Origin of the sequence: Halomonas alkaliantarctica (genome assembly GCF_029854215.1) — a bacterium.
In the GTDB taxonomy this organism is placed as follows: domain Bacteria; phylum Pseudomonadota; class Gammaproteobacteria; order Pseudomonadales; family Halomonadaceae; genus Vreelandella; species Vreelandella alkaliantarctica_A.
Genome location: NZ_CP122961.1, coordinates 115,343 through 173,013, shown reverse-complemented (window position 1 = coordinate 173,013; position 57,671 = coordinate 115,343). Strand labels below are relative to the sequence as shown.

The following is a 57,671-nucleotide window of genomic DNA, read 5'->3' as shown; positions in this document are numbered from 1 at the left end:
CGCACGACGGCCTGCTTCGATCTGACGCGCAGTAATGCGGCCGCGACCAGTAGCTTTAAGGCCGTATTCCCCGAAGCTGATCTTGCTTCCGCGATGCGCCAGGCCACGGTTGCGGCCTTTCATCATCTTGCGGAATTTCATACGCTTGGGCTGTAACATCGACTCGCTCTCCCCTTACCTGGAACCTTTCTTCTTGGGCGCGTTGCCGGCAGGCTGTTGTTTCGCCTTGGCACGTACTTCCTCGATACCGCCGAGGATTTCACCCTTGAAGATCCACACTTTGACGCCGATAACGCCATAGGTGGTGTGAGCTTCGTAAGTGGCGTAGTCGATATCCGCACGCAACGTGTGCAGCGGAACGCGACCTTCGCGGTACCATTCGGTACGTGCGATTTCAGCGCCACCAAGACGACCTGACAGCTGAATCTTGATGCCACCAGCGCCAAGACGCATTGCGTTCTGTACCGCGCGCTTCATAGCACGACGGAACATCACGCGACGCTCAAGCTGACCCGCTACGTTAGCAGCGACTAGCTTGGCATCCAGCTCCGGCTTGCGAACTTCTTCGATGTTCACATGCACGGGAACACCCATCATCTGGGTAAGATCGCGACGCAAACGGTCGACATCTTCACCTTTCTTACCAATCACGATACCCGGACGGGCAGTGTGAATGGTGATGCGGGCATTGTTCGCCGGACGCTCGATGTGGATGCGGCTAACAGAGGCGCTTTTAAGACGCTCTTCCAGGAAGCTACGCACTTCGAGATCGTTATTGAGCTTATCGGCGTAAGCGCCGCGCTCAGCATACCAGACAGAAGCATGGTCTTTGACGATGCCCAGTCGAATGCCTGTTGGATTGACTTTCTGACCCATCGGTCGACTCCTACTTCTCGGCTACCTTGACGGTGATGTGGCACGTGCGCTTCAAGATACGATCCGCACGCCCCTTGGCACGCGGCTTGATACGCTTGAGCGTCATGCCCTCATCGACGCAGATGGTCGAGACACGCAGCTCGTCAATATCCATGCCGTTATTTTCTTCCGCGTTTGCAATCGCGGATTGCAGCACCTTCTTAACCAGCTTGGCAGCCTTCTTCGGTGAGAAGGTCAGCAGGTCGAGTGCCTCGGCGACAGGTTTACCGCGCACCTGGTCAGCCACCAAACGGGCCTTCTGGGCGGATAAACGAGCGCCAAGCAGCTTAGCTGTGACTTCCATCTCTCAATCCTCTCTGGCTTACCGTTTGGCTTTTTTATCCGCTGCATGCCCGCGATAAGTGCGAGTAGCAGCGAATTCGCCCAATTTGTGGCCAACCATTTCCTCGGATACGTGCACCGGGACGTGTTGGCGACCATTATGGACCGCGATAGTGAGGCCTACCATATTGGGCAGGATCATAGAACGACGCGACCAAGTCTTGATCGGTTTGCGATCGTTCTTCTCCACTGCAGCCTCTACCTTCTTCAAAAGATGAAGGTCAATGAAGGGACCTTTCTTTAGTGAACGTGGCACAGCCGTTACCTCTTAATGTCTTGGCAATTTAGATCAACGCGTCTTATTACGACGACGAATGATCAGCTTGTCGGTGCGCTTGTTCTTACGCGTCTTGTGACCCTTAGTCGGCACACCCCATGGGGATACCGGGTGACGACCACCACTGGTGCGGCCTTCGCCACCACCGTGCGGGTGATCGACTGGGTTCATCGCGACACCGCGAACAGTCGGACGCACACCTCTCCAGCGCTTCGCACCGGCCTTGCCAAGTTGACGCAGGCTGTGCTCGGAGTTGCTCACTTCACCCAAGGTCGCGCGGCACTCGGCCAACACTTTACGCATTTCGCCAGAGCGAAGACGCAGGGTGGCATAGTTACCTTCACGAGCAACCAACTGGGCGCTTGTACCGGCACTGCGAGCAATCTGCGCGCCTTTACCCGGCTTGAGTTCGATGCAGTGCACCGTAGAACCCAGCGGGATGTTGCGCAGCGGCAAGGCATTGCCTTTCTTGATTGACGCGTTAACACCAGATTCCAGCACGGTACCCGCGCTGACACCTTTCGGTGCAATGATGTAACGACGCTCACCATCGGCATACTTCAGCAGCGCAATGTGCGCACTGCGATTGGGATCGTGCTCAAGGCGCTCAACGGTGGCAGGAATGCCATCCTTGGTGCGTTTGAAATCGATCAACCGATAGTGTTGACGATGACCACCGCCCACGTGGCGGGTGGTGATACGACCGTAGTTGTTACGGCCGCCGGACTTGGACTGTTTTTCTAAAAGCGGTGCATAGGCACGGCCTTTGAACAGTTCCTCGCCAACGATCTTGACGACGTGGCGACGACCGGCGGAAGTGGGTTTGGTCTTGACGATTGCCATTATCCGTACTCCTGCCCTTATTCGGCGCCAGAGAAGTCTTCGAGCGTTTCACCCGCAGCCAGGGTCACATACGCTTTGCGGTAACCCTTACGCAGGCCAACGCCGTTCGCAGTACGTTTTGTCTTACCCTTCATGTTCAGTACCTGAACACTGCCGACCTTTTTGCCGAAGAGTGCTTCAACGGCCTTTTTGATCTCGGGCTTGGTAGCATCAGATGCCACCTTGAAAACGTACTGGTTGCGCTCGGCTGCCATTGCGGCCTTTTCGGTCACGTGCGGCCCAAGCAGAACCTTAAATACGCGTTCCTGGTTCATGCCAGCTTCTCCTCGAATTTACGCAGGGCGGAGACGGTAATCAGGACCTTATCAAAGGCTACCAGGCTTACCGGGTCAGCTGCCGCGACATCCACCACGTCAACGTGGGGAAGGTTGCGTGCGGCCAAATAGAGCTTCTCGTCGATTTCTTCAGTGACGATCAACACTTTTTCAAGGTTGAGCTCTTTCAGCTTGGCAGCTACCTGCTTGGTCTTAGGCGCATCGACGACGAACTCTTCAATCGCGACTAAACGCTCTTGACGTACCAGCTCTGACAAGATGGAGCGCATCGCTGCACGGTACATCTTGCGGTTAACCTTCTGGGTGTAGTCTTGCGGACGCGCCGCGAAGGTTACGCCACCACTACGCCATAGCGGAGAGCGGATGGTACCGGCACGTGCACGACCGGTGCCTTTCTGACGCCACGGTTTTTTACCACCACCACGAACGTCGGAACGACTCTTTTGTGCGCGGGTTCCCTGACGACCAGCCGCCAAATAGGCAGTGACAACCTGGTGAACGAGCGCTTCGTTGAATTCTTTGCCAAAAGTGGCGTCGGCTACTTCAACGGTACCCGTGCCTGCAGCAAGATTCAGATTCATTGGTAATTATCCCCTTCAGCCTGCTTTCACGGCGCTGCGAACGATAACGTCACTACCGGGAGCACCCGGTACGGCGCCTTTAATCAGCAGCAGGTTACGCTCGGCGTCGACACGGACGATCTCAAGGCTCTGCACGGTGCAACGGGCGTTACCCATTTGACCGGCCATCTTTTTGCCTTTGAAAACGCGACCCGGAGTCTGACACATGCCGATAGAACCCGGCGCGCGATGCGACAGAGAGTTACCGTGAGTCATATCTTGGGTACGGAAGTTCCAGCGCTTAACAGCACCCTGGAAGCCTTTACCCTTAGAGGTGCCAGTCACGTCAACCATTTGACCAGCTTCGAAGAGGGATACGGTGATTTCGCCGCCCACTTCAGGAATCTCTTCGCCTTCTGCAAGACGAAATTCCATCAGTGCACGACCAGCCTCGACACCTGCCTTGGCAAACTGACCCGCTTGCGCTTTGGTGAGGTGCTTAGCTTTACGAGAGCCAGATGTGACCTGAATCGCTGCGTATCCGTCAGATTCGACAGATTTAACGCGTGTAACACGATTAGGATCAACTTCAATAACGGTTACGGGCACAGACGCGCCGTCTTCGGTAAAGACACGGGTCATCCCGGCCTTTTTACCGACTAAACCGATAGTCATACTCAGTCTCCTATAGTGTACGGGGCTATCACCCGCTATGGCTGCCCTTTCCAGAGCATTCCACTAGCACATTGTGTGGCGCCTCACGGCGCGGCGGCTGCTGCTCATACCAACCCTTTACAAAGAGCGATGAGCGCTGGGCCGCAAAGTGACTAGTGTAATTAGTTGAGTTTGATTTGCACGTCTACGCCTGCGGCGAGATCAAGTTTCATCAAAGCATCAACAGTTTTTTCGGTCGGCTCAACAATGTCGAGCACACGCTTGTGCGTACGAATCTCATACTGGTCACGCGCATCTTTATTGACGTGCGGCGAGATCAGAATGGTGTAACGCTCGCGGTTGGTCGGCAGCGGAATCGGACCACGAACCTGAGCACCAGTACGTTTAGCGGTTTCAACAATCTCCGCTGTAGACTGATCGATCAGGCGATGGTCGAAAGCTTTCAACCGAATGCGAATCTTTTGGTTCTGCATTTGCCTTAAACTCCAATGGATGTCGACGGCGCGAGCCGTCTACCCACGCATTCAAAGGATGCGCATTATAGGCACGCCAAAAGCCCATGTCAAACATTTGCTGTTGGTGCGCAGAAAAGGGGGCTCATCAGAGCCCCCTTCATCATTCAAGCATGCTGCTTACTTGACGATTTTGGCCACAACGCCAGCACCGACAGTACGGCCGCCTTCACGAATAGCGAAGCGCAAGCCTTCGTCCATTGCGATCGGAGCGATCAAGGTAACAACCATCTGAACGTTGTCACCCGGCATGACCATTTCAACGCCTTCCGGCAGTTCACAAGTACCGGTTACGTCGGTGGTACGGAAGTAGAACTGCGGACGGTAGCCCTTGAAGAACGGCGTGTGACGACCACCCTCTTCTTTGGACAGTACGTAAACTTCTGCTTCGAAGACAGTGTGCGGAGTGATGGTGCCCGGCTTAGCCAGTACCTGACCACGCTCTACGTCATCACGCTTGGTACCACGCAGCAGGGCGCCAACGTTCTCACCAGCACGACCTTCGTCGAGCAGTTTACGGAACATTTCAACACCGGTAACGATCGTTTTGGTGGTGTCGTGGATACCCACGATTTCCACTTCTTCGCCCGCTTTAACGATGCCGCGCTCTACACGACCGGTAACAACAGTACCGCGACCAGAGATAGAGAACACGTCTTCGATCGGCATCAGGAACGGCTGATCAATAGCACGCTCCGGCTCGGGGATGTACTCATCCAGAGCTTTGATCAGATTAGCAACGGCGGTAGTACCCATACCCTTGTCATCTTCACCGTTCAGTGCCATTAGCGCAGAACCAGTGATGATCGGCGTGTCGTCACCCGGGAAGTCGTACTGGTCTAGAAGTTCGCGAACTTCCATTTCTACCAGTTCGAGCAGCTCTTCGTCATCGACCATGTCCGCTTTGTTCAGGAACACAACGATGTACGGTACGCCAACCTGACGAGACAGCAGGATGTGCTCGCGAGTTTGCGGCATCGGGCCATCTGCGGCAGAACATACCAGGATAGCGCCGTCCATCTGCGCAGCACCGGTGATCATGTTCTTGACGTAGTCAGCGTGTCCTGGGCAGTCAACGTGAGCGTAGTGACGCTCTTCAGACTGATATTCCACGTGAGAAGTGGCGATTGTGATACCGCGCTCGCGCTCTTCAGGAGCGTTATCGATGGTATCAAACTCACGCCAGTCGCCGCCGAAAACCTCAGCAGACACGCGGGTCAGGGCCGCCGTCAGAGTCGTTTTACCGTGGTCGACGTGACCAATGGTGCCGACGTTGACGTGCGGTTTGGAACGTTCAAATTTTTCCTTAGCCACTGCTATAACCTCTTTACGTTAGCTAACGGTTAACCGTTTTGATTGATGACGGCTTCAACGACGCTGGAGGGCGCCTCGTCGTACTTCGAGAACTCCATAGAGTAGCTCGCACGGCCCTGGGTTTGTGAGCGCAGATCGGTTGCATAACCGAACATCTCACCCAATGGCACCGTCGCACGAATGACTTTACCAGAAGAGGAGTCATCCATACCCTGCACCAGGCCGCGACGACGGCTCAGGTCACCCATGACGTCACCCATAAATTCTTCGGGGGTCACGATTTCGACCTTCATCACCGGCTCCAGCAGCACGGCCTTGGCCTTCCTGGCACCTTCTTTTACTGCCATAGAAGAAGCAATCTTAAACGCAGTCTCGTTGGAGTCTACGTCGTGGAAGGAGCCGTCGAACAGCGACACTTTAACGTCGATCATCGGGTAACCCGCGATAACGCCGTTTTTAAGCTGCTCGTAAGCACCCTTCTCAACCGCAGGAACGTATTCCTTAGGAACCGCGCCACCTACGATCTCAGAGTTGAATTTGAAGAAGATCTCTTCGTCGCCTTCACCCTTTTCTTCTTTAGTCAGCGGCTCGATACGTAGCCAAACGTGACCGTACTGACCACGACCACCGGACTGACGTACGAACTTGCCTTCTTGCTCAATGCTGCCGCGGATCGTTTCGCGGTAGGCAACCTGAGGCTTACCGATATTGGCTTCAACCTTAAACTCGCGACGCATACGGTCAACGAGGATATCCAGGTGCAGCTCGCCCATACCAGAAATAATCGTCTGGCCGGTCTCTTCGTCGGTTTTAACCTGGAAGGAAGGATCTTCTTGAGCAAGCTTGCCCAATGCAACACCCATCTTCTCTTGGTCTGCCTTAGACTTAGGCTCTACGGCAACCGAGATAACCGGATCCGGGAACTCCATGCGCTCGAGAACAATTTTGTTATCGATATCGCACAGGGTATCACCCGTGGTGACGTCTTTCAGGCCGATACAAGCAGCGATGTCGCCTGCCAGAACCTCTTTGATCTCTTCACGGGAGTTGGCGTGCATCTGAACGATACGGCCAACGCGCTCTTTCTTCTGCTTAACGGAGTTATATACACCGTCACCAGATTTCAGAACCCCGGAGTAGACGCGGATAAAGGTCAGTGTACCAACGAAGGGGTCGGTGGCGATTTTAAACGCCAAGGCCGCAAACGGTGCACTGTCATCAGCTTCACGCGTATCAACGGTGCCGTCTTTATCGTCGAGCTCACCCTCGATCGCCTTAACTTCAGTCGGCGAAGGCATGAATTCGATAACGCCATCCAGCACTGCCTGAACACCTTTGTTCTTAAACGCAGAACCACAGGTAACCAGAACGATATCGTTAGCCAGGGTGCGGGCGCGCAGACCGGCTTTGATCTCTTCAATCGTTAGCTCGCCGCCTTCAAGGTACTTCTCCATCAGCTCGTCAGAGCCTTCGGCAGCTGCTTCGACCATTTCTTCGCGGTACTTTTCTGCTGTTTCTTGTAGCTCAGCAGGAATATCCACGAGGTCATAGGTCATACCCAGACTTTCTTCATCCCACAGGATGGCTTTCATCTGAATAAGGTCGATAACGCCTTTAAAGTCCTCTTCTGTGCCCCAGTTAATCTGGATCGGCACAGCTTTGGCACCTAGGCGCTCTTTCAACTGCTCAACAACCATGAAGAAATCAGCGCCAGTACGGTCCATCTTGTTGACGAATACCATACGCGGCACTTCGTACTTGTTAGCTTGGCGCCATACGGTTTCGGTCTGCGGCTGAACGCCGGAAGAGCCGCACAGTACAACAACCGCACCATCGAGTACGCGTAGCGAACGCTCAACTTCGATTGTGAAGTCAACGTGCCCTGGGGTGTCGATAATATTAATGCGGTGCTCAGGGAACTGTTTGTTCATGCCCTGCCAGAAACAGGTCGTAGCAGCGGAGGTGATCGTAATACCACGCTCCTGCTCCTGCTCCATCCAGTCCATGGTCGCAGCACCGTCGTGCACTTCGCCCACTTTATGGGAAAGGCCGGTGTAGAACAGTACACGCTCAGTCGTCGTGGTTTTACCCGCGTCAACGTGAGCGACGATACCGATATTACGATAGCGATTTAGTGGAGTCTTGCGTGCCACGGTGAAACTCCCGTTTGTTGGCGATGCTCGTTAATTTAGCGGCGTATGCAAGCGAGGCTTATGCGACCGCCGCCACCCCTACAGGGTAGCGGTTGGGTATTGCAACAGAGCGACTCAGCAAACACTTCGCCATGCTGAACAACGTGCATATAAAAACCATAAAGCCGTACTTAAAAACGCCGTGCTTAGAAACGCAGATTCTAGAAACGCCGATTTTAGAAACGGTAGTGCGAGAAGGCCTTGTTGGCTTCTGCCATACGATGCACGTCTTCGCGCTTCTTAACGGCAGAACCCTTGCCTTCAGCTGCATCCAGCATTTCACCTGCCAGACGCTGCACCATGGTTTTCTCACCGCGACGACGCGCCGCGTCTACCAGCCAGCGCATTGCCAGCGCTTGACGGCGAGACGGACGTACTTCTACCGGCACCTGATAGGTCGCACCACCAACGCGGCGCGACTTCACTTCGACCATAGGCTGGATGGCTTCCAGCGCCTTGTCGAAGATCTCCAGCGGATCTTCTTTACTACGCTCGGCAACCTTGTCCAACGCACCGTAGACGATACGCTCAGCTATGGACTTCTTGCCGCTGACCATCAGGTGGTTCATGAACTTCGCCAGACGCTCACTTCCGAACTTAGGATCCGGCAGGATTTCGCGTTTAGCTACTACTCTTCTTCTAGGCATGATAAGCCCTCAATTAAGGATCTTTCAGGTAAACCCGGAACTTGTGCAGCCTGTGTACGAACTTCAAATACGACAAGCGCCGCCCGACCTTACTCTTATCAGACCGTCAAATTCGTGATAATCGTTACTCGGCATACCCTGTTGACAGGGAAATGCCGTATAGCTTACCGATTCCCAACAACCTATCCCTTAGGATTTGTTTATTAGGACTTCGGACGCTTAGTACCGTATTTAGAACGACCCTGACGACGATTTTGAACGCCAGAGGTGTCAAGGGCGCCACGAACGGTGTGATAACGCACACCTGGCAAATCCTTTACACGACCGCCGCGAATCAAAACGACAGAGTGTTCTTGAAGGTTGTGACCTTCACCACCAATGTAAGAAGACACTTCAAAGCCGTTGGTAAGGCGCACACGGCAAACCTTACGCAGAGCCGAGTTAGGCTTCTTCGGGGTAGTGGTATAAACGCGCGTGCAAACGCCGCGTTTTTGCGGGCAGGCCTGCAGCGCTGGCACGTCACTTTTGGTGACGGGGCGCTTGCGCGGCTTGCGCACTAGCTGATTAATCGTTGCCATGGTGTTTAGCTGACTCCAATGGTTGCCTTGGCCTTTTAACAAATACGGGCGGCGGATGCGGGCGCACCCACCCCACTGTTAAAGGCTGCGCATTCTAAAGGCTGACCCTAGGTCGCGTCAAGCCTTGCCGGCGGTTTTACCGGCAAGGTGACGCTTTTTCAGGTCAGCCACTCGTTTTACTTACTCATGTTACCTACTGCTTTTGGCACCCGACCTACAACTCGTCATCAGAATCGAGAGCGGTCAACTGAGCACCCAGCTCCTGTTCGACTTCGGTAGCCGAAGGATTGAACAGTTGCTCGACGTCTTCGCGCTTGCGACGACGCTCTGCGTGGTGAGTCAAGCCCGTACCTGCTGGTATCAGGCGACCAACCACCACGTTTTCTTTCAGGCCGCGCAGGTAATCGCGCTTGCCAGTCACCGCTGCTTCGGTCAGTACGCGGGTTGTCTCCTGGAAGGAGGCCGCGGAAATGAACGACTCGGTGGCCAAGCTGGCCTTGGTGATACCCAGCAGCATACGCGAATACTTGGCCGGGAATTTCTTCTCTTTTTCAAGGCGTTCGTTCTGTTCCAGCACGCGAACCAGCTCTGCCTGGTCGCCGGTGATGAAGTCAGAGTCGCCCGAATCAGTAATCTCTACCTTGCGCAGCATCTGACGCACGATCACTTCGATGTGCTTGTCGTTAATGCCTACGCCCTGCAGACGATAAACGTCCTGTACTTCGGCAGTGATGTACTTGGCGAGTTCCTCAACACCTAGCAAGCGCAGGATATCGTGAGGGTTGCTCGGGCCGTCGGAAATCACCTCGCCCTTCTCGACAGTTTCGCCTTCGAAGACGGCGATTTGACGCCATTTCGGAATCAGCGCCTCAAACGGATCGCCAGATTCCGGGGTAATCGTCAGACGACGTTTACCTTTGGTCTCTTTGCCGAAGCTGATCACACCGCTGATCTCGGCCAGGATAGAGGACTCTTTCGGCTTACGTGCTTCGAACAAGTCAGCAACCCGTGGCAGACCACCGGTGATGTCTTTGTTCGCCGAGGCTTCTACCGGGATACGGGCAACCACTTCACCCACCCCGATCGTCACGCCATCGTCGACCGAAATAATCGAGTTGCCTGGCAGCAAGTACTGCACCGGAGTATTAGAGCCGGATACAGAGACGTACTCGCCCGCGTTGTCTTGCAGCATAACCATCGGGCGCTTATCGCGACCGGCCATGGGACGTGCTGCGGACTCGATCACCTCAATAGAGGAGAGGCCGGTCATCTCATCGACGCTACGGTGCATGGTGACACCCTCGTCGAGATCGATGAACTGCGCCTTACCTTCTACTTCGGCAACGATCGGGTGAGTGTGCGGGTCCCATTTGGCGACCGTTGCACCGGCATCGACCACGTCGCCGTCACGTACGGAAAGCTCAGCACCGTAAGGGAGCTTATAGTACTCACGCTCACGGCCATGGTCGTCAGCAACGGCCAGGGCGCTAGAACGCGACACCACGACCAGCTTTCCGTCAGCACGCTCAACGTGCTTGATGTTGTGCAGACGAACCTTACCGCCGTGCTTAACCTGTACGCTGTCGACAGCAGACGAACGCGATGCCGCACCACCGATGTGGAAGGTACGCATGGTCAGCTGGGTACCCGGCTCACCGATGGACTGTGCAGCGATAACGCCGACGGCTTCACCGATGTTGACCTGATGGCCACGCGCCAAGTCACGACCGTAACAGGAGGCACACACACCGTGCGCGGTCTCACAGGTAATCGTAGAGCGCACGATGATCTCGTCGACACCCATGGTGTCGAGCTCGGCACACCACTTCTCGTCGAGCAGGGTGCCTTTAGCGAGCTGCACTTCACCGCTGCCCGGATGAATGACATCCTGAGCCACCACGCGGCCTAGTACGCGCTGGGAAAGCGGTACAATGATGTCACCGCCTTCGATGATTGGGTGTAGCGTCAGGCCATTTTCAGTACCACAGTCAACTTCAGTGATGACCAAGTCTTGCGCCACGTCTACCAAGCGACGCGTCAGGTAACCGGAGTTGGCGGTTTTCAGGGCCGTATCCGCAAGACCTTTACGTGCACCGTGGGTCGAGATGAAGTACTGAAGTACGTTCAGACCTTCACGGAAGTTAGCGACGATCGGCGTTTCGATGATCGAGCCATCCGGCTTGGCCATCAGGCCACGCATACCGGCAAGCTGACGAATCTGGGCAGCAGAACCACGCGCACCGGAGTCGGCCATGATGAAGACGCTGTTGAACGAATCCTGCTCAACCTCGTTGCCATCACGATCGATGACGGTCTCTTTAGAGATACCCACCATCATCGCCTTGGCGACTTTATCGTTGGCCTTGGACCAGATATCGATAACCTTGTTGTACTTCTCGCCCGCTGTTACCAGGCCAGAAGAGAACTGGTCTTCGATCTCTTTAACTTCGGCTTCCGCCGCGTCAACGATTTCGGTTTTCGCTTCAGGGATAACGAAGTCGTTAACACCGATAGATGCACCCGACCAGGTCGCCAGACGGAAGCCGGTATACATCAGCTGGTCAGCAAAGATGACGGTCGGCTTAAGGCCGGCACGACGATAGACTTCGTTGATCAGGCTGGAGATCGCCTTCTTCTTCATCGGCTGATCGATCAGCGCGAAGGGCACGCCTTCGGGCAGAATACGGAACAGCAGTGCACGACCTACCGTCGTATCGTAAATACGGCGGTGGAAGCTACGCTCGCCGCTCTCTTCTTCGATATCGATTTCGTCCAGACGCACTTTGACCCGTGCGTGCAGCGATACTGACTGAGTACCAAACGCGCGCTCAACTTCATTAAGGTCAGAGAACACCATGCCTTCGCCTTTGGCGTTGATCTTTTCGCGGGTCATGTAATAGAGACCCAGAACAACGTCTTGCGACGGTACGATGATCGGCTCGCCGTTGGCAGGCGACAGCACGTTATTGGTCGCCATCATCAGCGCACGGGCTTCAAGCTGGGCTTCCAGCGTCAGCGGTACGTGTACCGCCATCTGGTCACCGTCAAAGTCGGCGTTGTAGGCGGCACACACCAGCGGGTGCAGCTGGATCGCTTTACCTTCGATCAACAGCGGCTCAAACGCCTGGATACCCAGACGGTGAAGCGTAGGCGCACGGTTAAGCAGTACCGGGTGCTCGCGGATAACATCGGCGAGGATGTCCCACACTTCCGGCAGCTCGCGCTCGACCATCTTCTTGGCGGCTTTGATCGTTGAGGCGTAGCCCAGCGACTGCAGCTTGGAGTAGATAAACGGCTTGAACAGCTCAAGCGCCATTTTCTTGGGCAGACCACACTGGTGCAGGCGCAGGGTCGGACCTACGGTAATAACCGAACGGCCCGAGTAGTCGACGCGCTTACCCAGCAGGTTCTGACGGAAACGACCCTGCTTACCTTTGATCATGTCGGCGAGCGATTTCAGCGGACGCTTGTTAGAGCCCGTGATCGCACGGCCACGACGACCGTTATCCAGCAGTGCATCGACCGCTTCCTGAAGCATACGCTTCTCGTTACGCACAATAATATCCGGCGCATTGAGGTCAAGCAGACGTTTCAGGCGGTTGTTACGGTTGATCACACGACGGTAAAGGTCGTTGAGATCTGAGGTCGCGAAACGGCCACCGTCGAGCGGTACCAGCGGACGCAGGTCCGGCGGCAGCACGGGCAACACTTCCATGACCATCCACGCCGGCGCATTGCCGGAGTGGTAGAAGGCTTCAAGCAGCTTGAGGCGCTTGGAGAGCTTCTTGATCTTGGTTTCAGAGTTAGTCTGCGGAATTTCTTCACGCAGGTGGTTAATCTCTTCTTCCAGATCGATGTCTTTGAGCAGCTCCTGAACGGCTTCGGCACCCATGCGGGCATCGAAGTCATCACCGAACTCTTCCAGCGCTTCAAAGTACTGCTCGTCGTTCATCAGCTGACCACGCTCCAGCGTGGTCATACCTGGATCGATAACGACAAAGCTTTCGAAGTACAGCACGCGCTCGATATCACGCAGGGTCATATCGAGGAACATGCCGATCCGCGATGGCAGTGACTTCAAAAACCAAATGTGGGCTACCGGCGAGGCGAGTTCGATGTGCCCCATGCGCTCACGGCGCACGGCGGCTTTGGTCACTTCTACGCCACACTTTTCGCAGATAATACCGCGGTGCTTCATGCGCTTATACTTGCCGCACAGGCACTCGTAGTCCTTTACCGGGCCAAAAATCTTGGCGCAGAACAGACCGTCCCGCTCCGGTTTAAAGGTACGGTAGTTGATGGTCTCAGGCTTCTTCACCTCGCCAAACGACCAGGAGCGAATCATGTCCGGCGACGCCAGGGTAATCTTGATCGCGTCAAACTCTTCGGACTGAGACTGCGATTTGAGTACTTTCACCAAATCTTTCATGTGACGGCTCCTAGCTCTCTAACTCGATATCGATGCCCAGCGAGCGGATTTCCTTCACGAGTACGTTGAAGGATTCCGGCATGCCTGCCTGCATGGTGTGGTCGCCATCCACGATGTTTTTATACATCTTGGTGCGGCCTTCGACGTCGTCCGACTTGACGGTGAGCATCTCTTGAAGCGTATAAGCGGCGCCGTAAGCTTCCAACGCCCACACTTCCATCTCACCGAAGCGCTGACCACCGAATTGTGCCTTACCACCCAAGGGCTGCTGGGTAACCAGCGAGTAAGAACCGGTAGAACGCGCGTGCATCTTGTCGTCTACCAAGTGGTTAAGCTTCAACATGTACATGTAGCCGACGGTAACCGGACGATCAAAGGCGTCACCGGTACGGCCATCGAATAGGGCCATCTGGCCCGACTCGGGAATGTCCGCCAGCTTCAGCAGGTGCTTGATTTCGTGCTCTTTGGCACCGTCAAACACCGGCGTGGCCATCGGCACACCACCTTTGAGATTCTTCGCCAGAGCGATGATCTCATCGTCGGTCAGGGAGTCGAGATCTTCGACTCGCGTACCTTGCGTATTGTAGATCTGCCCCAGGAAGTCACGAATCTCGGCCACTTGCTGCCCACGTGCATCGCGCAGCATGGCTTCGATCTTGACGCCCAAGCCACGTGCCGCCATACCCAGGTGGGTTTCCAAAATCTGACCGACGTTCATACGCGACGGCACACCCAGCGGGTTAAGCACTACGTCAACTGGCTCGCCCTTCTCGTCAAACGGCATATCTTCAATGGGCATAATCGCCGAGATAACACCTTTGTTACCGTGACGACCGGCCATCTTGTCACCCGGCTGGATGCGACGCTTAACGGCCATGTAGACCTTGACGATTTTCAGCACGCCCGGTGCGAGATCATCGCCCTGGGTCAGCTTGCGCTTCTTATCTTCAAAGCGTTCGTCCATCTCTTTACGACGGGTTTCCAGCTGTTCGTCGGCCTGGGCCAGCAGTTCGTTGTAGGACTCATCCTGCATACGCAGTTTGAACCACTGCTGACGCGGCAATTCTTCCAGGTACGCTTCGTCGAGAACATCGCCTTTCTTGAGGTTCGGGCCACCGTTAACGGCTTGGCCGTCAAGCGTACGCTGTAGACGCTCAAAGGTAGCGTCTTCGGCGATACGGTAAGTCTCTTGGAGATCCTTACGAACTTCGTCAAGCTGAGTGCGCTCGATAGACAGGGCGCGGGAGTCTTTCTCAACGCCGTCGCGAGTAAACACCTGAACGTCGATGACCGTACCAATCATGCCGGTGGGGGCACGCAGCGAGGTATCTTTAACGTCTGACGCTTTCTCGCCGAAGATGGCACGTAGCAGCTTCTCTTCAGGCGTCAGCTGGGTTTCACCCTTCGGCGTCACCTTACCGACCAAAATATCGCCCGGGCCGACTTCGGCACCGATGTAGACCACGCCCGCCTCATCCAGCTTGGAGAGAGCAGACTCGCCCACATTAGGGATATCGGAGGTAATCTCTTCCGAGCCCAACTTGGTGTCGCGAGACACACAGGTCAGTTCCTGAATGTGAATAGTGGTGAAACGGTCTTCTTGAACGACCCGCTCGGAAAGCAGAATCGAGTCCTCGAAGTTGTAACCGTTCCAGGGCATAAACGCGATGCGCATGTTCTGACCAAGCGCAAGATCACCCATATCCACCGACGGGCCATCAGCGAGAATATCGCCACGCGCCACGTTGTCGCCAGGCCGCACGATGGGGCGCTGGTTCATACAGGTGTTCTGGTTCGAGCGGGTGTACTTGGTCAGGTTGTAGATATCAACACCGGCTTCACCGCCGATAATTTCATCTTCATTAACCCGTACCACGACACGACGCGCATCAACGGAATCAATAACGCCGCCACGATTGGCCACCGCACAGACGCCGGAGTCACGAGCAACAAAGCGCTCCATGCCGGTACCTACCAACGGCTTATCGGCACGCAGGGTCGGTACCGCCTGACGCTGCATGTTAGAACCCATCAAGGCGCGGTTGGCGTCATCGTGCTCCAGGAACGGAATCAATGCCGCTGCGACGGATACGACCTGACGTGGCGATACGTCCATTAGCGTCACTTGCTCAGGACGCATAAAGGTCGTTTCACCGCGGTGACGAACCTGAACCAGGTCATCACTTAGCTTGTTGGACTCATCTACCGCTGCTGACGCCTGGGCGATAACAAAGTCGCCCTCTTCGATCGCCGAGAGATGGACGATGTCGTCGGTCAACTGACGATCAACCACTTTACGGTACGGCGTTTCAAGGAAACCGTAGCTGTTAGTGTGGCTATAAGTGGCCAGCGAGTTAATCAGACCGATGTTCGGGCCTTCCGGCGTTTCGATCGGGCATAGACGCCCGTAGTGCGTGGCGTGGACGTCACGTACTTCGAAGCCAGCACGCTCACGGGTCAAACCACCGGGGCCGAGTGCAGACACACGACGCTTGTGGGTAACCTCTGAGAGCGGGTTGTTTTGATCCATAAACTGCGAGAGCTGGCTGGAACCGAAGAACTCTTTCACCGCCGCCGCAACGGGCTTGGCGTTGATCAAGTCTTGCGGCATCAGGCCTTCGCTTTCCGCCATGGAAAGACGTTCTTTGACGGCACGCTCTACACGCACCAAGCCAACGCGGAACTGGTTCTCGGCCATTTCACCGACGCAGCGAATACGGCGGTTACCCAGGTGATCGATATCATCGACGTCACCGAAGCCGTTACGAATACTGATCAGCTCGCGCAGCACATCAAGGATGTCTTTACGATCCAGCACGCCAGAGCCGGTATCGGTATCACGGCGCAGACGACGGTTGAACTTCATGCGGCCAACGCCCGACAGGTCGTAGCGGTCCTCAGAGAAGAACAAATTGTTGAACAGCGTCTCTGCAGACTCTTTGGTCGGCGGCTCGCCTGGGCGCATCATGCGGTAAATTTCGACCAACGCTTCCAGAGCTGAATTGGTGGCATCCAGCTTCAGCGTGTCGGAGATGAAAGAACCGCAATCCAGATCGTTGGTGTACAGGGTTTCGATCAGCGCAATGCCACCCTGAGCCATACGCTCGAGCACTTCCGGCGTGATCTCGGTATTACACGGGCAGATCAGCTCGCCAGTCTTGGAGTCGATCTGGTCTTTGGCCAGGGTTTTGCCGAACAGGTACTCCATCGGCACGTCCAGACGCTCAAGGCCGGCTTTTTCAAGCTGGCGAATGTGCTTCTGGGTAATCCGACGACCCTCTTCAACGATCACATTACCTTCGCCATCCTTGATGTCGAAAGTAGCCGTTTCTCCGCGCAGGCGCGACGGCACCAGCTCCACAGAGAAACCGGATTTCTCAATGTGGAAGACGCTGGTTTCAAAGAACTCGGCCAGGATCTCTTCGGTGTTCATGCCCAGCGCACGCATCAGTACCGAGGCCGGCAGTTTACGGCGACGGTCAATACGTACAAAGACGTTGTCTTTGGGGTCAAACTCGAAGTCCAACCAGGAACCACGATAAGGAATCACACGGGCTGAGTAGAGCAGCTTGCCGGAAGAGTGACTCTTGCCTTTGTCGTGATCGAAGAACACACCGGGCGAGCGGTGGAGCTGGGAAACGATAACCCGCTCAGTACCGTTAATCACAAAGGTACCGTTCTCAGTCATCAGGGGGATTTCCCCCATGTAGACTTCTTGCTCTTTGATATCTTTAATTGCTTTGTTCGAGGAGTCGCGATCATAGATGATCAAGCGAACCTTGACGCGCAGCGGGGCGGAGTAAGTCACGCCGCGCAGCTGGCACTCCTTAACATCGAACGCCGGCGTACCGAAGCGGTAGCTGACATACTCAAGCGCTGCATTGCCGGAGAAGCTCTCAATCGGAAACACGGACTTGAATGCCGCGTGCAGACCGACCTCGTGACGCTCGTCGGGCGAACGATCTTGCTGGAGGAAGTCGTAATAGGAATCAAGCTGGATCGCCAGCAAGTAAGGCACATCCATCACTTGGGGCAGTTTGCCGAAATCCTTGCGGATGCGTTTTTTCTCAGTATATGAGTAAGCCATCTGTATTCCCCAGCTTGTTCACCATGGGTGACCGATGCGTGGTCATCGCTGCCCGGCGGGCTTCGTCAGACGCAGACAGCAAGCTCCTAAATCGGTAGCTCGCCGTCGAAAATCTAGTTCGATAACACTGTAGTCGATAACACTATTTCAATAACGCTATATTCAATAACGCTTTTGCTTTTCTGTCGCTTCTGTCATCTGCCAGCAGCATGACTGTTTGCAAACATCAGTTACAACAGAAAAAGGCCGGCAGCGGGATATCCCGCCGCCAGCCGTGGAAGCTTACGCAGCGCGTAAAGCCGTCCGCACAAGAATTACTTGAGCTCGACGGTTGCGCCCGCTTCTTCCAGCTTAGCTTTAGCTGCTTCAGCGTCGTCTTTAGACAGACCTTCTTTGATGGTCGCCGGAGCGCCGTCAACAGCACCTTTAGCTTCTTTCAAGCCAAGGCCAGTGATCTCACGAACCGCTTTGATCACGTTAACTTTCTTGTCGCCAGCAGCGGTCAGAACGACGTCAAATTCAGTCTGTTCTTCAGCCACTTCGCCGCCAGCAGCCGGGCCAGCCATTACGGCAGCCGCTGCAGAAACGCCGAACTTCTCTTCCATTGCTTCGATCAGCTCGACAACTTCCATTACGGTCATGTCGGCTACAGCATTGATGATATCGTCTTTAGACAGTGCCATTGTTTCATTCCTAACTTTGCGGGAGCCTCGGTCAGCCGAGGACTCAGGATTCATTGCTCGGTTCAGGCAGCGTATCGATGAGATCGTTCACGCCGCCTGCAAGAAACGCTGCTTAAGCAGCTTCAGCTTCTTGCTTCTGGTCGCGCAGAGCGGCCAGAGTACGAACCAGCTTGCCAGCGGAGGCTTCTTTCATTACCGACATCAACTTGGCAATTGCTTCGTCGTGTGTCGGCAGGGTTGCCAGACGGTCGATGTCAGCAGCCGGAATCAGCTCACCTTCGTAGGCCAACGCTTTTACTTCGAAGTCCTTGTTCGTTTTGGAAAACTCTTTGAACAAACGAGCGGCAGCGCCCGGATGATCAGTAGAGAAAGCCAATAACGTAGGACCAACAAAGCTATCGTTCAAGCACTCCCACTGAGTGCCCTCGAGAGCGCGGCGAGCCAGCGTGTTACGAACAACACGTAGCTCTACACCATTCTCACGCGCCTGCTTGCGCAGATCGGTCATTTTACCAACCGTAACGCCGCGAGAATCAGCAACTACGACGGAGAGTGCGCCCTTGGCCGCTTCACTGACCTCGGCAACAATCGCTTTCTTGCCTTCAAGTGCTAGTGGCACAGTGATCACTCCTTCGTGCCGGAACCCAGGAAGGTTCCGGTGGTTACCATCTCTTCCCGCTTCGCCCTAAAAAAAGCTGCAAAGCAGGAAGCCTTGGGGATGGTGCTCACCAGAAAGCCGTCTTAAGCTTAACCAACTGGCGGCCACACCATCTGCGCAGGCGCTTATGGGGCAATTAAGCCGCCCTCGCAAGCACATAAAGCGTACTCACTAAGCGCGGCACCTGCGGTCTTTGACGATGCCCCGGCCAGTGTTAATAACCAAACGGGGGACCGCAAAGTTCTTGCTCGGTTCCTACAAAAAAACCAACGATTACCTGCTTACGCGAAAGCAGAGTGATCGATTGTCAAACCCGGGCCCATGGTAGTGGACAGAGTCATTTTTTTGAAGTAAATACCTTTCGACGCGCTCGGCTTGAGGCGCTTAAGGTCTGCAACCAGGGCTTCCAGGTTGCCGTTAATCGCTGCCACGTCAAAATCCACTTTACCCAGGGTAGTGTGGATGATGCCGTTTTTGTCGGTACGGAAACGCACCTGACCGGCTTTAGCATTTTTGACCGCTGTCGCCACATCAGGCGTTACGGTGCCAACTTTCGGGTTAGGCATCAGGCCACGCGGACCTAGAATCTGACCCAGCTGACCTACCACGCGCATGGCGTCTGGCGAAGCGATAACGACGTCAAAATCCATCACGCCTTTTTTCACTTGCTCAGCCAAGTCGTCCATACCTACGATGTCGGCGCCAGCTTCTTTAGCGGCATCGGCATTGGCACCCTGGGTGAAGACCGCAACACGTACGTCTTTACCGGTACCGTTAGGCATAACGGTAGCGCCACGCACAACCTGATCGGATTTACGCGGGTCGACGCCAAGGTTGATGGCGACATCAACCGACTCTTTGAATTTAACCGTAGACAGCTCAGAGAGCAGCGCTACCGCTTCTTCAATAGAGTAGGCTTTGGTGGTGTCTACTTTTTCGCGAATGATTTTCGCACGCTTAGACAGTTTAGCCATGATCAAAGACCCTCCACGTTTAGGCCCATGCTGCGAGCGCTGCCAGCAATGGTGCGTACAGCGGCATCGAGATTCGCAGCCGTCAAGTCAGGCTCTTTGGTTTTGGCGATCTCTTCAAGCTGTTCACGCGTCACGGTGCCGACCTTCTTCTTGTTCGGCTCACCAGAACCGGACTTGATGCCAGCCGCTTTTTTCAGCAGCACGGCAGCAGGCGGCGTCTTGGTGACGAACGTGAAGCTACGGTCAGAGTAGACAGTGATCACGACTGGCGTCGGCAGGCCCGGCTCAATTTCTTGAGTCGCGGCGTTGAACGCCTTACAGAATTCCATGATGTTCACGCCGTGCTGACCCAGCGCTGGGCCTACCGGCGGACTTGGATTGGCTTTACCTGCAGCAACCTGCAGTTTGATATAAGCCTGTACTTTCTTGGCCATCGTTTATGCTCCAATTGGGTAATAGCGCCCTAAGGCTCCCCGGTACCAGTAAGACGACTATAGAGTCGCCTCACGCGAATCAAAACTTACGCTTTCTCAACCTGAGACTTACTCTTTCTCAACCTGAGAGAACTCTAACTCAACAGGTGTAGAGCGCCCGAAGATCAGCACGCTGACATGCAGGCGACTCTTTTCATAATTAACTTCTTCGACAACACCGTTGAAATCGGCAAACGGCCCATCAACAACACGCACTGACTGCCCCGGCTCAAACATCGTTTTGGGCCGCGGCTTGTCAGTACCATCTTTAACGCGCAGCAAAATTGCATCCGCTTCGCGTGAAGTGATTGGCGCCGGCTTCTCTTTTGTGCCACCGATAAAGCCCATGACACGCGGCGTCTCGTTGACGAGGTGCCACGTCTCATCGGCCATTTCCATCTCGACCAATACATAGCCGGGATAAAATTTGCGTTCGCTCTTGCGCCGCTTACCGTCACGCATTTCGACGACTTCTTCGGTCGGCACCAGAATCTCGCCAAAACGATCTTCCATACCATACATTTTCACACGCTCAATCAGTGAACGCATGACATGCTTTTCAAAGCCGGAATAAGCGTGAACGACGTACCAACGTTTGGACATGAAAGCTCCTAACCAATGACGCCGGACATCGCCCAGCCAAGAAGAGTGTCGATCAACCACAGCATTAGCCCCACCACCAAAACGGCCACTAGCACAATGGCCGTGGTCTGAATGGTTTCGGCACGGGTCGGCCATACAACGCGCTGAATCTCTTTCTTGGCGCTTCTGGCAAGCTCTACTAAATCACGACCCTTGGTAGTGGTTAGCGCGATCAAACCCGCAATCACACACAACACCACTACGCCAAGCACGCGGTAGAGCAGGCCAATATCGGCGAAATAGGTATTACCAACAACAGCAATGACAAGCAGCGCTACGACCGCCGCCCACTTGAGCCCGTCATGGCGCGTCTGTTGCACCTCGGCGCCATGTTTTACAGAACCAGGCTTCATAAAAACGAGACTCCTCAGGGTGCGGCGAACGATAAAAGAATTTTGGAAAAAGACATACCAACCTGGGGAAGGCTGGCAGGCCAGGAGGGAATCGAACCCCCAACCTGCGGTTTTGGAGACCGCTGCTCTGCCAATTGAGCTACTGGCCTGTATCGTCGTACTGATTTTTTACAACAACTATTTACATCTGTCGATAAACGTCTTTTCAATCGCCTATACAACAGCGGGCGCCATGGTAGCGGAGAAAACCACCCCTGACAACCCCTCCTTTACGCTTAGGCATATTACAACCCCACCTAACCGCAGAGACAAAAAAAGCGAGCTTCGCTCGCTTTATCTGCAACTCTCTTCTTGCAAAATATGGAGCTCATGGACGGAATTGAACCGTCGACCTCACCCTTACCAAGGGTGTGCTCTACCCCTGAGCTACATGAGCTAAACACATCAACTGGAGCGGGCGGCGGGAATCGAACCCGCACCATCAGCTTGGAAGGCTGAGGTTCTACCGTTGAACTACGCCCGCTGAACCTGTCTGGAATGACGATCCGCTACGCGCCGCCTTATAGCCCTAGCTCACACAAGCTATAAATCGTAGACATTGCCCGCTACCGGCTTTTCATTCAACAGCACCGATCAAATCGATGCCGCTTAATCTTGGTGGAGAGGGAAGGATTCGAACCTTCGAAGCTTTCGCGGCAGATTTACAGTCTGCTCCCTTTGGCCACTCGGGAACCTCTCCAACTGTGGCGGCACATTATGCCAGCCTCCAAGTACGTGTCAAGCTCGATAACTATTTTTAAGCAACTAATTTTAAGTGACTATTGCTTTAATTATCAAAGCTTGCGGCATCAAAAGACATCTGCGCCTTGCCTTGGAACGCGCTGTATTCTGTCAAAGCAGCATGGAGAATGCAAGACCCGCGCGAATCTTTTCTAGCGCCACAGGCTCAGGCACCCGCGGCGCGCCCGACATTTTGCCAGCACGCTCGGCGAGGGTCATCGGAAAGCATGCCTCTAAACCGCCGTAGACCATATCCGGCCACACCGCGTGGGGCACCTGCACGCCTCTTGAGACAACCCGCGCATCCCCCCCAGTCAATAGCATCGGCAGCGCCACACCCTCTTGATCACATACTTCGCTATAGATACGGTTAATAGCGCTAACGGCCGCCATGTAGATACCGTGATTGACCGCATCAACGGTGCGCCGGCCAGGCTCTAACAGCTCATCGGCCTCACTTTCAGGGTCGATGGCCACATTGCGGGTGCCAAGCTTCAGACTCTCTTTCATCAGGCGAAGACCGGGGATAATAAAGCCACCAAGGTGCTGGCCGCCTGGCAGCACAAAATCGATAGTGATCGCACTGCCGCAATCCACCGCACAGCAACCGCCCGCCAAATGATAACCCGCCAGCGCCCCCATCCAACGATCAACGCCTAAACGTCCCGGCTCTTCGTAGCCGTTAACCACCCCTAACGCCTCTTGGGTAGAGTGGGCTACGTGCACATGCCGCACTCTTCGACGCAACAAAGCGACCGTCTCCTCAAGCACCGCTGCCCTGGCGACGCTTGATATACGCACCGCCTCGACCACATCAAGATCGGGAATATCGGCCCCTGGGCGCCACTCTTCCCGAGTCCAAACCGCTCCACGGGAACGTATCTCGCTGCTCTCGGCATCCTTGAGACGCCATTTAGACAGCGTGTTGCCGATATCAAGATCCAGAATCATAAACGCCTGCGTACGCTAATCTCACCGCCGGCTAGGCGTCGCGAGTGACCATTTTCGGTAACCCATAGGTTACCACTCTCATCCACTTCCCCCGCGACGGCATCGCTGGTCTGCTGCCCTTGTATCACCCGAATAGGCAACCCTGCGTAGGCGTGGCGCTGATTCCAGGCATCCCGCCAAGTGCCAAACCCGTCCTGCTCAAAGTTAGCCAGCATAGCCAGCAGGCCTGCCACCACCTCGGAGGCCAGTTGATTGCGCGAGATATTCGGCAGCCGCTCGAAAAGCGCCGCCACGGGCTGGTCGATTGCTGCCCGCTGGGCGGCGGGCAGCCACAGATTCATGCCCATACCAATGACGACTTCGCAGGGGCCTGCCGCATCCCCTGTCACTTCAATAAGAATACCCGCCAGCTTGCCTAACTCGTCGCCTGGGCCATCACCCTGTTCGGAGAGCAGGATATCGTTAGGCCACTTAAGCTTTGGCGTTACGCCATGTTGCTCGAGCACCTGGGCAACGACGACGCCTACCGCCAAGCTCAAGCCCTCCAGCACCGCGATGCCCGACTCGAAGCGCCAGCCCAGCGAGAGCATTAAACTCTGCCCCCAGGGAGTCGACCAGACACGCCCCCGACGTCCACGCCCCGACGTCTGCAGTTCAACCAGACACACTTCGCCATGCCCGGCACCCTGCTCAAAGCGTTGGCGCAGATACTCGTTGCTGGAGGGTAACTGATCCTCAACAAATAGGCGCGCAAGATGGTGGCGCGCCGGAGCGGGCAACTGCTCAACGATTTTGGCGCCTTCCAAAGGCTCCAGGCGCTGCGACAGTTGATAGCCACGGCCTTTCACCGCGACCACCTCCACGCCAAGCGCTTCCAGTTTTTTTAACTGCTTCCACACCGCCGCACGGGAAATACCCAGCGCTTCACCCAGCTGCTCGCCAGAGTGAACCTCGCCATCGCTTAACAAACGCATCAGGTTGCCGATGGTCATGCTCCTGCCCCAGTGGGAAAAGCGCTAGTCTAGCGGATGGAAGTTCATGGCGAAAACATTCCTAGACCAAGGTTGATATGAGAGGCAGTAATATCAGCGAAGCCTTTGGCATGGTAGAATGGCTATTGGACGCAAGCCCAGAGCCAATATGGTCGGCAAATTGCCAGCCCTTGCGACCCGCATTTTCCGACCCGTGGACGAACGGGTGTTCACAAGAGTTCTCTCTCAGCATGCAAAACCAGCAAAACTCCAGCGCGGTTAATAACCTGCGCAACGTCGCGATCATAGCCCACGTTGACCATGGTAAAACCACACTGGTCGACAAACTCCTGAGCCAGTCCGGCACCCTTGACCGTAAAGCAGAAGGTCAAGAGCGCATCATGGACTCAAACGATCAGGAAAAAGAGCGTGGCATTACCATTTTGGCCAAAAACACGGCCATTCAATGGCAAGACAGCCAAGGTAACGGCTACCACATCAACATCGTGGATACGCCTGGGCACGCCGATTTCGGTGGCGAAGTTGAGCGCGTCATGTCAATGGTCGATTCGGTGCTACTGCTAGTAGACGCCGTTGATGGCCCGATGCCGCAAACCCGCTTTGTGACTCAGAAAGCATTCGCCCAAGGCCTGCGGCCGATCGTGGTGGTCAACAAAATTGACCGTCCCGGCGCACGTCCTGACTGGGTTATCGACCAGATTTTTGATCTGTTCGACAATCTTGGCGCGTCTGACGAACAGCTCGATTTCCCGATCATCTACTGCTCTGCCCTAAACGGCATTGCCGGTATGGATCCTGAAGAGCTGGCTGACAACATGGACCCCATGTTCCAGGCCATCGTCGATATCGTTGAGCCGCCGAAAGTTGAACTTGACGGCCCTTTCCAGATGCAGATATCAGCACTGGATTACAACAGCTACGTAGGCGTTATCGGCCTGGGTCGCATCAAGCGTGGCGCGGTGAAACCGAACCAGCAGGTGTCGATCATCGGCGTTGACGGCAATGTGCGTAAGGGCAAAATCGGTCAGGTAATGACCCATATGGGCCTTGAGCGCGTGCAGACCAACGAAGCCACCGCGGGCGACATCGTCTGTGTGACCGGCATCGACGATCTATGCATTTCGGATACATTATGCGATCCGGCCAAGGTCGAAGCGCTGCCGCCGCTGTCCGTCGACGAACCGACCGTCTCAATGACCTTCCAGGTCAACGATTCACCGTTCGCCGGCAAAGATGGCAAGTTTGTGACCAGCCGCAACATCAAGGATCGCCTTGATCAAGAGCTGATTCATAACGTGGCACTGCGCGTTGAGCAGGGCGAAACCCCTGAGAAGTTCAAGGTTTCCGGGCGTGGCGAACTGCACCTCTCGGTGCTGATCGAAACCATGCGTCGTGAAGGCTTTGAGCTGGCCGTAGGCCGCCCTGAAGTTATCATCAAAGAGATCGACGGTGAGAAGCAGGAGCCCTACGAAGAGGTCATCATCGACTGTGAAGAGCAGCACCAAGGCTCGATCATGGAAGAGCTGGGCTACCGTAAAGGCGAGATGACCAACATGCTGCCGGACGGTAAAGGACGGGTTCGCCTGGACTTCATCATTCCTGCCCGCGGCTTAATCGGTTTCCGTGGCCAGTTTCTGACCCTGACTTCAGGCACCGGCATCCTGACCAGCCGCTTTGATCACTACGGCCCGCTGAAGCCTGAAGCCTCTATTGAGCGTCGTAATGGCGTATTGGTCTCAATGGTCGACGGTAAAGCCCTTGCCTATGCGCTATATGCGCTGCAAGAGCGCGGCAAGCTGATTATCGATCACGCCACGGAAGTTTACGAAGGCATGTTGATCGGTATCAACAACCGCGCTAACGACATGGTGGTTAACCCCACCAAAGGCAAGAAGCTCGACAACATGCGCTCCACCGGTAACGATGAGAACATCGTATTGACCCCACCGGTTAAGTTCTCTCTGGAGCAGGCCATCGAGTTCCTCGACTCCGACGAGCTCGTAGAAGTCACGCCGGTGCATATCCGTCTGCGTAAAAAGCTGCTGAAAGAGACCGAGCGTAAGCGTTACAGCAAGAAGTAACCCGCTCCAAGCAGTGAGTACCCAAAAACCCGCGAAAGCGGGTTTTTTTATGCCCTCTCTCTTTTGCGCTAACATCAGCCCCCAGGGTAAACCCCTTGCCAAGCTAGCGCCCTAAACGCAGCCTAAACGCTAATGCGCTGGAAAGGCGGCGCGTTCTATCGCACAGTAACGCTAAATTCAGCGCGCCCAAGGGACGCTAACATCGTCACATTCATACAGGTGTTTGGATAACACCCCATCCTGACACCCAAATACGGGCACTCTATACCCATGAGCGGTCAAAACGTCTGGACGCATAAAGGTACCTTTCTTCTCGCCGCCGTTGGCTCCGCCGTCGGCCTAGGCAATCTGTGGCGCTTCCCCTACCTCACCGGGGAAAATGGCGGCGGTGCCTTTATATTGGTCTACGCGCTGACGATCTTCGCCGTCGGCATCCCGATTCTGATTGCCGAGATCATGCTGGGTCGCACCAGCCGCCAGAGCCCGATTATGGGCATGCGGCACCTGACCAAAACCCACGGTACCTCACGGGCCTGGGAAACCATCGGCTGGCTGGGCGCCGCCTCGGCGTTTTTGATTTTAAGCTTCTATTCGGTGATTGCCGGCTGGGCGATTCACTACACTTGGCTGATGCTGACAGGCTCACTGGTCGGGGCCGATGCGCAGACCATTAGCGATGGCTTTGATGCTCTGCTGGCCGCCCCCGGCTTAATGACGCTCTATCACACCCTTTTCATTGCCGCGTCCGCGCTAATTGTCGGTATGGGCATTCATAAAGGCATCGAATCAGGCCTGCGCATTATGATGCCCGCGCTGTTTGTGATTCTGCTGGTGGTGCTGGCCTACGGCGTGGTGAATGGCGATATAGGCGCCGCCGCCAGCTTCTTGTTCACGTTTAATATCGCCGACCTCAGCCTTGAGGGCTGGCTGCAGGCCATGGGGCAGTCATTCTTCACTCTTAGCCTGGGGATGGGGGCTATCATGGCTTACGGCGCCTATATGCCCAGCAATGTGTCGCTAACCCGCACCGCCTTTGCCGTCGCCATCGTCGATACCGCCGTAGCGATGGTCGCTGGCCTGGCCATTTTTGCTTTGGTATTTGGCGCAGGGTTAGAAACCGGGCAAGGGCCTGGGCTAATGTTTGTCACCCTACCGCTAGCGTTTGCCGAGATGCCGTTTGGTGCTTTGGTCGGCGGTGTGTTCTTTATCCTGGTGCTCGGCGCGGCTATCAGTTCCTCTATTTCGCTGATTGAGCCCGTCGCCGCCTTCCTGGTGGAGCGCTTTGACATGACGCGGCCACAGGCGGTCATGATCATGGTCATCGCCGCCTGGGCAATGGGTTTGCTGACCGTGGTTAGCTTTAATATCTGGGCCGAGGGGACACTATTCCACACCTTGTTTGGGCGCAGCGCTTTCGAGCTTATCGAGCTCCTCACCAATATCTTTATGCCGGTGGGTGGTCTGCTGATAGCCCTGTTTGCCGGCTGGGCGCTAACCCAGAGTGAAGTGATGAAAGAACTGGGCAGCAGCGTCACTTGGTTTAAACTATGGCGTTTTCTGGTGCGCTTTGTTGCCCCTGCTGCAGTGGCCTTTGTTTTTTTACGAACTATTCCTCAGGTGGATGGCTATTTTATCCCCGCCCTCGGTGCGCTGCTAATGATTGGAGCCTTTGCAGCAAGCCAGCTTTGGCTAAACAAACCACGACAAACAACCTGATAACAGTGCGCAGGCGGCTTTTTAGCCGCCTGTATCGCGTGGAGACACCATGAACCCTCTTATCGATGTACAGCGAGCCAACAAAGCGTTCGGCGGCCTGCAGGTAATTAACGACTGCTCCATTCAGGTGGAGAAGGGCTCCATTACCGGCATGATTGGCCCCAACGGGGCGGGTAAATCTACCCTGTTTAACCTCATTGCCGGTGCATTGACCCCCGACAGTGGCCACGTCCTGCTTGATGGTGAAGATATTACCTCGCTTAGCGCCGACCAGCGCTTTCATCGCGGATTACTACGTACCTTTCAAATTGCCCACGAGTTCAGCCATATGAGCGCGCTGGAAAACCTGATGATGGTGCCGCCCAAACAAGCCGGCGAAAACCTTTTCAGTGCCTGGCTAAAGCCTGGCAAGGTGCAGCGGGAAGAGGCGGAAGTGCGCCGCCGTGCCCTGGAAGTCATCGATTTTGTTGGCCTGCACCATGTGCGCAATGAGCTGGCGGGTAATTTATCGGGTGGGCAAAAGAAGCTGCTGGAGCTTGGCCGCACCATGATGACCAATGCCAAGGTAGTGCTCCTTGATGAGATCGCCGCCGGGGTGAACCGCACCCTGCTGGGCGATTTAATCGGCAATATTGAGCGGCTCAACCGAGAAATGGGTTACACCTTCCTGGTCATTGAGCACGATATGGAGATGATTGCCCGCCTTTGCGACCCGGTTATCGTGCTGGCTCAGGGCAGTGTGATGGTGGAGGGTCATATCAACGACATCCAGAATAATCCTGAGGTCATCGAGGCCTACTTCGGTACCGATGCCGCTTAAGCGTGACGTTTTCTCCCATTAGCCAATTAATATAATGATGTCGCTGCCAAGCGACCTTGCTGGAATACTTTCATATGCCATTAATCGACGCACGCGATGTGCACGGCGGCTATGGCGGCATGAATATCCTTAACGGGGTAAACATGACGCTGGAAGCCGATGAGGTCGGGGTTATCGTCGGCCCTAACGGGGCGGGCAAATCCACCATGCTGAAAGCCGTCTTTGGCCTGCTGCATGTTAATCAGGGCGAGATACTGCTTAACGGCCAACCAATCCAAAACCTGCCGCCTAACCAACTGGTGCAGCGCGGCATGGGCTTCGTCCCCCAGGAGAAAAACGTTTTCCCCAGCCTTTCAGTGCAGGAAAACCTGGAGATGGGCGCCTTTTTAAAGCCGCAAAACGTCAAGCGCATGCTCGCTCAGATCTATGAGTTTTTCCCACCGCTGTACGAAAAGCGCCGCCAGCCAGCCGGTGAGCTTTCCGGTGGGCAGCGCCAAATGGTCGCCATGGGGCGCGCTTTGATGGCCGAGCCGAGCCTGCTATTGCTGGACGAACCCACCGCGGGGCTGTCGCCGCTGTATATGAATGAAATCTTTGATCGCGTCAAACAGATCAACGCCGCTGGCGTGGGCATTTTGATGGTGGAACAGAACGCCAAACAGGCACTCGCGATTGCCGATAAAGGCTTTGTGCTGGCCGCTGGCCAAAATCGCTTTACTGACACTGGGGCAGCACTGCTCGCCGACCCCGATGTCGCCAAAAGCTTTTTGGGCGGCTAGCCCCAGGGAGATACACGTGAACGAACTGGTTTTTTTCATCAATAATGTGGTGATTTCGGGCAGCGTCAGCGGCTCCATTTATGCCATCGGGGCCATTGGGGTAACGCTGATTTTCAGCATTATGCGCTTTGCCCACTTCGCCCACGCCGACATGATGACCTTCGGCGCCTTCATGGTGCTACTGCTAACCACGGCGTTCCCAGCGGCAGGCGCCAGCCTAGGCGTACCCACCGCGGTGCTAATGCTGCCGCTGGCGATGCTGCTCACCGCCGCCTTGGCCGTAGGTATCGATAAAATCTTTTATAAACCGCTGCGTGCCCATGGGGTAAAGCCGATTGTGTTGGTGATTGGCTCGCTGGGGGTAACGTTGATTCTGCAGGGCTTGATCCGCCTCTTTTCGGGCACCGGCGGACAGAGTTTATATGTCGATGACCGTAAGGAGATCTTCCGCCTTGCGCTGCCCTTCGAGGGGGCACGGGCACCGATTGTGGTGACCGAGCCGCAAATTTATCTATTTGTGATTACCATCGTCGCCGTTGTGGCACTGCACTTTTTCCTTAATCGCTCGCGGTTAGGCAAGGCGATGCGCGCTATGTCGGATAACCCTGAACTCGCCCAGGCATCGGGCATTAATACCAATACCATTGTGGCGGTGACCTGGATGATCGCCGGGGCGCTGGCCGCTATTGCCGGAACGCTGCTCTCACTGGATGTCACCTTTAAACCCGATTTAAGCTTCTTCCTGCTGCTTCCCATTTTCGCCGCCGCCATTGTGGGTGGTGTTGGCCACCCTTACGGCGCCATTGCTGGGGGTTTTGTGGTCGGCTTTGCCGAAACTCTGGCGGTGTTTAACTGGAACGTGCTGCTGCGCCCCTTCCGCGACAGCCTGCCCACTTGGCTGGAGCTACCATCGAACCTGGCCTTCGTGGGCACCGAGTACAAAATTGTGGTGCCTTTTTTCATTCTGGTAGCCATTCTGGTGTGGCGTCCCACCGGACTCTTTAAGGGCAAGGTGATCTAATGAGCAACTCAGAAAAAACGCGCAACCCTGCCTACACGCCCCAAGAGGCCGCGCCTAGTCGTCGCTTTCCGCTGCGCGAGCTACTTCTGTTTGGTGTGCTGCTGGTGGCTATTCTGGCGGTTTACGCCATCATGGGCGCCGCCTACAGCACGCGCATGCTGGTCGAAGCCGCCTGCTACGCCATTCTGGCGCTGGGGTTAACGATTCAATGGGGTTACGCGGGGCAATTCAACGCCGGGGTCATGGGCTTTGTCGCCCTGGGCGGTTTCTGTGCAATGTTCTTCAGCGTACCGGTCAACGATGCTTTCTGGGACACAGCGCTACCCGGCGAATTTGGCCGCGTATTGCTGTATGGCGCTGCCGCCATCCTGCTGATCGTTGGCGCCAGCAAGCTGGATCGATTGGGCGTACCCAAGCCCCTGCGTACGTTTATCGCGGTGATGTTGGCTGTCGTGCTTTACCTAGTGGTGATTAACCAACTACGTGAAGTCACTGATGCGATTGAAAACCAAGCAGGCTTTGTCGGTGGGCTTGGCTTACCGCCTTGGATCGGCTGGATTGTCGGTGGCGCCTTGGCGGGTGGCGTTGGCTATTTTATTGGCCATATCTGTCTGGGTTTACGCAGCGACTATCTGGCGATAGCCACCCTGGGCATAGCCGAAATCATCAAAGCATTTTTGAAAAACTCTGACTGGCTTACCCGCGGTACTGCCACGGTTTCCCCACTACCCTGGCCCACACCGGGCCCTGCCGAACTGGGATTTACGCTTTCAAGAGCCATCTACCTGTCGTTTACCGCGGTGATCATTGCGGTGATCTTTTTTCTACTCAATCGCGCCTACAACGCCCCATGGGGACGTATGATCCGGGCGATTCGCGATAACGAAGTTTCCGCTGCCGCCATGGGCAAGGATATCAATAAACGGCGCCTGGAAATCTTCGTGCTGGGCTGCATTCTAATGGGCTTAGGCGGCGGCATACTGGGCACCTTCAACAGCCTCTTCGACCCACAAGGCTACCTGCCGCTCAACCATACCTTCCTGGTCCTGGTAATGGTGATACTTGGCGGGCCGGGCAATAACCTGGGGACCATTTTTGGCGCGGTGGCGGTGTATATCATCTGGATTATGTCGGAGCCCCTGGCGCTGTTCTTAATGCAACTAGCGGTGTCCTTTGGCGAAGGCGCTTTCGGCTGGGATGCCCCCGGCAATATGGATAGCCGCGCACTGCAGGCACGAGTGCTGGTGATTGGCCTGTTGATCACCATGGTGCTGCGCTTTGCGCCTAAAGGCCTGCTACCCGAGAAGATCAAAAGCCACAGTTGATGGGGCACTTGGTATGACTGGCGAGCTAAGCCCCGCAGATAGCAGCGTTTGCGGGGCACTGCACGCAGTGGTGGTTGCCCAATCTGGCGCGATACTGGTGCTAACGATCACGCTACTTCGCTGATTGCGCTTCCAGCTCTTCGAACAATCGCGCCACTGCTTCAGCTCCAGGATCAATATACCCCCGGAGCTGTTCGGCGTTGATATAGGCAGCGCGCCCCGCGTTTGCCTTTACGATGGTAGCGGTATGAATTGCCCCTTTTCGCGCCGCTCTGGCGGCCGAGGCGAAGCTTTCGTCGAAGGCATCCAAGGCAGGTTTTAGGGCATCCACCATGGTTCTGTCGCCTAACTTCGCCCCCCCAATTTGCTGCATCCGATTGAGCCCCTGCTTCAGCGCAGCGACCCTGGGTAGTCCGCTAGATGCAGCATCTCCTGCCGCGGAGAAGAAAATAGCCAGCAGCACACCTGAGGAGCCACCCATGGTCTGGCTAAGCGCCTGCCCTATGGCGCGGTAAAGCTGGGAATGATCGGCCAGGGGCATTCTATCCAGCGCGTTTAACAAGGCTCTTGCGGCTCCAGCGAGGGTTGATCCGGTATCACCGTCACCGGACTTGGCATCCAGTGCATTCAGATCCGCTTCGGAGTCGATCAGCACCTGACAACACCTCGTCAGCAAGTTGGCGGTCTGATCATGCCAGGATGGAGTAGGTTGAATAGGCAGTAATCCGTCGGGGAGCTCGCGTATATTGATTGGCCTGATACTCTTGCAGCCAGGCCAGGCGCTGGGGCCACAAGCAGCAGCGAGCAAGGCTTCATCATCCTGGGTGAGGGGATAAACCGATACGGAAAACCCCTGCATGTCCAGTGACGTCATCATGGGCGCTGGCCCGACGATGAGTTTCAGGCTGCTGGCAATAGAGGACTTCAGAAGTTCGTTGGCGAGTACCGCCATTTCCAGTGCCGACGCGCCGCCGAGGTTGTTCAGCAGAACAGCATGGGGCTGTTTATCCATTACGGTGGCCAGCTTCTCGACGACGGCGGAAATGGCGTTTTTCGCGCTGTCGCAAGCAATTTGCTCAACCCCCGCCTCGCCATGGATGCCAAGCCCGAGTTCCGCCATCCCGGGGGGAATGCGTTGCTCTTTGGGCGAGCCAGGCACGCGACAGGTATCCAATGACATGCCGATGCTGTGGGTGTTGGTGATCACCCGTTCAGCGGCTTTGATCAGGGTTTCAAGATCGGCATTCTGTTCGGCCAATGCCCCGGCTATCTTATGAACAAAGAGTGTGCCCGCCACACCTCGTGCCTGGGGGAGGTCGGGCAAGGCAATGTCATCGTCGACCACCACCATGCCCACCTTGTGCCCTAAGGCACGGGCACGCTCGGCTGCCAGCCCGAAATTCAGGCGGTCGCCGGTGTAATTCTTGACGATCAGCAAGCATCCCGCCGATCCGGTTACCGCCAGTATTGCGGCTAGAACCGCATCGACCGATGGTGAGGCGAAGACGTCACCGCAGACAGCCGCGGTTAGCATGCCCTTGCCGACGAAGCCGGCATGGGCCGGTTCGTGACCAGAGCCACCGCCAGAAACCAACGCCACTCGCGACTTATCCCAGTCGGCACGCACCACCACTCGAATATGAGGATAGCCATCCAGGCGTGCCAACTGGCCATCGGATGCCCTGATAAGTCCGTCGATCGCGTCGGTGACAGCGTCTTCTTTGCTGTTGATAAAGTGCGTCATGATCTCGCCACCTCTCCTTGTTCGTACCGCCTCCCCCCTTGCCCCTACCCGATATAGTCGGATACCGCACGGTTGGCGCTCTGGGGCCTTGAAATTCTGTCGTTTGCCACCAGTTATTTTTTGTCAAGGGGCAACCCGAGACATTGAGTATTTCGATTTACGTCATAGGTAGCAAGATCAGATAGGAGGTGACGTATGAATTTGCAAAAACTCTCTCCTTGGAACTGGTTCAAGAGCGAAAATGCCGATACACCGACTCCGCCATCCAGCGTGGAGCCGCGCCGCAATGAGCTCTCTCCCTTCATGGGTATGCATCAGGAGCTGGATCGCTGGATGGACAGTGTCATGCGGCAGTTCGGCATGCCCTCCCTGGAGAGTCGAGTTGGCGACCTGCCGGGCCTTCTGCAGCCGCGGCTCGATATTGCCGAACACGACAGCGAGTATGTGATCAGCGTCGAGGTGCCGGGGGTCGAGGAGAAAGACCTATCTATCTCCCTGGACGATCATCGTCTGGTCATTGAAGGTGAAAAGCGCCAGGAGAGCCATAGTGAAGATAATAAGCTCCATCGTATCGAGCGCTCCTATGGTCGGTTCCAACGCGTACTGGATCTGCCTGGAGATGCCAAAGCCGAGGATATCAAAGCCTCTTTCAAAAATGGCATTCTGACGATACGGGTGCCACGTAGCGAGCAGGCCAAGGCGGCTCGCCGTGAAATCCCCATTCAGTAAAAGTAGTTGCTGGCGTCATAGGGCTCGCCGACTGGCGAGCTTTTTTTGCGCCAGGCATGGCGCTGGCTGGATTACCTGTAGTGTCGGCTCTTTAAGCGATAAACGACCACAAGGTAGGCCATGCCAAATGAAAAATGCCCGACTTTAATAAGTCGGGCATTTTTAACACTAATGCTGAGAATTAAAGATCAACCTGACCTTTGCTGGTAAAGGTGCCGTCTTCTACAGCCATTTCTACCACCACACCAGGCACGTCGCCGTTTTCATTAAACTCATGCGAACCAGACGCGCCTTCGTAGTTAATCTCGGTACCTGCGGCAATCAGCTCAACCGCTTTTTCCCACTCGCCGGGCAGAATCACCTCGCCAGGGGCGCTGGAAACACTGCGCAGCGCTTCGGAAAGCCCTTCGCGCTCAGCGTTGCCGTTCTGCTCAATCGCCAACGCGATCAGGAAGGCTGCGTCGTAGGCTTGGGCGGCAAATACCGCACTCGGGTCTAAATCAGCGGCTTCGGCGGCTTCAATAAAGATATCGGTGCCGGGCAGATCAGGACTGCCGGGGCGCGTGGCGATCATACCGTCCAAGATATCAGCGCCAATGGCCTCAATCAGGCTATCGCCGACCATGCCGTCAGCACCTACATACTGGGTAAACATTCCGCTTTCATAGGCTTGACGCAGTACCGTTTGACCAGAGGTGTCGGCATAGGCCAATACAACGAGGGTATCAACGCCACTGACTGATAGTGAGCCCAGCTCAGAGCGATAATCAGCTCGGTTATCTTCATGGGCGAGGTTTTCGGTAATCTCACCACCGCCCGCTTCAAAAGCGGTGCTAAAGGCGTCTGAAAGCCCTTGACCATAATCGTTGTTGACGTAGGTGACCGCTACCGCATCGATGCCTTTTTCAAGCAGCAGCTTAGCCAGCATTTCCCCCTGGAAGGCGTCGGACGGCACCGTACGGAAAACAAGATCATTGTCATCCAACTCGGATACCGCAGGCGCGGTAGAGGCGGGGGATACCATCAGCACACCACCGGGAATGGCGGCGTTGTTAGCCGCAGCAATCGTCGCACCGGTACACAGCGCACCGACAATCGCGGTGACATTTTCAGAGTTCACCATACGGTCGGCGGCGTTAGAGGCAGCCGATGCATCGGAACAGGTGGTATCACCCGTCGGCATTACCAGCGTTTGGCCATCAAGAATGCCGCCCTGCTCATTGATCTGCTCTACGGCTAGCTGCGCCCCGGCAAAAATCGGTGGTGTTAAACTTTCAATTCCCCGGTAAAGCCGCCCAAGAAGCCAACTTTGACCTCTGCCTGTGCGAATCCGGTCATTGCCAGGGTTGAGGCCGCCACAGCGGTGGCTAATGCGCGCTTATTGATCATGTTATTTGTCGCTCCCAGTATCTCAAGAGATTGTTTAATTTTTTAGGGTGCCTTAGCGGTCAATCGTTAAGGCTGCTATTAATCTGGAACTGGAACGGCAAAAACACAAGCATCGGTTTCTAACGCTAGTTTGCAAAAATGCACTATAACCAGCGCTCAAGCTTAAGTGTATGGCTTAACCAGGCGTTGAAATGGCGCCAAAAACTTCCGGGCTCAGTGGTTAAAACTTCCATTTCTCCATCGCGCTCTAGATGCCAGTTCAGCTCACTCTCTGAGGTAAGTTCGATGCGGTAACTCAGCGCAGGCTCTTGCCCTACGGCCACCAGATCGTGAAACGCCTGCATCAACGACTCGCTGCGCGCCAGCACGCCAATTTCGGTATTCCAGTAGATCGACCGTGGGTCAGCGTTAAACGAACCCACGAACAGTTGATCGTCAAAGCTTAACGCCTTGATATGTAGCGCTGAAGCCGAAGCGCCGGGCACACGCATGTCTTCATCCGGGCCCGCTTCCTGCTCCGGTCGCAGTTCATAAAGGGTGATACCGTGGGCTAGCAGCGTTTCACGCCAAGGCGCGTAGGCGCCGTGCACTAAGGCAGCATCTGTCGACTCCAGTGAGTTGGTAATAATCTCGACAGCGACACCCTGGTCGGCAAGATCCGTTAGGTTTTGCACGCCTTGCTCGGTGGGCACAAAGTAAGCAGAAATAATCACTAGGCGCTGGTTAAGCTCGGTGGCATCGGTTAAATCACCTAGCAGGGTATCTCGCCATTCAGGCGTACCAGACGAAAGCTTGCCGGGGGCATCCCACATCGCCAGTCCTTCGCCCCAATGCAGGGTTTCCCAGGGCGGCGCGCTGCGCGGCTGACGGCGTAGCTCGGTAAAGTATTCCGAGTCGGCATTATCATCCAGCCAATCTTCCAGCTTCGTTTCGAGCGTTTGCCAAGCGTTATCGGCGACTTGATGATAGCGCTCAATTGGCTGCGCCAAGCCGTGGTTCCAATACAGATCAAAACTGCGCGAAAGCGCCGGCACTACCTCACCAATGGTCGCGAAGTCCAAATCCGCAAAATTGCGGGCGTCGTTGGCATCGAAATATTCATCGCCCAGGTTACGCCCGCCCACAATAGCGACACTATTATCCGCTACCCACAGTTTGTTATGCATGCGGCGGTGCTGCTGAGAGGGATTGACCACAGAGGCCAAGACCCGCGTGAACATATGCCCACGCCCCACCGGGAGCGGATTATAAACCCGCACGTGGATATTCGGGTGGCTCGCCAGTGCGGCTAAGCGATCACCTTGACCAATAGCGCCGATATCATCGACCAGCAGGCGCACCCGGACGCCCGCCTTGGCGGCATCCAGCAACTGCGAAAGGATTAGTCGTGTGGTTTGGCCTTCGCCCAGTAAGTAGGTTTGGATATTCAACTCACGCTGGGCTTGGCGAATCAATCCCACCCGAGCAGCAAATGCTTCCTGCCCATTGGGTAGCAACGCAAAACCATCGGGATATGACTGTTCCGCTAACGCCTGATAAGCCTGCTCACCCAGCCAGGTAGTGCGTGCGTCATCTAAGGCTAGCGTCGTGTGGTGTTCACGCGTCACCGCGTGGGTGCATCCCGCCAGTAGGCTGCACAGTACCACTAAGCTCAGCCATTGAGCCCAACGGCAAGGGTTAGCCATTGTCATTGTCATCGAGACGTTCAGCCCAGCGCTTGCGGGCTAGATTGCGTCGGTAGAGACGCACCAGCGCAATCGTTAACGCGGTGACCAGCATGGCGGCCAACACCACGCCCTGCCAGGGGCGTGCTGCGTTTCCCATGACGGTCTCCAGGGTAATAATCAGCATTAAGCCAATCGCTTGTGAGCCGATCGCTAGCGCGCGCAGCTTATCGAAAGCGGGTGGGGGCATAACGTCTCCGTAATTGTCAGCTCGCATGATATGGTCTCCCAGTGTACCTGTTTCATGACATGCTTAACGGGAAACCTAAGTTAAAAAATCTAAGTTGAAAACCTGAACGGGATACCCATGAACGCCATTGCTCTCGGCCCACTACTGATCTCGCTACCACGCCTTTACGCCGTAGGCTGTGCACTGCTACTCCTGCTCTGCGCACGTTTCTTATTAGGATTGCCTCGCCCGATTCAGCAGCGCTGGTTTACCGGGCTTATTATTGTTTGGTTAGTCGGCGCTCGAGTGGGCCATATCCTGCTCAACCTGGATAGCTATAGCGATGCCCCGCTTGAGGCACTCAAAGTATGGCAACCCGGCTACCACGGCCTGTGGGGGATGGCCGCAGGTTTGGTATGGTCGGCCTGGACGTTGCGGGCGCGGTTATTGGCGATGGGCGGTGCGATGGCGATGCTGATCGCCGCCTCCAGCCTGTGGCTGGTGCTGGTAACCCTAGCGCCTCTGGGCAATGACTTTGCGGTTAACGTTCTGCCAGAGATTACCCTTGAAGATGTGGAAGGCAATGAAGTATATCTACCCTCGCTAACCGACAATGCTGATCTGATTATCGTCAACCTGTGGGCGACATGGTGCCCGCCCTGCCTGCGTGAAATGCCGCTGCTTGAGGAGGCCGCCCAGCGCAACGGCGTCAGCGTGGTGGTCGCCAACCAGGGTGAAGACCTGCTACCCATGGTGCGCTACTTGGATGAGCAGCAGCTTGAGTTTCGCTACGCGCTGCGTGACCCCAGCCAGCAGCTGATGGCGCTTTTTCAAGCCCCGGGGCTGCCCACCACTGTGCTGTTTGACGGCCAGGGCAACACCCTGGATGTCCACGTTGGCGAGCTTACTCGCGCCCATCTGGATCGCTGGTTAAAAGATTGATGCCGATACACCTTAATCCCCCCGCTGCTTTGCGTTAGAATCCCCCGCCCTATTGCCGCCGGTGCTCCCCTCCGGCGGCAGTCGACCCGTTTTGCAGACTCCTCCGAGGCATCATGAGCGATTTTTCTCCCGGCCAACGCTGGATTAGCGACGGTGAAGCTGAGCTTGGGCTCGGCACCGTGCTTAACTGCGACGCCCGTAGCGTTACCATTTTGTTCAGTGCCAGTCAGGAAACCCGTACCTACAATACCCGCCAGGCCCCGCTGACCCGCGTTATGTTCGGCAGCGGTGACCGCGTACTCTCCGCTGACGGCTGGCAGATCGTTGTCGATGACAGCAAAGAGTCAGGTGGCCTGATCACCTACATCGGTGAAGATAAGGAAGGCAATCTTCGCGAGCTGCCCGAGGCCAAACTCGCCGACACCATGCAGTTCGACCAGGCTCGCGACCGCCTGCTGACCGGTCAGGTCGATCGCAACGACTGGTTTGATTTGCGCTTTCGTACCCTGCACCACTATCAACGTATCGAGCAGCACAGCGCGCTGGGCTTTTCCGGGCCGCGCATCGACCTGATTCCCCATCAGCTCTACATCTCCAATGAAGTTGCCAACCGCCATGCGCCCCGCGTACTGCTGGCGGACGAAGTGGGCCTGGGTAAAACCATTGAAGCTGGCCTGATTCTGCACCGCCTGCTGCTCAACGGTCGTGTTGAACGCGCGCTAATTCTGGTGCCCGACAGCCTCACGCATCAGTGGTTGGTCGAGTTACTGCGACGCTTCTCGCTCAACGTCACGCTGTTAGATGAAACCCAAAGCCAGGCTCACGGCAGCTACAACCCTTTTGAGAGCGCCCAACTGGTGTTAGCGAGCCAGGGTTGGCTATTTGCCAACCCTCAGCGTCAGGAGCAGGCGCTGGCCAGTCAGTTCGACCTGCTGATCGTCGACGAAGCGCACCACCTCGACTGGAGTGAAGAAGGCAGCGGCCCCGGTTACCAATGTGTCGAACAGCTTTCGGCGGTGATTCCCGGCCTGCTGCTGCTCACCGCAACCCCCGAACAGATGGGCATCAAGAGCCACTTCGCCCGTCTGCGGTTGCTGGACAGCGAGCGCTACCACGATCTTGAGCGCTTCAAGGCCGAAGAGAGCCACTATACCGAGGTGGCCCGCGCCATTGACGCTCTCGAAGCGCTACCTGACGATCCCAGCGCACGTGCCCACGTCTCTGCGGTAGCCGATGACCGCGACAGCCAAGCGCTGCTGGGCATCCTGTGCAACCCGGAGGCGAGCCAAGCGCAGCAGGACGCCGCTCGCGCCCAACTGAGCGAAGCGCTGCTGGATCGCCACGGTACTGGTCGGGTGATGTTCCGCAATAGCCGCCGTCATGTGGGAGGCTTCCCAGAACGGCGCCTCAATTTAGCGCCGCTAGCGCTGCCTTCGGCTTATCGTCGCGTTGTACGCCGTCTTGAGCGCGACGATGATTATCTCGATGAGTTGCTGATCGAGACCGGCATGGATCACCCCGACGTGCTGATCTACCCCGACGCGGCCTACCGCGAGCTCAGTAATGACCCGCTCAACGGCGAAGACTGGTGGCACATCGACCCCCGGGTTAACTGGCTGCTGGAAAAGCTCAGCGACGACAGCGAGAGCGGCTTCGCCAACGAAAAAGTCCTGGTCATTGCCCACCACCGGGAGACCGCCGAAGGGCTTGCTGAAGGGCTGCGGGTGCTGGGCGGCTACCACGCACCGGTATTCCACGAAGATCTCTCCCTGATAGAGCGTGACCGCGCAGCGGCGGCGTTTGCCGATGAGGATGAAGGCGTTCAGGTGTTGGTCTGCTCAGAAATTGGCTCGGAGGGGCGCAATTTCCAGTTCTGCCGCCACCTCGTCATGTTCGATATGCCCCAGCACCCGGATCAGCTCGAACAGCGCATCGGCCGCCTGGATCGTATCGGCCAGCGCCACGCCATTGAGCTGCACATTCCCACCTTCGAAGGCAGCCCCGGCGAGCGCCTGCTGCGCTGGTACCACGAAGGTATGGATGCGTTCAGTGCCCCACATGGGGTCGGCAACGAGCTGTTTGATACCTTTGGCGACGCCCTGGCTGACGCCCTGCTGGATGATGAGGCACTTAACGAGATCATCGCCGAAACCCGTGCGATGTTTAGCGCCAAGCTGGCGGAACACGATGCGGGCCGCAACCGACTGCTTGAGCTCAATGCTTGCCGCCCCGCCCGTGCTCAGCAGGTCATCGACGCGGTGCGCGAGCTTGATGACGACGCCGCCCTGCCGCGCTACCTGGAACGGGCGCTGGATATTTTCGGCGTGGAAAGCCAGGAGATCGGCAAAGGCTTAATGCACCTGCAGCCCAGCCAACATATGCTGGATGGCTTGCCGGGTCTGGTTAAAGGCGAAGAGGGCTTTACCGCCACCTACAGCCGATCCCAGGCGCTGGCCCGTGACGATGTACAGCGGCTCTCCTGGGAGCACCCACTACTGCGGGAAATGATGGGCCGCGTGCTGGATGGCACCATGGGCAACTCGGCGCTCGCTCTGCTGCGCCACGATGCCATTCCCAGCGGCCGCTTGATGGCCGAACTCGTGTTCCGCACCCACTGCCCGGCGCCCAAGAAGCTGCACCTTAACCGCTTCTTGCCGCCCACCGCGGTGCGCTTACTGCTGGATGAATCAGGCGCCAATCTGACCAGCAAAATCTCTTTCACCGGCTTGGGCAAAAACCTGCAGAAGGTTAACAAGTCGCTGGCACGGGATTTGATCAAGAGCCGTCACGACCAGTTGCGTGAACTGCTTACCCAGGGTGAAGGCGAAGCCGAGCGCCAGCTGCCCAGCATCGTCGAGAACGCTGAAGCGCGCATGCGCGCCCAGCTGGACGCCGAGATTGCGCGCTTAACGGCACTTGCCGAGCACAATCCGGCGGTGCGCAGTGCTGAAATCGACGCGTTAAAAGATGAGCGCAAGGCACTCAGCGAAGCGATTGAGAACACCCGCCTGCGGCTGGATTCCGTGCGGGTGATTATCACCGTTGATGCTGACCGCTAAGCTATTGTTGCTTAAAGAATCGCCTCAAGCGCCTTGTCTAGAGTAGGGTATTGGAAGCTAAACCCTGCCTCTTCCAGGCGCGCGGGGCGCATATCTGCCCCGGTCAGCAGTAGCCGCGACATTTCTCCAAAGCCCGCCTTCAAGACAAAGGCGGGTACTGGGAAAATGGCCGGGCGGTTGAGGTGACTGGCCAGGGTTTTCGTAAAGGTGGCATTGGTCACCGGGTGCGGAGCGCTGCCATTGAAGGCGCCGCTCAAGCCCTCTTGATCGATGAGAAACAGGATCGCCGCGACTAAATCGTCGCGGTGAATCCACGGCATAAACTGCTCACCGCTACCAAAACGGCCACCTAACCCCATCTTAAACGGCGGCAGCATCTTCTCCAGGCTGCCTCCACCCGCCTCTAGCACCAAGCCAATGCGCACAATCGCCAACCGCACACCCATGGCCTCAATGGGTTTAGCAGCGGCCTCCCACTGCTTGCACAGCCGATGGGCGAACTCGTCGTTGGGCATTGTTTCCTCGGTTACCACGCGCTTGCCCTGATCGCCGTAGTAGCCCATCGCTGAACCCGACACCATCACCTTAGGCAGCGGCTGGCCGTTGGCCTTCAACTGTTCGCACAGCGCCACCAGTTGCTGGGTTGCCGCCACACGGGAGTTAATCAGCTTGGCTTTCTGCGCCTCGCTCCAGCGCTTGGCGGCAATCGGCTCACCGGCCAGGTTAACCAAGGCGTCCGGCGGTGACTCAATAAACGCCTGGGCACTGTCACGAATATCGCAATTGCTCGGCAATCGATCTCGCACTTGGTGGGGCGAGCGGGAAACCACCTGCACCTCGTGGCCTTGTTCGGCTAACTGTCGGCATAGACGCTGGCCGACAAAGCCACTGCCTCCGGTCACTAGTACGCGCATGGAATTACTCCTATTGAGTGGCATTGTTAGGTGTCAGTTTAGCGAGATACATTAATCGATAACTAAATTGTACGATATTTATACACAACTGCTACCATGCACTTCCACAACGATTAATTCGACCTCTTTCTGCAAGTTGCGAGTGCTCATGGCCAAACCGCTACCGCCGCTTACTACCCATCACTCAGTCGCTGTTATTGGCGCTGGCATCGCAGGACTCGCCTGTGGGCAGGTACTGACCAGCAGCGGCGCCAGCGTCACCTTATTTGATAAAGCACGCGGCCCCGGTGGGCGCATGTCGAGTAAACGCAGACCCAGCGCGACGCTCGATTTAGGCGCCCAGGCCTTTAGCGTGCGCGACGCAGATTTTCAACGCGCCGTCGATGAGTGGCTCGCCGCTGGCTGCATAGCCGCTTGGCCAGCCCGTACCTATCAGGCTAGTTCAAGCGGCTGGCAGGCGCACAATGATGGCCAAAAGCGCTACACCGGTGCGCCCAGAATGAGCGCCTTGACGCGCTATATGGCAGATTCGCTAACGGCCCAGCCCAATGCCGTGCTGCATACTGGTACACCCATCGCCAAGCTCACCCCCGCGCCCAACGGCTGGCTGCTGGTAGACGCTGCCGGGGCTCGCCACGGGCCTTATGACCAGGTCGTGATTAGCGCGCCGCCTCCCCAGGCCCATACGCTGATAGAACCATGGGACGACACGCTGGCAGCGGCGTGTTTATCACGAGAGCAGCGGGCCTGTTGGGCGGGATGGGCAATTTTTGACGGGCCACTTCCTGCCGTGCCTGGTGTTGACCCGGACTGGCAGATGGCGCGCCTCGCGCATCCAGCCCTTAATATAGTATCCCGTAATCAAACCAAACCAGGTCGCGACACACAGCCGGAAAGCGTTAGCCTTTTGGCACAGCTTGAGTGGAGCGAAACCCATTTAGAGCAGCCTGCCGAGTGGGTGGCAGAACAACTACTCACCGCCCTGAAACGTGTTTTCCCCCCTTCCACCACGCTCCCCCGGCTGATTGAAACGGGCGCTCATCGCTGGCGCTATGCGCAGCCCTCAACCCCTTGCGAACATGATTACTTATACAGTGCCAACGGATTGGCCCTATGCGGTGACGGCTTCCGTGACGGTCGCATTGAGGATGCCTGGCTATCCGGACACCGTTTAGGAGAAGCACTAGTAGGCCGGTCGGTTCAATAAGCACGGGGCTTAAATGATTAAGAAGGATTCCTATAAAGGTTGTACCGGGTAGCGACAAGTTGTACAAATGGGCATACAGTATTGTGCTAATGTTTAGTTTTTAAATCAGGCCATCTTTAAATGGAATATGAATCACCTTCGCCGCGGCGAACAATGATAAGCCCATGCAGCGCCGCGCTGCAGTTACCGACGAGGTACTGGCGCCCATGAGTCTGAAGGCGACCCACCCACCCGATACGCCACTCTATCCAATACGCGAGGTCTCTCGCTTAACAGGGGTGAATTCGGTCACGCTACGCGCCTGGGAACGACGCTACGGGCTAATTCGCCCCCAGCGCACGCCGAAAGGCCATCGTCTTTACGCTCAGGATGACATCACCCGCATCGAACGCATTCTGCAGTGGCTCAATCGTGGTGTGCCGGTCAGTCAAGTCGCCGACTTGCTTGACCAGCCAGAAACAATTGAAGCCCCGACACCTGATGCCGGTGACTGGGCGAGTCAACGCCTGAAGTTGCAAGCGATCATCGAAGCGCTGGATCTTCCCAAGCTGGAAGCGTTTTATCACCAGAGCTTGGCGCTATACCCGCTGAGCGTTGCCATTAATGAACTATGGCAACCGGTTATCTTGACCTTAGAGGCCAAGTGGGCCGTCCAAGCGGATCAGTTAGTTCGCCGCACCTTGGAAGCGTTTTTGCGCAGCCAAGTGGGTATCCGCTTGCACTATGCCAACCAGGCCACGCGTGGTCCGCTGATTCTGCTCAACGCCATGCCCGACGACCCTGGCCCGCTGTGGGTGCTGATGGCGGCGCTAATGGCCAGCGAACAGGGCTACCGGGTGCAGATGCTTGACCATTCACTGCCGCTGGAGGATCTCCCCCAGGCAGTGGCGCGGCTGCACTCATCCATGGTGTTGCTCTCTAGCGGCCAGCGGGAGAGCGATAGCTATATTAACCAAGCGCTGCCTAAAGCAGCCGAAGCGCTTAACGTGCCCATCGGCGTATGCGGTGAAGTGGCTCGTCTGCGCGAAAACGATTTGCGCGATGGACCGGTACACATGCTGGGCGATGACCTGCCCCAGGCGATTGCCCGCTTGCGCCCACTATTGCGCGAGTCTGGCGTACTCTAACCAGCGCGCTTTTTTCCTGGCCGTTCGCCCTCCGGTGACCGGCCATTTTTTTGTGCCGCAGGAGCCCCTAGGAGAGGAAGCCTATGAAACGTCAGTTGGTTTGGCTGCGCAGCGATCTGCGCATTGACGACAACAGCGCCCTCGCCGCCGCTGCGGCTAAGGGCCCTGTGATAGCGGTATTTTTGCGCAGCATTCCCCAGTGGCAAGCGCATGGCCACGGCGCCAATAAGCTGGATTTTTGGGCGCGGGGTGTGGCTGGCGTTAAAACAGCGCTCAACGGTTTGAATATCCCACTACTGCATCGCGATATTGAACGCTATGACCAGGCACCCGAGGCGCTGCTCGATATCGCTCGTGAGTACGATATTGAGCAGTTGCACTTCAATTATGAGTACGCGCTCAATGAGCGCCACCGCGATCAGGCTGTGCAAGACGCCTTTAAACAGGCTGGTATTGCCGCTCATGGCTACCACGACGCTGTAGCATTTGCCCCCGGCAGCCTGCTAACCGGCAAAGGCGACTATTACGGGGTATTTACGCCGTTCTCCAAGGCGTGGCACAAGCAGGTCAGCGCCGAACAGTTGGCGCTGCGCCCGACGCCAAAGGTGCAAGCGGCGCTGGATATTCAAAGCGACTCGCTGCCTGAACTGCCTACGCTTGATAGCTCCCCTATTGATGGACGGCTATGGCCTGCCGGTGAAAATGCCGCAGCGGATAACTTGGCGCGCTTTCTGCGCTTCCGTGGCCGACACTATAACGCTCAGCGTGACCTACCTAAGGTACGCGGAACCAGCGAACTATCGCCCTATCTGGCGCTCGGCATGATCTCCCATCGCCAGTGTTTACAAGCCGTGATGGCTGAGAACGGCGGGGACTTAGCCGATGGCGATATCGGCCTTACAACCTGGGTCAACGAGCTGGTCTGGCGGGAATTTTATCAACACGTAGCGGTGGGTTTTCCTCAAGTGTGTCGCTACCAACCCTTTCAAGAACACACTAAGCAGTTAGCGTGGCGCGATGATGACGAAGGCTTTCAAGCTTGGTGCGAGGGGCGAACGGGCTACCCCATTGTTGATGCTGCCATGCGACAGTTAGTGGCAACTGGCTGGATGCATAACCGGCTGCGCATGATCACGGCAATGTTTTTAAGTAAGCACCTGCTGATTGATTGGCGCCGTGGCGAAGCCTTTTTTATGCGTCACCTAGTTGACGGCGAATTCTGCGCCAACAACGGCGGCTGGCAGTGGGCAGCCTCAACGGGTACTGATGCCGCCCCTTACTTTCGCATTTTTAATCCAACCACCCAATCCACTCGCTTTGATGCTGAAGGTGAGTTTATTGCTCTCTGGCTGCCTGAGCTGGCCAAATTGCCCGCTAAAGCGCGCCATGCGCCGCAGCAAGATCTACTCACCGATGTCGACTACCCAGCGCCTATTGTCGACCACAAAGCGGCACGCCAGCGCGCCTTAGAGGCGTTTAAATCGCTATCTAAATAAACCTGTTGCTAGCAACTGCTAAAGGAAACCGTCATGGCTGAGCCTGCGGCGTTAGAGGCGTTCTGCGCCTTTTTCAATAAACTAGACAATACCTGTACAGAAAAACTATACGAGGTATATACTGATGATATTGTTTTTAGCGATCCGCTGCATAAGATCGAAGGGCACGAAGCGTTAGAGCGCTATTTTTCAACCATGTATCAAAATGTTGAGCAGTGCCGGTTCCATTATCACGCTCGGCAGTTACAGGGGCAGCAAGCGTTCGTTACCTGGACCATGTCTTTCGTGCATCCAAAACTAGCTTCCGGACGTAGGATAGAAGTAGAGGGATGCAGTGCACTTATATTTGCCGATGATGGTCGCGTCTCGCAGCACCGTGACTACTTCGATGCGGGCGCCATGCTCTACGAACACTTACCGTTGATGGGAAGCGTCATTCGCTGGTTAAAAAAACGCCTTGCCTAAACCTTATTGAATCGGCGGGGCGCACTAGGAGGATTGATGAGTACATGGAAAACGCCCCAACGCATTTGGTTAACCGGTGCTACTTCCGGCATTGGCGAGGCACTGGCGCGTAAACTCATCGCCCAAGGCCACCAAGTGGTGCTTAGCGCACGCAACGCTGAAGCTCTCGAAGAGCTGTGTCATGGCCATCCCAATGCCCACCCTCTGCCGCTGGATATCAGCGATCGGCAAGCAGTGCTCAAGGCGGCTAACGACATACACGACCAGCTCGGGGCATTAAACTTGGCGCTCTTCAACGCTGGCACCTGCGAGTACCTTAACGCTCAGCAGTTTGATATGGATTTAGTCGAGCGGGTTTTCAAACCTAACCTATTCGGAACTTTGTACGGCGTCGAAGCGGCACTGCCGCTGCTGCGCGCAGCGCGCAATGAGGGCCTCCCGGCTCGGTTAGCCGCCACCTCCAGCGCTTCGGCCTATTTACCGCTACCCCGTGCGGAAGCCTATGGGGCGTCTAAAGCCGCAGTGAGTTACTTTTTGGAGTCGCTGCGCTTAGACCTTGATCGGGAGGGCATTGAGGTCAGCCTGATCCATCCCGGCTTTGTGAAAACGCCGCTCACCGAACGTAACGACTTCCCTATGCCGATGCAGGTAACGGCAGAGCAAGCCGCCGATGCCATTATCGCGGGGCTGGCAAAGGGGCGGCTGGATATTCATTTCCCACGTCGGTTTACCTATCTGGTTAAATTACTGGGCATTTTGCCCCCCGCTCTGCGCCGTCAGATTGGCCTGCGCATGACTCGTAGCCAAAAGGAGTCGTCATGAGCGCCATGGCCCCACAAAGCGCTGGAGCGTCACAACGTATTGCGATTGTTGGCAGCGGTATTAGCGGCATGGCAGCCGGCTGGTACCTCTCCGCCCAGCATGAGGTCACGCTGTTTGAAGCGGACTCACGCCTGGGGGGGCACACCGCCACCATGGATGTGAACGTTGAGGGGCAATCGTACGCTATCGATACCGGCTTTATTGTTTTTAACGACTGGACCTATCCGCATTTTCAGCGCCTGATGGCCACCCTGGGTGTCGCTTCACAAGCCACCGAAATGAGCTTCTCGGTACATGAGACAGCGCGGGATTTTGAGTACAACGGGCATACCTTAGGCTCGTTGTTTGCCCAACGACGCAATCTATTTAACCCCTCTTTTTACCGCCTGCTGGGTGACATTCTGCGCTTTAACAAGCAGGCCACCAAAGCGCTGGAGAGCCAACAGCTCCCCGAACATATGACGCTGGGTGAGTACCTGGACCGCAACCACTACAACCGCGATTTTCAGCAGCGCTACTTACTGCCCATGGGGGCCGCCATCTGGTCGGCCAGCATCAGTGATTTACGCGCCTTCCCGCTGGCTTTTTTTGTGCGCTTCTTCCGCAATCACGGCCTGCTATCGGTCAACCACCGCCCCCAGTGGCACACCCTAGTAGGCGGTTCGAAAAGCTACATCCCCAGTCTGACGGCGCCCTATGCATCGCGCATTCACCTTAATACACCGGTCACCCGGATTACACGCAACAGCACCGGCGTCAGTGTTACCACGTCCTCCGGCACCCAGCGTTTTGATCAAGTCGTGCTCGCCTGCCACGCCGACCAGGCACTGGCCATGCTGGGCGACGCCAGCAACGACGAGCAAGCGATTCTCAGCGCCATGCCGTACCAGGATAACGAGGTGGTGCTGCATACCGACACCGCCCTGCTGCCGCGCCGAAAGCGCGCCTGGGCGAGCTGGAATTACCGCTTGGATCAGCGCGATAGCGAAGCACGAGTATCGGTCACTTACGCTATGAATATTCTCCAACGGATAGAGAGCGACACCACGTTTTGCGTAACCCTGAACGACAGCGCCAGCATTGATCCCAGAAAGGTGCTGGGCCGCTACACTTACGCACACCCCCAGTTCACCCTGGCAGGCCAGGCGGCTCAGGCGAGCCACGCCGACATTTCGTCTACGGCCCATCGCACCCACTTTTGCGGCGCCTATTGGCGTAACGGCTTCCACGAAGACGGCGTTTGGAGTGCGCTGCGGGTGGCGCAGGCATTAGGCTGCGATGAAGCTGCCCCGCCACCTGCAGACCCTTCCGCGCTGCCTGCCCATGAATTGCTATCACCGCAAGGTGTCGAGGGGCTGGGGTGATGGCTAGCATGCTGACTGAAATGACGGTTGGGATAACCACCCAGCCTCGCTCGCGTATTTATCGTGGCACCCTACGCCATCGGCGTTTTACGCCCAAAGCCCACGCCTTTAGTTACCAGCTATGGATGGCTTGGCTGGATCTGGACGAATTGCCCGACCTATTCGACAAGGTGCCCGGCTTTAGCGCTCGGCGGCCTGCTTTGGCACGCTTTCGCCGCGAAGACTATCTGGGCCCGGTTGACCGCCCGCTAAAAACCGCCGTTCGTGAAGAGCTTATTCGTCAATTGGGCAGCGCACCCAATGGCCGTATCTTTGTGCTCACCCAGCTACGCACGCTGGGCTGCATGTTTAACCCTATTTCCGTCTACTACGCCTACGACCATCTTGGGCGACTGACAGCCGTATTAAGTGAGGTCACCAACATGCCCTGGCGTGAGCGCACCCGCTACGCCAGCGCGGTGGACCCAACACGCCACAGTCACCAAGCATACTTCGATAAAGACCTTCACGTCTCGCCCTTTAACCCCATGGAAATGAGCTACCGCTGGAAATTTAACGCCCCCGGCGAAAAGCTCTTTCTGCACATGGAGAACTGGCAGGATCAGCAGTGCCATTTTGATGCCACCTTAACCCTTGACGCCTCACCCGCCACCCGTGGCGCGTTACTAAAAACCTTGGCGCGCCAGCCATGGATGAGCCTGAAAACCATTGCGGGCATTCATTTTGAAGCGCTTCGCCTGTGGCTTAAGCGCGTCCCCGTTTATAACCACCCCAAGCGCAAGGAGACTTCAAAGTGACCACCCTGCGTTCCACGCCTCCCAATATTCAGCCCATTGCGCAAGATCGCTTAACCAAGTGGTTAAAGCCACGCCTAATGGCCCAGCTGGACGCCTTTCGCGGCGGCCGTATCACCCTGATTGAAGGCAATCAGTGTCATCACTTAGGCCAACAAGGCCCGCTGCAAGTGACCGTGGTGATTCGCCACTCCCGCGCTTGGAAGCGCCTTGCCTTTGGCGGCACCGTGGGGGCTGCGGAATCGTACATGGACGGCGATTGGGACGCCGACGACCTGGTCGCCCTGGTGCGCCTGTTCGCCGCTAACCTTGAGCAGGTGAATACGAAAATGGAGAACGGCAGCGCCCGCTTCGCTCGTTGGTTACTGGGCGCCGCCTACCGCTTTCAGCGCAACAGTTTAAGCGGCTCAAAACGTAATATTGCCGCCCACTACGATATCGGCAACGATCTTTTTTCGACGTTTTTAGATCGCCACCACTGGATGTATTCAAGCGCCGTTTTCCCCTATCCGGAAGCCAGCTTGGAAGAGGCCTCTACCTATAAGCTTGATTTGATGCTGGAAAAGCTCGACGTACAGCCACAGCATCACCTGCTAGAGATCGGGACCGGCTGGGGAGGATTAGCGATTCATGCCGCCAAAACCCGCGGCTGCCGCGTCACCACCACGACTATCTCGGATGAGCAGCACGCCCATACCGCTCAGCGCATCAGGGAAGAGGGTCTGGAGGACAAAATCACCCTGCTTAAGCAGGATTACCGTCAATTGACGGGGCACTATGACCGGCTCATTTCGGTGGAGATGATTGAGGCGGTGGGGCATCAGTATCTTGATACCTACCTCAACAAGCTGGATAGCCTGCTCACCGACGATGGGCAGGCCATGCTGCAAGCCATCACTATTCGCGATCAGCGTTTCGAAGAAGCTAAACGCGATATGGATTTTATCAAGCGCTACATTTTTCCTGGCGGCTTTTTGCCCTCGCACCACGCCATGTTGACCAGCGTTATGCGTAAAACGTCACTGAACATCGTCGCTTTGGATGAAATTGGGCCTCATTACGCGCGCACCCTGCGCGAGTGGCGCCACCGCTTTGAAGCCAGCCTGGAGCAGGTGAGAACATTGGGCTACGACGAGCGCTTTATTCGCATGTGGCGCTACTACCTGTGCTACTGCGAGGGTGGTTTTATCGAGCGCTCCATCGGCACCTGCCACCTACTGCTGGCCAAGCCAGCGGCGAAACCCATTCCGCTCACCGGCGCGCTCTAAATGGCATCACCCAAGTGGCAGGCGCTGGTGTTGAATGCCCTACGCTTTGAGGCTGGCTGGCTACTGTGTGTGCTTGGCGGCTCTTGGGTTGCTGCCATAGCAGGCGGTAGCCTGTTGGCCTGGCACTTATGGCGCTGCGCGTGGCCCGGAGAGTGGCGATTTATCACCGGATTTGCGCTGTTGGGACTGGTGATTGATGGCGGTTTACAACGGCTGGGAGGCTTCGATTTTAACGATCAAAGGATGGTGCTAGGGCTTCTACCGCTGTGGCTGTGGATGCTTTGGCCGCTGTTTGCCACTCTGGTCTATCACTCTCTTGCATGGCTGTGGCGCTATCCACTGCTAGCCGCGCTGTGTGGCGCCATTAGCGGCCCACTCTCTTATTATGGCGGCGCACTGCTGGCAGAGGTAACGCTGGCGGCTTGGTTACTCCCCGTTCAGGCGCTCATTTGGGCGATACTTTGTGTGGGTATTAGCTATTTCAAGCCTATGAGGCAGTGGGGAGAGTGATTGGTTCGTGCACCAGGCGTTTTTCCAACTCAGCAGCGGATAGCGGCCGAGCAAAGTAGAACCCTTGTACGGATGTGCACCCTGCATTAACCAAGAACTGACACTGCTCTTTGGTCTCCACACCTTCTGCAATTACCCCTAGCCCCATGCCTTCCGCCATCGCTAAGACCGCCTTAACGATCGAGGCGTCTGCCTGATCGTGTGGCAGCTCTTTAATAAAGGCCCGATCGAGTTTAATTTTGTCCACCGGCAAGCGCTTCAAATAGCCAAGCGATGAATAGCCCGTACCAAAGTCATCGATGGCAATCGCAAAGCCTTGGTCACGCAGCGCCTGAAGGCGTGGCCCCATATCCCCCGCACGCTCATCGAGTAGCACCGACTCCGTCAGTTCCAAACCAATTTGCGAAGGCTTCAACTGATAACGCTTCAGACAGGTCGTCAGTTGGCTCTCCAGATCGCCTTGAAAAAGCTGCAGCGCCGAGATATTGACCCAAATCGTCAGCTTGGGCATAGCGCTGTTACGCCAGTGGGCCTGCTGGGCACAGGCTTTTTCGATCACCCAGGCGCCCAGTTGGCTCATTAAACCGTGCCGCTCGGCCAACGGAATAAAGTCGCCCGGGGAAATCATGCCGTCCCTGGGGTGGCGCCAACGCAGTAACGCCTCCATCCCCACCAGCTCGCTGCTGGCAGGATCATGCTGGGTCTGATAATGCAGTTCCAACTGGTCACCGGAAATAAGCGCAGCGCGTAGATCACTGACCAGCGCCAGCTGAGGATTATCCTGCTTATCCAGCGCCGGGCGAAAGCGCTGGCTTAAGTTACGCCCCAGTCGCTTGGCGCTGTAAAGCGCCGATTCTAAGCGCTGAAAGACGACACCCGAGTCGTTACCATCTTCAGGCACCCGACAGCTACCAATCGTCAATCCTAAGCGCAGCGAGTGGTCGTTGATTTCAAAGGGCCGACTCATATGCTCGCGCAGGGTGGCTATCCACTGGTCATGATCGTCGAAGGTGGTGGTGCGGATCACCATAAACTCATCGCCACCCAAGCGCCCTACCACGCTCCCGGCCACATAGCCTGTTAGTCGCTGGGCAAAGCGCGCTAACAGGCGATCACCCTGCTCAACCCCCAAGCTATCATTGACTGATTTCAACCCATCGATATCCACCAGCGCCATATCCAGACTCTCGCCTGCGCGTAAGTGGCGCAGGCGAGAGGCAAGCAGGTCGTGGAGACGGCGACGGTTGGGCAGCCCGGTAAGCGGGTCTTCATAGCCGATACGGCGTAAATCGCGCTCGCGGGCTTTTTGTGCCGAAATATCGGTAAACAGATTAATAAAATGGGTAATGTTACCGCGCTTGTCGGTGATGGCACGGACTTTTAGCCACTCGGGGTATTCGTCGCCGTGTTTACGCCGGCTCCACATTTCACCTTCCCAACGGCCGGTACTTTTCAGCGTGCTCCAAAACGTTTGATAGAAGGCCTTGTCATGGCGTGGTGCTGCCAGCGTCTCCAGCTTCAGCCCTTGGATCTCATGGCTGTCGTAGCCGGTAATTTCGGTAAATGCTGGATTAACCACCATAACGTGATTTTGCGAATCGGTAATCACCATGGCATCACTGGCGAGGCTTAACGTATCTTGCGACAGCCGCAGGCGCAAGCGCTGTTGACGCACTTGTTTCCAGGCGTCCCATAGCCCAAGCGCGACTAACATTGCAGCCACCAAGCGCAGCATCGTATCGGGTATCCAAACGCAAGCGGGAAGCGCCGTCAGTGCGACCCAAACTAACGGACGATTGAGAGAAACAGGAAGCCACATGGCGATTCGCTATACCCTATACAAATTAACCTAAATAAAAATTAGCGTTAGGTGCCATGCTGACCCTGCCGCCTAAGAAACTTGAATGCTCTATATTACGACAATGGCACATTTATTGTGCACAATCGGCAGCTGTTTATCCAAGCTGCCCACGAGAGTGCTATCGGCCAATCCGCGAAAATCTCAAGTTATTGGCGATAAATAGCCAGTTACGTGCATTCAGCGGTTTCGGGAAGTAGACTAGCCCTACAACCAATTTGATATTCGGAACGATTCAGTGACCAAGCAACATTCCTTTGATCGCGAAGAACTGCTGGCCTGCTCCCGCGGCGAGCTATTCGGCCCCGGCAATGCACAGCTCCCGGCTCCTAACATGCTGATGCTTGATCGCATCAAGCACATTCACGAAGAAGGCGGTGAGCACGGCAAGGGCGAACTGATCGCCGAGCTGGATATCACGCCTGACTTGTGGTTCTTTGATTGCCACTTTCCCGGCGACCCCGTCATGCCTGGCTGTTTAGGATTAGACGCTATGTGGCAGCTCGTTGGGTTTTATTTGGGCTGGCTAGGCCACCCAGGACGCGGACGTGCGCTTGGCTGCGGCGAAGTTAAATTCAGCGGACAGATTCTGCCTGATGCACAAAAAGTGACCTATAGCATTAATATTAAGCGTATTATTACCCGACGTCTTATCTTGGGTATCGCCGACGGTACAGTCACCGTTGACGGACGCGACATCTATCAGGCTAATGATCTGCGCGTTGGCCTATTTACCTCCACTGCGAATTTCTGAACAGGAGGCTCCCATGCGACGAGTGGTAGTCACCGGCCTTGGCATCGTATCGTGCCTTGGTAACGACCAACGACAGGTCCTGGACGCGCTCAAAACTGGGCGTAGTGGTATTCGTTTTAAAGAAGAGTATGCCGAACGAGGCTTCCGTAGCCATGTCGCGGGTAGTGTCGATATTGATCTTGACGCTCTTATTGACCGCAAACTGCGCCGCTTTATGGGCGATGCTGCGGCCTATGCGTATGTTTCTATGGCTCAGGCCATCGAAGATGCAGGGCTGAGCGAAGAGCAGGTCTCCAACGAGCGCACAGGGCTTATTGCCGGCTCCGGCGGTGCTTCAAGCGCTAACCAGGTTGAAGCAGCCGACATATTGCGTGAAAAAGGGCTACGCCGCGTTGGCCCTTATCGCGTCACCCGGACAATGGGCAGCACCGTTTCAGCGTGCTTGGCAACGCCTTTTAAAATCAAAGGCATCAATTACTCTATCTCTTCTGCCTGTGCGACCTCAGCACACTGTATTGGCAGCGCGATGGAGCAAATTCAGCTAAACAAGCAGGATGTGGTGTTTGCCGGTGGCGGCGAAGAAGAGCACTGGACTCTCTCTTGCCTGTTTGATGCCATGGGTGCGCTCTCGACCCACTACAACGACACCCCTGAGCAGGCTTCGCGCCCTTACGACCAAGCGCGCGATGGCTTTGTTATCGCCGGAGGCGGTGGCATGCTGGTGTTAGAAGAGCTTGAGCACGCCAAAGCCCGCGGTGCCAAGATCTATGGCGAACTGGTGGGCTACGGCGCTACCTCTGACGGCCATGATATGGTTGCCCCTTCAGGTGAAGGTGCTATGAGGTGCATGCGCCAGGCGATGGCAACAGTCGATGGCGCTATCGACTACATCAACACCCACGGCACCTCGACGCCCGTGGGCGATGTTGCCGAGCTCAAAGCAATACGTGAAGTGTTTGGCAATACAACGCCTGCGATGAGCTCGACCAAATCGCTCACCGGCCACTCCCTCGGGGCTACCGGTGTGCAGGAAGCGATCTATTCGCTGCTGATGATGCAAAACAACTTTGTTGCCGCCTCGGCGAATATCACCGATTTGGATGAGCAGGCCGATGGCTTTGATATTGTCACCGAACGCCGCGATGGCGTGACGATCGATCGTGCCTTATCTAACAGCTTCGGCTTTGGCGGCACTAATGCGTGCTTAGTCTTCCAACGTCTTAACGACTAACGCTACGACTACTCGTATGATGAGCATAAAAACGGCGCCCAATGGGCGCCGTTTTCATTTACAAGCGTTTTTAATTACAAACCCTGGCGGATAAACATAAGGCGGTTACCGAGAGGTAGGCCGCGGGACATCAGATATTTCTTGTAGCTGCGCTTCGATCCACGCCTCGACGTCTGCAAGCACTTCATCAGGCATGCGCCCGTCCGTCTCAATCGGCTTACCAATACGCACACGCAGTACGCCTGGCCGTTTGACCCAGTGGCGCCCTGGCCAGCGCTCGCCGGCGTTGTGGGCCACTGGCAGAACCGGCACCCCCGCACGACACGCCACCACGCTGCCGCTTTTGTTATAGCGTTTACGGACGCCGGGATCTACCCGCGTCCCTTCTGGAAAAATCAGCACCGAAAGCCCTGTCCCCAAACGCTCGACGCCCTGTGTAAGCACTTGCTTCATCGCTCGCGCCGGTTTGGAGCGATCTAGGCTGATTGGGCGAAGCAGACGCAAACCCCAGCCAAAGATCGGCAAGCGCAGTAGCTCGCGCTTCAAAACGGTACATACCGGTGGTTTCATGACCTGCAGAAACACGGTTTCCCACTCACACTGGTGGTTGGCTTGAATCACACAGGGGCCACTTGGCAGATTTTCCCGCCCTTGGATGTCGTAGCGCACTCCACAGGCAATACGAAACCACACCATCAAAAAGTAGTTATACAAATTGAGTAAGCGGTAGCGGCCAGACAGCGGAAGAAACGGCGCAATGGGCAGGAACAGAATGCCGATCATTAGCATGGCAAAAAAATAGCCGGCATAAAAAACCAAGCTGCGAACCACATTTATCAAGCCGACGCTCCTGTATCGCTGACACGGTTACTTTCACGGGTTAAACACCACGCATCTAACATACGGCCAGCCTCCAACCGCCACGGTTTCTGATGGACGCCAAACACGTCCAGCACACGTCGGCAGTTCAAAACGCGCCGCAGCTTAGCATCATGATGGTGTTTAAGCGGCTGAACCTCTCCCAGAGTAATCTGCTCGCCGCGCCCCTCAAGGTGCGTTAACAGCTGGGTGCGCACCATGGAAGTAAAGGTAAAGGCGCTGACCGGTTCGGTGCCAGCCAGATGATAAGACCCCCAGGCCTCAGCACCGCTGACCTGCTGCTGTAGCATGCCAATCAGCGCCATGGCGACGGCATCCGCGGAGGTCGGGCAAAAAATCACATCCTCCGCAGCGCGCACCGCCTTACCGTGCACCAAGTGACCGATGATGTCATTTAGCCACGCATGGCTGCCTTCCAGCGCAAACAGCGGGCCTAAACGCACAATCAAATGACGCTGAAACTCCGCACGAATGCGGTTGCCGGTCTGCACCAGGCGCCGCAAGCTGTCATCCCGCGGCGCAGGCACCACATGCTCGTCGATGGGAATTTCAAAACCGTCTTCGTAAAGCTGATCGGAGACACACCATACCAACGCCACGTCTTGCGACTGACAGGCATCCAAACAGATATCTACCGCATCGGCATGAGCCGTTACGTCCGCTGGCGCCATGTTCAGTGGGTGGGCCAACGGTGGAATAATCACGGCGTCAGGGGCTATCGCCTCAAGGCGCGACGGTGTGATGGTCGTTCCTTGCTCGATGACCAACTCTGTATCGGCACGACGGCTTGCTTCCCGGGCCAGTGCCAAGCTTAGGCAGTGTCCGGCATCCAGAATTAACAGCTTCAAGACACCCCTCCCTTATCACGCTTACTTCCACGCTGCGCAACGAATAGCACGCTCAGAATGGGATCTCATCGTCGAAATCGTCGAAGTTACCCGGATCCGGGGCGCCGTAGCTACTGTTCTGCTGGTTGGGCGGGGGAGCTTGGTTGCCCTGCTGCGGCGCTGGCTGCGCGGGGCGAGGAGGCTGCTGCGGGCTCTGCCCACCGGTGTAGTTGTTGCCACCTTGGGGCGCGCCACCCTGAGGAGGATAGCCGCTGTGGTTATTAGCGGCAGGATTATTTTGAACGGGTGCATTCTGGGGGGCGTTCTGAGGAGCGTCCTGGGAATAGTTATTTTGCGGAGCGCCGCCGCCTTGGAAGTCACCACTACGACCGTCAAGCATCTGCATATCGTTGGCGACGATTTCCGTCGAGTAGCGATCCTGCCC

At 56.2% G+C, this 57,671-nt stretch carries 51 protein-coding genes, 4 tRNA genes and 1 pseudogene (2 of these 56 running past the window's edge); 20 read left to right on the top strand and 36 right to left on the bottom strand.

Annotation, left to right across the window (positions count from 1 at the left end; genetic code table 11):
• The 27 genes from rplP to QEN58_RS00680 form a co-directional block, all read right to left on the bottom strand.
• A protein-coding gene (gene rplP, locus QEN58_RS00810) for a 50S ribosomal protein L16 (protein WP_007112000.1) crosses the window boundary here: on the bottom strand, positions 1-159 show its start. The gene continues 255 nt to the left of window position 1, outside the view; 159 of the gene's 414 nt are visible here — the first part of the coding sequence; the start codon lies at positions 157-159; the stop codon falls past the left edge of the window.
• Between the two features lie 15 nt (positions 160-174).
• Positions 175-876 carry a 30S ribosomal protein S3 gene (gene rpsC / locus QEN58_RS00805; RefSeq protein WP_009288141.1) on the bottom strand — a complete coding sequence of 234 codons (702 nt, stop codon included), beginning with the start codon at positions 874-876 and terminating at the stop codon, positions 175-177.
• Positions 877-886: 10 nt separating this feature from the next.
• Positions 887-1,219, bottom strand: a complete 333-nt coding sequence (gene rplV / locus QEN58_RS00800) for a 50S ribosomal protein L22 (RefSeq protein WP_007112002.1) — start codon at positions 1,217-1,219, stop codon at positions 887-889.
• 18 nt (positions 1,220-1,237) lie between these two features.
• Positions 1,238-1,513, bottom strand: a complete 276-nt coding sequence (gene rpsS, locus QEN58_RS00795) for a 30S ribosomal protein S19 (RefSeq protein WP_009098993.1) — start codon at positions 1,511-1,513, stop codon at positions 1,238-1,240.
• A gap of 33 nt (positions 1,514-1,546) precedes the next feature.
• Entirely contained in the window at positions 1,547-2,377 is an 831-nt protein-coding gene (rplB, locus tag QEN58_RS00790) for a 50S ribosomal protein L2 (protein WP_280105345.1), read from the bottom strand.
• A gap of 17 nt (positions 2,378-2,394) precedes the next feature.
• A complete protein-coding gene (gene rplW / locus QEN58_RS00785) occupies positions 2,395-2,691 on the bottom strand; it encodes a 50S ribosomal protein L23 (RefSeq protein ID WP_008959167.1) in 297 nt (98 codons plus the stop codon).
• Positions 2,688-3,293: a 50S ribosomal protein L4 gene (rplD, locus tag QEN58_RS00780; protein WP_176303387.1), complete on the bottom strand. Its 606-nt coding sequence runs from the start codon at positions 3,291-3,293 to the stop codon at positions 2,688-2,690. Before rplD ends, rplW begins: the two co-directional genes overlap by 4 nt.
• A 15-nt stretch (positions 3,294-3,308) precedes the next feature.
• Positions 3,309-3,947 (bottom strand): 50S ribosomal protein L3, encoded by a 639-nt coding sequence (gene rplC / locus QEN58_RS00775; protein ID WP_035582685.1) that lies wholly within the window; start codon positions 3,945-3,947, stop codon positions 3,309-3,311.
• A 161-nt stretch (positions 3,948-4,108) separates the two neighbouring features.
• Positions 4,109-4,420: a 30S ribosomal protein S10 gene (gene rpsJ / locus QEN58_RS00770; protein WP_007112007.1), complete on the bottom strand. Its 312-nt coding sequence runs from the start codon at positions 4,418-4,420 to the stop codon at positions 4,109-4,111.
• Positions 4,421-4,579: 159 nt separating this feature from the next.
• Positions 4,580-5,773 carry an elongation factor Tu gene (gene tuf, locus QEN58_RS00765; RefSeq protein WP_280105344.1) on the bottom strand — a complete coding sequence of 398 codons (1,194 nt, stop codon included), beginning with the start codon at positions 5,771-5,773 and terminating at the stop codon, positions 4,580-4,582.
• Between the two features lie 29 nt (positions 5,774-5,802).
• A complete protein-coding gene (fusA, locus tag QEN58_RS00760) occupies positions 5,803-7,926 on the bottom strand; it encodes an elongation factor G (protein WP_071695000.1) in 2,124 nt (707 codons plus the stop codon).
• A gap of 215 nt (positions 7,927-8,141) precedes the next feature.
• Entirely contained in the window at positions 8,142-8,612 is a 471-nt protein-coding gene (gene rpsG / locus QEN58_RS00755) for a 30S ribosomal protein S7 (protein WP_009288145.1), read from the bottom strand.
• A 203-nt stretch (positions 8,613-8,815) separates the two neighbouring features.
• Positions 8,816-9,190, bottom strand: coding sequence for a 30S ribosomal protein S12 (gene rpsL, locus QEN58_RS00750; protein WP_008959173.1), 375 nt, complete (start codon positions 9,188-9,190; stop codon positions 8,816-8,818).
• Between the two features lie 214 nt (positions 9,191-9,404).
• Positions 9,405-13,619 (bottom strand): DNA-directed RNA polymerase subunit beta', encoded by a 4,215-nt coding sequence (rpoC, locus tag QEN58_RS00745; RefSeq protein ID WP_280105343.1) that lies wholly within the window; start codon positions 13,617-13,619, stop codon positions 9,405-9,407.
• A gap of 10 nt (positions 13,620-13,629) precedes the next feature.
• On the bottom strand, positions 13,630-17,706 hold the full coding sequence (rpoB, locus tag QEN58_RS00740; protein ID WP_280105342.1) for a DNA-directed RNA polymerase subunit beta: 4,077 nt from the start codon (positions 17,704-17,706) through the stop codon (positions 13,630-13,632).
• 314 nt (positions 17,707-18,020) lie between these two features.
• Positions 18,021-18,389 (bottom strand): 50S ribosomal protein L7/L12, encoded by a 369-nt coding sequence (gene rplL, locus QEN58_RS00735; RefSeq protein ID WP_022520870.1) that lies wholly within the window; start codon positions 18,387-18,389, stop codon positions 18,021-18,023.
• Between the two features lie 112 nt (positions 18,390-18,501).
• A complete protein-coding gene (gene rplJ, locus QEN58_RS00730; protein WP_280105341.1) occupies positions 18,502-19,008 on the bottom strand; it encodes a 50S ribosomal protein L10 in 507 nt (168 codons plus the stop codon).
• A 320-nt stretch (positions 19,009-19,328) separates the two neighbouring features.
• Complete coding sequence (rplA, locus tag QEN58_RS00725) at positions 19,329-20,021, bottom strand: 50S ribosomal protein L1 (RefSeq protein ID WP_071694996.1); 693 nt, start codon at positions 20,019-20,021, stop codon at positions 19,329-19,331.
• A 2-nt stretch (positions 20,022-20,023) separates the two neighbouring features.
• Positions 20,024-20,455, bottom strand: a complete 432-nt coding sequence (rplK, locus tag QEN58_RS00720; RefSeq protein WP_007112017.1) for a 50S ribosomal protein L11 — start codon at positions 20,453-20,455, stop codon at positions 20,024-20,026.
• A gap of 108 nt (positions 20,456-20,563) precedes the next feature.
• Positions 20,564-21,097, bottom strand: a complete 534-nt coding sequence (nusG, locus tag QEN58_RS00715) for a transcription termination/antitermination protein NusG (protein WP_008959178.1) — start codon at positions 21,095-21,097, stop codon at positions 20,564-20,566.
• 8 nt (positions 21,098-21,105) lie between these two features.
• Positions 21,106-21,489 (bottom strand): preprotein translocase subunit SecE, encoded by a 384-nt coding sequence (secE, locus tag QEN58_RS00710; protein ID WP_035564017.1) that lies wholly within the window; start codon positions 21,487-21,489, stop codon positions 21,106-21,108.
• Between the two features lie 73 nt (positions 21,490-21,562).
• Positions 21,563-21,638: transfer RNA gene (locus QEN58_RS00705), tRNA-Trp, on the bottom strand.
• Between the two features lie 212 nt (positions 21,639-21,850).
• Positions 21,851-21,925: transfer RNA gene (locus tag QEN58_RS00700), tRNA-Thr, on the bottom strand.
• A gap of 13 nt (positions 21,926-21,938) precedes the next feature.
• Positions 21,939-22,012, bottom strand: a tRNA-Gly gene (locus QEN58_RS00695).
• A gap of 132 nt (positions 22,013-22,144) precedes the next feature.
• Positions 22,145-22,228, bottom strand: a tRNA-Tyr gene (locus tag QEN58_RS00690).
• 152 nt (positions 22,229-22,380) lie between these two features.
• On the bottom strand, positions 22,381-23,220 hold the full coding sequence (locus QEN58_RS00685; protein WP_280105340.1) for a type III pantothenate kinase: 840 nt from the start codon (positions 23,218-23,220) through the stop codon (positions 22,381-22,383).
• A complete protein-coding gene (locus QEN58_RS00680) occupies positions 23,217-24,212 on the bottom strand; it encodes a biotin--[acetyl-CoA-carboxylase] ligase (protein WP_280105339.1) in 996 nt (331 codons plus the stop codon). The genes QEN58_RS00685 and QEN58_RS00680 overlap by 4 nt, the downstream gene beginning before the upstream one ends.
• A gap of 230 nt (positions 24,213-24,442) precedes the next feature.
• On the opposite strand from QEN58_RS00680, the gene typA reads away from it, so the two are divergent.
• The 6 genes from typA to QEN58_RS00650 all read left to right on the top strand — a co-directional run bounded on the left by typA (position 24,443) and on the right by QEN58_RS00650 (position 31,954).
• A complete protein-coding gene (gene typA, locus QEN58_RS00675) occupies positions 24,443-26,293 on the top strand; it encodes a translational GTPase TypA (RefSeq protein WP_280105338.1) in 1,851 nt (616 codons plus the stop codon).
• A 270-nt stretch (positions 26,294-26,563) separates the two neighbouring features.
• Positions 26,564-28,009 (top strand): sodium-dependent transporter, encoded by a 1,446-nt coding sequence (locus tag QEN58_RS00670; RefSeq protein WP_280105337.1) that lies wholly within the window; start codon positions 26,564-26,566, stop codon positions 28,007-28,009.
• Positions 28,010-28,058: 49 nt separating this feature from the next.
• The gene (locus tag QEN58_RS00665; RefSeq protein WP_280105336.1) at positions 28,059-28,829 is read left to right on the top strand and encodes an ABC transporter ATP-binding protein; all 771 of its coding nucleotides are present in this window, start codon (positions 28,059-28,061) and stop codon (positions 28,827-28,829) included.
• 74 nt (positions 28,830-28,903) lie between these two features.
• Positions 28,904-29,608, top strand: coding sequence for an ABC transporter ATP-binding protein (locus QEN58_RS00660; protein ID WP_280105335.1), 705 nt, complete (start codon positions 28,904-28,906; stop codon positions 29,606-29,608).
• Between the two features lie 16 nt (positions 29,609-29,624).
• Positions 29,625-30,629, top strand: coding sequence for a branched-chain amino acid ABC transporter permease (locus tag QEN58_RS00655; RefSeq protein WP_280105334.1), 1,005 nt, complete (start codon positions 29,625-29,627; stop codon positions 30,627-30,629).
• Entirely contained in the window at positions 30,629-31,954 is a 1,326-nt protein-coding gene (locus QEN58_RS00650; RefSeq protein ID WP_280105333.1) for a branched-chain amino acid ABC transporter permease, read from the top strand. Before QEN58_RS00655 ends, QEN58_RS00650 begins: the two co-directional genes overlap by 1 nt.
• A gap of 112 nt (positions 31,955-32,066) precedes the next feature.
• Here QEN58_RS00650 and QEN58_RS00645 read toward each other — a convergent pair whose 3' ends face one another.
• Positions 32,067-33,698, bottom strand: a complete 1,632-nt coding sequence (locus tag QEN58_RS00645) for a dihydroxyacetone kinase subunit DhaK (protein ID WP_280105332.1) — start codon at positions 33,696-33,698, stop codon at positions 32,067-32,069.
• 195 nt (positions 33,699-33,893) lie between these two features.
• On the opposite strand from QEN58_RS00645, the gene QEN58_RS00640 reads away from it, so the two are divergent.
• Positions 33,894-34,427, top strand: coding sequence for an Hsp20/alpha crystallin family protein (locus QEN58_RS00640; protein ID WP_280105331.1), 534 nt, complete (start codon positions 33,894-33,896; stop codon positions 34,425-34,427).
• 181 nt (positions 34,428-34,608) lie between these two features.
• Here the strand turns inward: QEN58_RS00640 and QEN58_RS00635 are convergent.
• The 3 genes and pseudogenes from QEN58_RS00635 to QEN58_RS00625 all read right to left on the bottom strand — a co-directional run bounded on the left by QEN58_RS00635 (position 34,609) and on the right by QEN58_RS00625 (position 37,730).
• Positions 34,609-35,816, bottom strand: a pseudogene (locus QEN58_RS00635) (ABC transporter substrate-binding protein).
• A 143-nt stretch (positions 35,817-35,959) separates the two neighbouring features.
• A complete protein-coding gene (locus QEN58_RS00630) occupies positions 35,960-37,501 on the bottom strand; it encodes a phospholipase D family protein (RefSeq protein WP_280105330.1) in 1,542 nt (513 codons plus the stop codon).
• Entirely contained in the window at positions 37,494-37,730 is a 237-nt protein-coding gene (locus QEN58_RS00625; protein ID WP_071694984.1) for a hypothetical protein, read from the bottom strand. Before QEN58_RS00625 ends, QEN58_RS00630 begins: the two co-directional genes overlap by 8 nt.
• 117 nt (positions 37,731-37,847) lie before the next feature.
• Between QEN58_RS00625 and QEN58_RS00620 the strand changes: the two genes are divergently transcribed.
• Positions 37,848-38,651 carry a redoxin family protein gene (locus QEN58_RS00620; protein ID WP_280105329.1) on the top strand — a complete coding sequence of 268 codons (804 nt, stop codon included), beginning with the start codon at positions 37,848-37,850 and terminating at the stop codon, positions 38,649-38,651.
• 113 nt (positions 38,652-38,764) lie between these two features.
• Positions 38,765-41,710, top strand: a complete 2,946-nt coding sequence (gene rapA / locus QEN58_RS00615) for an RNA polymerase-associated protein RapA (RefSeq protein WP_280105328.1) — start codon at positions 38,765-38,767, stop codon at positions 41,708-41,710.
• A gap of 11 nt (positions 41,711-41,721) precedes the next feature.
• Here rapA and QEN58_RS00610 read toward each other — a convergent pair whose 3' ends face one another.
• Positions 41,722-42,624 carry a TIGR01777 family oxidoreductase gene (locus QEN58_RS00610; protein WP_280105327.1) on the bottom strand — a complete coding sequence of 301 codons (903 nt, stop codon included), beginning with the start codon at positions 42,622-42,624 and terminating at the stop codon, positions 41,722-41,724.
• 148 nt (positions 42,625-42,772) lie between these two features.
• Between QEN58_RS00610 and QEN58_RS00605 the strand changes: the two genes are divergently transcribed.
• From QEN58_RS00605 to QEN58_RS00565, 9 genes are all read left to right on the top strand, one after another.
• The gene (locus QEN58_RS00605; protein WP_280105326.1) at positions 42,773-43,831 is read left to right on the top strand and encodes an NAD(P)/FAD-dependent oxidoreductase; all 1,059 of its coding nucleotides are present in this window, start codon (positions 42,773-42,775) and stop codon (positions 43,829-43,831) included.
• Positions 43,832-44,037: 206 nt separating this feature from the next.
• The gene (locus QEN58_RS00600; protein ID WP_280106879.1) at positions 44,038-44,958 is read left to right on the top strand and encodes a MerR family transcriptional regulator; all 921 of its coding nucleotides are present in this window, start codon (positions 44,038-44,040) and stop codon (positions 44,956-44,958) included.
• A gap of 83 nt (positions 44,959-45,041) precedes the next feature.
• Positions 45,042-46,454 carry a deoxyribodipyrimidine photo-lyase gene (phrB, locus tag QEN58_RS00595; RefSeq protein WP_280105325.1) on the top strand — a complete coding sequence of 471 codons (1,413 nt, stop codon included), beginning with the start codon at positions 45,042-45,044 and terminating at the stop codon, positions 46,452-46,454.
• A 33-nt stretch (positions 46,455-46,487) separates the two neighbouring features.
• A complete protein-coding gene (locus tag QEN58_RS00590; protein ID WP_280105324.1) occupies positions 46,488-46,919 on the top strand; it encodes a nuclear transport factor 2 family protein in 432 nt (143 codons plus the stop codon).
• Between the two features lie 36 nt (positions 46,920-46,955).
• Complete coding sequence (locus QEN58_RS00585) at positions 46,956-47,741, top strand: SDR family NAD(P)-dependent oxidoreductase (protein ID WP_280105323.1); 786 nt, start codon at positions 46,956-46,958, stop codon at positions 47,739-47,741.
• Positions 47,738-49,105 (top strand): NAD(P)/FAD-dependent oxidoreductase, encoded by a 1,368-nt coding sequence (locus QEN58_RS00580; protein WP_280105322.1) that lies wholly within the window; start codon positions 47,738-47,740, stop codon positions 49,103-49,105. The genes QEN58_RS00585 and QEN58_RS00580 overlap by 4 nt, the downstream gene beginning before the upstream one ends.
• Positions 49,105-49,902 (top strand): DUF1365 domain-containing protein, encoded by a 798-nt coding sequence (locus QEN58_RS00575; protein WP_425270297.1) that lies wholly within the window; start codon positions 49,105-49,107, stop codon positions 49,900-49,902. The genes QEN58_RS00580 and QEN58_RS00575 overlap by 1 nt, the downstream gene beginning before the upstream one ends.
• A complete protein-coding gene (locus QEN58_RS00570; protein WP_280105321.1) occupies positions 49,899-51,167 on the top strand; it encodes a class I SAM-dependent methyltransferase in 1,269 nt (422 codons plus the stop codon). The genes QEN58_RS00575 and QEN58_RS00570 overlap by 4 nt, the downstream gene beginning before the upstream one ends.
• Complete coding sequence (locus QEN58_RS00565) at positions 51,168-51,677, top strand: DUF2878 domain-containing protein (RefSeq protein ID WP_280105320.1); 510 nt, start codon at positions 51,168-51,170, stop codon at positions 51,675-51,677.
• Here the strand turns inward: QEN58_RS00565 and QEN58_RS00560 are convergent.
• Positions 51,655-53,496, bottom strand: coding sequence for a putative bifunctional diguanylate cyclase/phosphodiesterase (locus QEN58_RS00560; RefSeq protein ID WP_280105319.1), 1,842 nt, complete (start codon positions 53,494-53,496; stop codon positions 51,655-51,657). The two genes, QEN58_RS00565 and QEN58_RS00560, sit on opposite strands and share 23 nt — an antisense overlap.
• 277 nt (positions 53,497-53,773) lie before the next feature.
• Between QEN58_RS00560 and fabA the strand changes: the two genes are divergently transcribed.
• Together fabA and fabB are read left to right on the top strand one after the other, a co-directional pair.
• The gene (gene fabA, locus QEN58_RS00555) at positions 53,774-54,289 is read left to right on the top strand and encodes a 3-hydroxyacyl-[acyl-carrier-protein] dehydratase FabA (protein WP_022520895.1); all 516 of its coding nucleotides are present in this window, start codon (positions 53,774-53,776) and stop codon (positions 54,287-54,289) included.
• A gap of 13 nt (positions 54,290-54,302) precedes the next feature.
• On the top strand, positions 54,303-55,520 hold the full coding sequence (gene fabB / locus QEN58_RS00550) for a beta-ketoacyl-ACP synthase I (RefSeq protein WP_280105318.1): 1,218 nt from the start codon (positions 54,303-54,305) through the stop codon (positions 55,518-55,520).
• A gap of 105 nt (positions 55,521-55,625) precedes the next feature.
• On the opposite strand, the gene QEN58_RS00545 is transcribed toward fabB, so the two are convergent.
• The 3 genes in view from QEN58_RS00545 to QEN58_RS00535 are tightly spaced (at most 52 nt apart) and all read right to left on the bottom strand, a layout consistent with a single transcriptional unit that may run on beyond the window.
• Positions 55,626-56,360, bottom strand: a complete 735-nt coding sequence (locus QEN58_RS00545; protein ID WP_280105317.1) for a lysophospholipid acyltransferase family protein — start codon at positions 56,358-56,360, stop codon at positions 55,626-55,628.
• Positions 56,357-57,247 (bottom strand): sugar nucleotide-binding protein, encoded by an 891-nt coding sequence (locus QEN58_RS00540; protein WP_280105316.1) that lies wholly within the window; start codon positions 57,245-57,247, stop codon positions 56,357-56,359. Before QEN58_RS00540 ends, QEN58_RS00545 begins: the two co-directional genes overlap by 4 nt.
• 52 nt (positions 57,248-57,299) lie before the next feature.
• Positions 57,300-57,671, bottom strand: partial view of a single-stranded DNA-binding protein gene (locus QEN58_RS00535; RefSeq protein WP_280105315.1) — the 3' portion only. It continues 276 nt past the right edge of the window; only the last 372 of its 648 coding nucleotides appear in the window; its start codon lies off the right edge, out of view — the gene reads right to left on this strand; the stop codon is at positions 57,300-57,302.

Coding starts and splice junctions, on each gene's coding strand:
- QEN58_RS00640 (WP_280105331.1), top strand. CDS start 33,894: ATGAATTTGCAAAAACTCTCTCCTTGGAACTGGTTCAAGAGCGAAAAT.
- fabB (WP_280105318.1), top strand. CDS start 54,303: ATGCGACGAGTGGTAGTCACCGGCCTTGGCATCGTATCGTGCCTTGGT.
- QEN58_RS00610 (WP_280105327.1), bottom strand. CDS start 42,624: ATGCGCGTACTAGTGACCGGAGGCAGTGGCTTTGTCGGCCAGCGTCTA.
- rplB (WP_280105345.1), bottom strand. CDS start 2,377: ATGGCAATCGTCAAGACCAAACCCACTTCCGCCGGTCGTCGCCACGTC.
- rapA (WP_280105328.1), top strand. CDS start 38,765: ATGAGCGATTTTTCTCCCGGCCAACGCTGGATTAGCGACGGTGAAGCT.
- QEN58_RS00660 (WP_280105335.1), top strand. CDS start 28,904: ATGCCATTAATCGACGCACGCGATGTGCACGGCGGCTATGGCGGCATG.
- QEN58_RS00575 (WP_425270297.1), top strand. CDS start 49,105: ATGGCTAGCATGCTGACTGAAATGACGGTTGGGATAACCACCCAGCCT.
- rplC (WP_035582685.1), bottom strand. CDS start 3,947: ATGACTATCGGTTTAGTCGGTAAAAAGGCCGGGATGACCCGTGTCTTT.
- nusG (WP_008959178.1), bottom strand. CDS start 21,097: ATGTCCAAACGTTGGTACGTCGTTCACGCTTATTCCGGCTTTGAAAAG.
- secE (WP_035564017.1), bottom strand. CDS start 21,489: ATGAAGCCTGGTTCTGTAAAACATGGCGCCGAGGTGCAACAGACGCGC.
- QEN58_RS00650 (WP_280105333.1), top strand. CDS start 30,629: ATGAGCAACTCAGAAAAAACGCGCAACCCTGCCTACACGCCCCAAGAG.
- QEN58_RS00680 (WP_280105339.1), bottom strand. CDS start 24,212: ATGACCATCGGCAACCTGATGCGTTTGTTAAGCGATGGCGAGGTTCAC.
- rplD (WP_176303387.1), bottom strand. CDS start 3,293: ATGAATCTGAATCTTGCTGCAGGCACGGGTACCGTTGAAGTAGCCGAC.
- QEN58_RS00620 (WP_280105329.1), top strand. CDS start 37,848: ATGAACGCCATTGCTCTCGGCCCACTACTGATCTCGCTACCACGCCTT.
- QEN58_RS00560 (WP_280105319.1), bottom strand. CDS start 53,496: ATGTGGCTTCCTGTTTCTCTCAATCGTCCGTTAGTTTGGGTCGCACTG.
- rplW (WP_008959167.1), bottom strand. CDS start 2,691: ATGAACCAGGAACGCGTATTTAAGGTTCTGCTTGGGCCGCACGTGACC.
- QEN58_RS00645 (WP_280105332.1), bottom strand. CDS start 33,698: ATGACGCACTTTATCAACAGCAAAGAAGACGCTGTCACCGACGCGATC.
- QEN58_RS00590 (WP_280105324.1), top strand. CDS start 46,488: ATGGCTGAGCCTGCGGCGTTAGAGGCGTTCTGCGCCTTTTTCAATAAA.
- QEN58_RS00585 (WP_280105323.1), top strand. CDS start 46,956: ATGAGTACATGGAAAACGCCCCAACGCATTTGGTTAACCGGTGCTACT.
- rplA (WP_071694996.1), bottom strand. CDS start 20,021: ATGGCTAAACTGTCTAAGCGTGCGAAAATCATTCGCGAAAAAGTAGAC.
- typA (WP_280105338.1), top strand. CDS start 24,443: ATGCAAAACCAGCAAAACTCCAGCGCGGTTAATAACCTGCGCAACGTC.
- QEN58_RS00670 (WP_280105337.1), top strand. CDS start 26,564: ATGAGCGGTCAAAACGTCTGGACGCATAAAGGTACCTTTCTTCTCGCC.
- phrB (WP_280105325.1), top strand. CDS start 45,042: ATGAAACGTCAGTTGGTTTGGCTGCGCAGCGATCTGCGCATTGACGAC.
- QEN58_RS00625 (WP_071694984.1), bottom strand. CDS start 37,730: ATGCCCCCACCCGCTTTCGATAAGCTGCGCGCGCTAGCGATCGGCTCA.
- QEN58_RS00665 (WP_280105336.1), top strand. CDS start 28,059: ATGAACCCTCTTATCGATGTACAGCGAGCCAACAAAGCGTTCGGCGGC.
- rplL (WP_022520870.1), bottom strand. CDS start 18,389: ATGGCACTGTCTAAAGACGATATCATCAATGCTGTAGCCGACATGACC.
- rplV (WP_007112002.1), bottom strand. CDS start 1,219: ATGGAAGTCACAGCTAAGCTGCTTGGCGCTCGTTTATCCGCCCAGAAG.
- QEN58_RS00685 (WP_280105340.1), bottom strand. CDS start 23,220: ATGATTCTGGATCTTGATATCGGCAACACGCTGTCTAAATGGCGTCTC.
- QEN58_RS00580 (WP_280105322.1), top strand. CDS start 47,738: ATGAGCGCCATGGCCCCACAAAGCGCTGGAGCGTCACAACGTATTGCG.
- QEN58_RS00600 (WP_280106879.1), top strand. CDS start 44,038: ATGAGTCTGAAGGCGACCCACCCACCCGATACGCCACTCTATCCAATA.
- rpsL (WP_008959173.1), bottom strand. CDS start 9,190: ATGGCAACGATTAATCAGCTAGTGCGCAAGCCGCGCAAGCGCCCCGTC.
- rpsC (WP_009288141.1), bottom strand. CDS start 876: ATGGGTCAGAAAGTCAATCCAACAGGCATTCGACTGGGCATCGTCAAA.
- QEN58_RS00605 (WP_280105326.1), top strand. CDS start 42,773: ATGGCCAAACCGCTACCGCCGCTTACTACCCATCACTCAGTCGCTGTT.
- rpsG (WP_009288145.1), bottom strand. CDS start 8,612: ATGCCTAGAAGAAGAGTAGTAGCTAAACGCGAAATCCTGCCGGATCCT.
- rpsJ (WP_007112007.1), bottom strand. CDS start 4,420: ATGCAGAACCAAAAGATTCGCATTCGGTTGAAAGCTTTCGACCATCGC.
- QEN58_RS00630 (WP_280105330.1), bottom strand. CDS start 37,501: ATGGCTAACCCTTGCCGTTGGGCTCAATGGCTGAGCTTAGTGGTACTG.
- rpoC (WP_280105343.1), bottom strand. CDS start 13,619: ATGAAAGATTTGGTGAAAGTACTCAAATCGCAGTCTCAGTCCGAAGAG.
- rpoB (WP_280105342.1), bottom strand. CDS start 17,706: ATGGCTTACTCATATACTGAGAAAAAACGCATCCGCAAGGATTTCGGC.
- rplK (WP_007112017.1), bottom strand. CDS start 20,455: ATGGCCAAGAAAGTACAGGCTTATATCAAACTGCAGGTTGCTGCAGGT.
- QEN58_RS00565 (WP_280105320.1), top strand. CDS start 51,168: ATGGCATCACCCAAGTGGCAGGCGCTGGTGTTGAATGCCCTACGCTTT.